Genomic DNA, 55157 nt, shown 5'->3' with positions numbered 1-55157 from the left:
GTAGAGCGCGTCGCGGTCGCCCGCGGTCGTCTCGTCGACGAGCAGCACCTCGAAGCGCGGGCGGGGATCCTGATCGTCCTGCTGCTCCGCGAGCTCCGCGTCGTCGAACGAGTCCTCCGCCGAACCCGGGACGGTGGTGCGGCGCAGCCGGTGGACCACCCGGCCGATGCGATCGAGAGCGCCCGCGGCATCGCCCTGCGCCAGCAGCTCGCCGATCTGGCGCACGTAGCGCTGGCCGAAGCCGGCCCAGTAGAGCTCGATCGTCTCGAGCGCTCGCAGGGAGCGGCGGATCTCGCCGTCGCTCGCGAGCGCATCGCCCGAGTTCCCCTCGAGCGCGATCCGCTTCACGGCGAAGCGCAGGAACTCCCACGCATCGCTGCGCAACCGCCAACTGCTCGCCGGCATGCCCGGATCGCGTTCGAGCTGGTTCTCAAGCGTGGGGGTCATCGGTGACGTCTCCTTCGGGCAGCGGTGCGCAGGCCACGCTCCGAGCTGTCCCCCCGGTGCGATTCGGTGTCCGAGTCTACGCGGAGAGGTATGCCCCGACGGTGAAGATGACGGCCCCGGTCGCCCGGCATCCCGGACAGCCGGAGGGGCGCGCGGGCGCATAGACTGTGAGGCATGGCGAATGCGTTCGATCGGAAGCACCGGATCGCGGTGCTGGGCGGCGGTCCCGGCGGATACGAGGCGGCGCTCGCGGGCGCCCAGCTGGGGGCCGAAGTGACCCTCATCGAGAGAGTCGGCGTCGGCGGGGCCGCCGTGCTCACCGACGTGGTCCCCTCCAAGAGCCTCATCGGAACGGCCGGCGGCGTGCAGGCCGTGCGCGACTCGGGCAAGCTCGGCGTGCAGGCGTTCGTGCCCGGCGGCGACGGCAAGCCCGTGCGCCCCGAGATCGCCGTCAACCTCAAGGCCGTCAACAAGCGCCTGCTCGCCATGGCGGCGGCGCAGTCCGACGACATGCACCGCACCCTCGAGCAGGCCGGCGTGCGCATCGTGCACGGCGAGGGCCGCCTCGACGGCCCCAACGCCGTGGTCGTGGCGACCACGGCGGGCGCCGAGGGCACCGACTTCGACCGCATCGAGGCCGACACCATCGTCGTCTCGGTCGGCGCGAGCCCGCGCGAGCTCGACAGCGCGAAGCCCGACGGCGAGCGGATCCTCACCTGGAAGCAGCTGTACGACCTGCCCGCGATCCCCGAGCATCTCGTGGTCGTCGGCTCCGGCGTCACCGGTGCCGAGTTCGCGAACGCCTACCGCACCCTCGGCGCCGAGGTCACCCTCGTGTCGAGCCGCGAGCAGGTGCTCCCCGGCGAGGACAAGGACGCGGCGGCCGTGATCGAGCGCGAATTCAAGCGCCTCGGCATGAACGTCATGTCGAAGTCGCGCGCCGACTCCGTCACCCGCACCGAGAACGGCGTGCTCGTCGAGCTCTCCGACGGCCGCACCATCGAAGCGTCGCACTGCCTCATGGCCGTCGGCTCGATCCCCAACACCGCGGGGCTCGGCCTCGAGGAGGCCGGTGTCGGCCTGACCGAGAGCGGGCACATCCACGTCAACAAGGTCGCGCGCACCTCGATCCCGTCGATCTACGCGGCCGGCGACTGCACCGACTTCTACCCGCTGGCGTCGGTCGCGGCGATGCAGGGGCGCACTGCGATCATGCACGCGCTCGGCGACTTCGTGCGCCCCATCGATCTGCGCAACGTCTCGTCGAACGTCTTCACCTACCCCGAGATCGCGACCGTCGGCTGGAACGAGCACAGCCTCGCCGACGCGAGCGACATGGCCAAGGCCATCTCGCACACGATCCCGCTCAGCGTGAACCCGCGCGCGAAGATGATCGGCTTCACCGACGGCTTCGTGAAGCTGTTCGCCTGGCAGGCCTCCGGCACCGTCATCGGCGGCGTCATCGTGTCCCACCGCGCGAGCGAGCTCATCTTCGGCCTCGCGCTCGCCGTCGAGCACCGGCTCACGGTCGACCAGGTCGCCTCGGCGTTCACGGTCTACCCGTCGATGACGGGTGCGATCACCGACGCGGCCCGCGCCCTGCACCAGCGGTGAGCGGCGCCGTGAGCACTCGCCGTCCCGCGGCGAACGCGGTCCTCGGTCGACGCGCGTTGCTCGGCGGCGCGCTCGGGCTCGTCGGCGTGGGCGCCGCGGCGCTCGTCGGCTGCACCCCGGCGAAGCCGAAGTTCGTGCCGTCCGACGACGGCGTGCAGGCCGCGGTCACCGTGAAGGTCGTCGACAACGCGTACGAGCCCGCCGAGGTCTCGATCGCCCCGGGGCAGGCCGTGCGGTGGGAGTTCATCGGCCCGGACCAGCACGACGTGATCCAGTCCGACGGGGAGTTCGCGAGCAAACTGCAGCGCGAGGGCAGCTACACGCACCGGTTCGCCAAGGCCGGCGACTACGCGTACCTGTGCTCGATCCATCCCGAGATGAAGGGCGTCGTGCACGTCAAGACGGCCTAGTCGGGCCGGCGGCCGGGCGTAGGCTGACCGCATGACTGAGCAGCGCTCGCACGACGGCCTCGTGCTTCCCCCGATCGGCTTCGGCACCTACCGCCTGAACGGCATTGCGGGCGCCGCGGCGGTCAGGAGCGGCATCGAGGCGGGCTACCGCCTCATCGATTCCGCGTTCAACTACGAGAACGAGGGAGCGGTGGGGCGCGGGGTGCGCGACGCCGCGGTCGACCGCGACGAGCTGATCGTCACGAGCAAGCTCCCGGGTCGGCATCACGCGACCGACGCCGCGCTCCGCACGATCCAGGAGAGTGTCTTCCGCACCGGCCTCGACCGTATCGACCTGTACCTGATCCACTGGCCGAACCCGATCAGCGGCGACTTCGTCGCTGCCTGGCGCGCGCTCATCGAGGCGCGCGAGCGCGGGCTCGTGCGGCACATCGGCGTCTCCAATTTCCTGCCCGAGCACCTCGAACGGCTCGAGGCCGAGACGGGCATGCGGCCGTCGGTCAACCAGATCGAGCTGCACCCGTTCTTCCCGCAGGAGGAGCAGCTGGCGTACCACCGCGAGCGCGGCATCATCACGGAGGCGTGGAGCCCCGTGGGGCGTGGGCCGATCATGGCCGCGGAACCCGTGGTGCAGCGCATCGCCGCAGCCCATGGCATCTCGCCCGTGCAGGCGATCCTGGCCTGGCACGTCGCCCGTGGCGCGGTGCCGATCCCGAAGTCCGCGGATCCGGGCCGGCAGGCCGAGAACCTGCGGGCCGCCGATGTGGGGCTCTCGGCAGAGGAGGTCTCCGAGATCACCGCGCTCGGCCGCTCCGACGGCCGCTTGAAGGATCAGGACCCCGCGGTCTACGAGGAGTTCTGACTCACGGCCCGGCGCGGCGCCGCGGGCGCCCGGGTCAGGCCGCGGACGCCTCGTCGATCGTGGCCTCAGGAGCCGCGATCCGCAGTGAGACGAGCTGCTCGGCCCGCGTCGGCGCGACGTGCACGGTGATCAGTTCGTCGGCGTCCGCGTGCTTCGCGAACGCCTCCAGCTCCTCGCGCACGCGCTTCGGTCCGCCGATCGCGGTGTAGCGCAGCATCCCGCGGATCTCCTGCCCGGCGGGAGTGTCCAGGAGCGGCGCCGCCTCGTCGGCCGTGAGCTCGCGCTCGCGCCCGCGCGACAGGAATCGGCGGACCCGGTCGAGCTCGGCGCGGGCGAAGAGCGCCTCGGCCGCCTCATCGGTCTCGGCCGCGACCACGTTGACGCCCGCGATCACGTGCGGCTCGGGGTGCCCCTCGCTCGGCTGGTAGGTGGCGCGGTAGTGCGCGACGGCGCCCGTCAGCGCCTGCGGTGCGAAGTGCGAGGCGAAGGCGTAGGGGAGGCCGAGCTGCGCGGCGAGGCTCGCGCCGAACATGCTCGACCCGAGGACCGTGAGCGGCACCTTCGTGCCGCGGCCGGGGTAGGCGTTGACGGCCGCGCGCGGCAGCTCGTCGGACAGGTAGGCCTGCAGCTCGAGCACGTCGCTCGGGAAGCTCTCGGACGCGGAGTGCGTGCGGCGCAGCGCGCGGAAGGTGGCGCCGTCGCTGCCCGGCGCGCGCCCGAGGCCGAGGTCGATGCGGCCGGGGTGCAGTTCGGCGAGGGTGCCGAACTGCTCGGCGATCACGAGCGGCGAGTGGTTCGGGAGCATGATCCCGCCGGCACCCAGGCGGATCGTGCTCGTGTGCGCCGCGATGTGCGCGATGAGCACCGAGGTCGCGCTCGATGCGATCGAGGGCATGTTGTGGTGCTCGGCGTACCAGACCCGGCGGTAGCCGCCGGCCTCGGCCGCGCAGGCCAGATCGACCGAGTGGGACAGCGCCGACCGGATGTCTCCGTCCTCTTCGATTGCGGCGAGATCGAGCACGGAGAGCGGAACGGCAGTCATGCGGAGTGCAACCGGGGCGCTCGGGCGCCTATTCCCCGCGACTCGCCGCGATCGGCGGCTCGCCGACCGAGCTGCGGCTCGCGTCGATGAGGCGGATCATCGACCCGTGGAGCTCGCGCAGCTCGTCCTCGGTCATGTCGAGCCGCTGCGCCATCTGCGGCGGGACCTCGAGCGCGCGGGTGCGCAGCGCACGCCCGGCGTCGGTGAGCGTGATGTCGAGACGGCGCTCGTCCGCGGCGGATCGCTGCCGCGCGAGCAGCCCCTGCTGCTCCAGTCGCTTGATGAGCGGGGACAGCGTCGACGCGTCCTGATGCAGGAGCGTCGCGAGACTGCCGAGGCTGAGCCGTTCGTGCTCCCAGAGGGCGAGCAGCACCAGGTACTGCGGGTGCGTGATCCCCAGGGGGTCGAGCACCGGCTTGTACGCCGAGACGATGCTGCGCGAGGCGACGGTCAGGGCGAAGCACACCTGGTGGTCGAGGGAGAGCGGGTCCGCTGCGGTCATCCCTCGATTATCGCGGATCGGTTCCTGGGCGTATGGTTATTTCATGCACCAAGTATTCGTGCATGAACGAATGGAGGATCCGTGTCCGACGAGCGCACCACGACCGAGACCGCCGAGACCGTCGCGGCCCACCGGCCCGCCCGTGAGGGGGAGGGGCTCTTCGCCCCGCGCAGCGATCGCGCGCACCCGCTGACGATCCCCGTGTTCGTCGTATCGGCGATCCTCGTCTTCGGCGGCTTCTACCTGATGGGCCTCGCGCCGAGCATCGCGGGAGCCGAGCTGTGGCTGTTCCTCGCCGGGATCCTCGTCGACACGATCGGGTTCTGGATCGCCTTCGGCTGGTGGCAGGCTCGCGACCTCTGAGCCTTCCTCGCGATACTGGAGGCATGACCCTTCCCGACGGCTACCGCATCATCCCGCTCGACGACCGCGCCCGTCTCGACGACGTGCTCGAGGTCGACACGTGGGCGTTCCCCATCGAGCACGGCCTCGACGAGCTGCGGCCGCTGCCCAGCCCGCTGCCCTGGGGACGGATGTGGGGCATCGAAGCCGTCGAGCCGCCCGCAGGATCCCTGGCGCCCGCGAACGCCCTCGCCGGGATGTACGGCGCCTACGACCTGCGCGCCTTCCCGGTGCCCGGCGACGAGACCGCGTGCAGTTGGGTGACCTGGGTCGGAGTGCACCCGAGCCACCGCAGGCGCGGCCTGCTCCGATCGATGATCGCCCACCACTTCGCCGAGGCGCGCGGACGCGGGGAATCGCTGTCGGTGCTCAACGCCGCCGAGGCGGGGATCTACGGCCGCTTCGGGTACGGTCACGCGGCGCCCACCCTGTCGCTCACGGTGCCGCGGGGCGCCGAGCTGCGCCCGGTGGAAGGATCCGACGCCCTCCGCGGCGAATTCCTCACCTGGGACCCCGAGGCGCACGGCGACCTCGTCGACGCGCTGCACCGCTCGGTCGCGCAGGTGCCCGCCGGGATCGGTCGCCCGGGATGGGCCACCTGGGAGACCCCGGAGCTGCGCCGCGCGCAGGACGCCGACCCGGCGATCCTGCACCGCGGCAAGGAGGCGCTGCGGCTCCTCGTCGTGAGCGACGCGTCAGGGCAGGCGCAGGGGTACGCGCGGTTCCGGCGATCCGTCAACTGGGACGGCGCGGTACCCGACGGCACGGTGGAGGTGCGAGACATCGTCGCCCTGACCCCCGCTGCGGCGCACCGGCTCTGGAGTCTGCTGCTCGACCTCGACCTCACGAACCGCGCGGCCGTCGACATGCTGCCCGTCGACGACCCGATCATGCACCTGCTCATCGACGTGCGGGCCGCCGAACCGCGCCTGCGCGACCTCGTCTGGGTGCGGATCCTCGACCTGCCCGCCGCCCTCGCCGCCCGCCGCTACGCGGCACCCATCGACCTGGTGCTCGACGTGCACGACGCGCTGATCCCCGAGAACGCGGGGCGCTGGCGCGTCACCGTGGCGGAGGCGTTCGGGCCCGCGTCCGTGGAGCGGGTCGGTGCTGGTGGTGTTCTTGGTGCTGGTGGCGCTGGTGGCGCTGCTGACCTCGTGCTCGACATCGACGCGCTCGGCGCGGCGCACCTCGGCTCGACGTCGCTCGCGGCGCTCGCGCTCGCGGGACGCGTCGAGGCGCGGGATCCGCGCATGCTGGCGGCGGCCGCCGTCGCGTGGTCGTGGCCCATCGCGGCCGGTGCCGACTGGGAGTTCTAGGCGGCTGCTGCGGCTGCTGCCTGGCAGGCCCGGCCTGCCTGGCCCGCCGAAGGAGATCCGGCGTGAGAAGGACCATTCCGCCGGATTGCTCCTTCGGAACGCGGATCTCCTTCGGACGCCGGGGCATCGAGCACCCACGAACGTTCGATGCTATTCTGGAGGAGCGCGGGGCAGTAGCCCCAAGAAGTGAGCCTGGCAGTCTTCCGGACGGTACGACGAGCCGGGCTCGCGCTCTTTCCCGGCCTATTCGGCAAGGCGTACGACGCCGCCGATCAGAGGTTCGGAGCGGCGGCGCCAATCCCCGCCGGCCTGGCAGCACCACGCAACCGCGTCGCTGACCCAGAGCAGCGGATATTCGTGCGGTGAGGCGTGATCGTAGGAGAGGCTGCGGCGGTAGTTCCTCTGATCCAAGCGTGCTCGTATGACGCGTCGGTCGGAAACCTGGACGGATTCATCGCGTTCGAGGATCAGACGCGATGCCGACGAATCGACGAGATCATCGATGAGGTGTTCGAGGCATTGGGTCCGTGCCGCGGCTGGAACCTGATGCGGTGCGATGTACACCTGAGCCGTGACGTCGAGGGCTGCCATCTCGGACAGTAGGCGTTTCCGAGAAGAATCGGATTCGCTCTTGAAATGAATGCGACGTTGACCTCTGCGGACGAGTCCGCGCAGTTTTTGGTTCGTCTCCGCGTGCGAGGAACTCGAGGTGAAGCTCGCGGCCAGGATGAACTCCCTGGCTTTTGACTCATCGACGAACACCGAGCTTCGGGCTGGAAAAGCCGCGAGGTCGGTCACTTCGCACGCCGGAGCTTGCCGTCTTTGCCTTCGCGGACGATGCCGCGTTCGACAGCGCGTGCGATCGCCGTGCTCAACGCGTTCCTCGGGTTGATCCAGGTCTGCTCGCCCCAGCGTGCGAAGAACGCCTGGTGGAGTTCTTCCCGTGTCAGACCGGAGCGGGATTCCTCCACGACGAATCGAACCATCTCGACCGATCTCACCCGGCCGCCTTCGAGGCGGAAATCGAAGTCCTCTCCTGCGGGCGCAGGCGGGAGAAGGGGAGCCGCCGACGCGTCCTGGGTCGCGTTGGATTCGTCATTGCGGGTCATCGCCTGAATTGCCTGGATAGCCTGGGCCAGATGTTCCTGGAGAGCCTGCTCTGCTGCGAGGTCCGCTTCGAGAGAGGCGAGTTTGCGGCTTGACGCGATTCGCTGGGATTCGAAGGTTCGCAGGACTGCGGGCAGTGACACATCGGACATGTGGAGAGGCTATCGCTAACATGTGGGCGGTTACAAGTTGAGCGTGAGTGTTCTGTTTGCTTCATGTGTGGATGTGGTGGGGCATGCGGTGGGCTGAGGCCGTGAGCGTGTGTGGTACCTGATCCTGATACCGCGTTCGTGTCGCTCGGTCCGCTTCCGAAGGTGATCCGGCGTGAGAAGGACGATTCCGCCGGATCTCTCCTTAGGAACGCGGATCTCCTGGGGGAGGCCCGGCGCATCCGTGCGTGAACAGCACAAGGCGCCCGGACTCCCTCGGAGCCCGGGCGCCTTGCGCTGTGCGTCTGGGTTACTCGGCGTCGACGATGCTGAGCAGCACGTGGCCGTTCGACACAGTCTGGCCGAGGGGTGCGTCGATGCCGCGCACGACGCCGTCGCGGTGCGCGTAGATCGCCTGCTCCATCTTCATGGCCTCGAGCACGACGACGAGTTCGCCGGCCTCGACCTGCTGGCCCTCTTCGACGGCGAGCTTCACGACGGTTGCCTGCATGGGGGCCGCGACCGAGTCGCCCGTCGCGGCGGAGACACCGGCGCCCTTCGCGCGCTTGGGCGCGGGACCGCGAGTGATCTGCTGGTCGGCGAGCGGGATCAGGGTGGCGGGCATGACGACCTCGACGCGGCGTCCGTCGACCTCGACCACCACGGTCTGGCGCTTCGGATCCTGCACGACGGGGGCGACCTCACCCTCCCACGGCTCGATGTCGTTGTGGAACTCGTTCTCGATCCACAGGGTGTAGACACCGAATCGACTGTCGGGCGCGGTGAACGCCGGGTCGCGGACGATCTTGCGGTGGAACGGGAGCACGGTGGGCAGGCCCTGGATCTCGAACTCGTCGAGGGCGCGGCGGGAGCGCTCGAGCGCCTCCTCGCGGGTCGACCCCGTGACGATGAGCTTGCCGAGCATCGAGTCGAATGAGCCCGAGATGACGTCGCCCGACTGCACGCCGGTGTCGACGCGGACGCCCGGGCCGAGCGGCGGACGGAAGAGCGCGACGGGGCCCGGCGCGGGGAGGAAGCCGTTGCCCGGATCCTCGCCGTTCAGGCGGAACTCGAAGGAGTGGCCGTGCGCGATCGGATCGGCGTAGTCGATGACGCCGCCCTCGGCAATGCGGAACTGCTCGCGCACGAGGTCGATGCCGGTGACCTCCTCGGAGACGCAGTGCTCGACCTGGAGGCGGGTGTTGACCTCGAGGAACGAGACCGTGCCGTCCTTCGCCACGAGGAACTCGCAGGTGCCGGCGCCCACGTAGCCGACCTCCTTGAGGATCGCCTTCGACGAGGAGTAGAGCTGCTCGATCTGCTCGTCGGTGAGGAACGGCGCGGGCGCCTCCTCGACGAGCTTCTGGTGGCGGCGCTGCAGCGAGCAGTCGCGGGTGGAGACGACCACCACGTTGCCGTGGGCGTCGGCGAGGCACTGGGTCTCGACGTGGCGGGGCTTCTCGAGGTACTTCTCGACGAAGCACTCGCCGCGGCCGAACGCGGCGACGGCCTCGCGGGTGGCCGACTCGAACAGCTCGGCGACCTCGTCGCGCTCGTAGGCGACCTTGAGACCGCGGCCACCGCCGCCGAAGGCGGCCTTGATGGCGATGGGGAGACCGACCTCGTCGGCGAAGGCGAGCACCTCGTCCGCGTTCTCGACCGGGTCGCTGGTGCCGGCCGCGAGGGGCGCGCCGACCTTCTCGGCCACGTGGCGCGCCGAGACCTTGTCGCCGAGGCGCTCGATGGCGTCGGGGCTCGGGCCGATCCAGGTCAGCCCTGCGTCGATGACGGAGCGGGCGAACTCGGCGTTCTCGGCGAGGAAGCCGTAGCCGGGGTGCACGGCGTCGGCGCCCGAGCGGCGGGCGACGGCGAGGATCTTGTCGATGACGAGGTAGGTCTCGGCGCTGGTGGTTCCGTTCAGCGCGTAGGCCTCGTCGGCGAGCTGGGCGTGCATCGCGTCGCGATCCTGATCGGCGTAGATCGCGACCGAGGCGATCCCGCTGTCTTTCGCGGCGCGGATGATGCGGACGGCGATCTCGCCGCGGTTGGCGATGAGCACTTTACGAATGCGCGACATGCTCAACAGCCTATTGGAGGGGTGGCCCCGATCCTTGGATATGCACGACAAACCTCTCGGAGAATCGTTGCCGATGGCTACAGTGCTTCGCCCTCCCCAGCGCATCTGCGCGGGATCCGTCGCGGTGGCGGTGACCTGCCGCTACGCTGGCCTCCAGACGAGCGGATCCGCTGCAGAAGCGGCTCCAGAACTCGGCACCGAACCGCGCGAAGGAGCAACCCGAATGGCACAGAACTCCGTGAACCTCGACGACCTCATGCAGCAGATTCCCCTGGGCGATCTCGCCCAGCGTTTCGGCGTCGACGAGAGCACCATGGGCGCGGCGGTACAGCAGGCGCTGCCCGGCCTGCTCGGCGGCATGGCCGTCAACGCGCAGGACGCTGAGGGTGCGGGCAAGCTCGAAGCCGCGCTCGGCAAGCACGCTCCCGCGTCCGGCACCATCGACCTCAACGCGATCGACGAGGAGGACGGCGGCAAGATCGTCAACCACGTCCTCGGCGACAAGCAGGGCGAGGTCGCCCAGGCGCTCGGCGCGAACAGCGGCGATTCGACCATCGCGAAGCTCATTCCCGTGCTGCTCCCGCTGCTCGCCCCCATCGTCATGCAGTTCCTCTCGGGCGCGTTCTCGAAGCAGCAGTCGGGCTCGGAATCGGCTCCGACCTCGGGCGGTGGCATCGGCGATCTGCTGGGCGGGCTGCTCGGTGGTGGATCAGGTGGCGGGCAGTCGGCCGGCGGTGGCCTGGGCGATCTGCTGGGCGGGCTGCTCGGTGGTGGATCAGGTGGCGGGCAGTCGGCCGGCGGTGGCCTGGGCGACCTGCTCGGCGGGCTCTTCGGCGGCAAGAAGTAGTCGCTGCCGTGGCTGCGGCCGCAGTCGCAGACGCGATCGCAGCCGCAGTTGCCGGGCCCGGGCGTCATGTTCCGGGCTCGCGCAGCGGCATCTTCTAGACTGGCGTCGTGGTCAACCCAGACATTCAGGGGCGCACGTATCCGCCCACCGAGTCCTACCAGGTCGGACGCGAGAAGGTGCGCGAGTTCGCTCGTGCCATCCTCAGCTCGGCCTCGATCCATCACGATCCCGAGGCCGCGCGCGCCGCGGGCTATGCCGACGTGGTCGCTCCGCCGACCTTCGCGGTGGTGGTGCAGGAGAGCACGCTGCAGCAGCTGCTCGCCGACCCCGAGGCGGGGATCGACTTCTCGCGCGTCGTGCACGGCGACCAGCGCTTCAGCTACACCCGGCCCATCGTCGCGGGCGACGAGCTCACCGCGACGCTCACCGTCGCATCGGTCAAGCAGCTCGGTGGCCACTCGATGGTCACCGCGTCGAGCGAGATCGTCGATGCGGACGGCGCGCACGTCGTGACCGCGCTCTCGACGCTCGTGGTGCGAGGAGGAGACGAATGACCGCTCAGACCCCGACCTTCGAGTCGCTCGCGACCGGCGACGTGTTCAGCGAGGCGACGCTCGAGCTCACCCGCGACCGCCTCGTCCGCTACGCGGGCGCATCGGGCGACTTCAACCCGATCCACTACCGCGACGACGTCGCGCAGTCGGTCGGTCTGCCCGGCGTGCTCGCGCACGGCATGCTGACCATGGGCGCGGCCGCTTCGCCCACGATCGAGCTCCTCGGCGCCGCGGCCAGCGTGGTCGACTACCAGTCGCGCTTCACCCGCCCCATCCCGGTGGATGCCGAAGCCGGCGCCGAGGTCACGGTCACCGCGACCGTCGGCCCCCTCGACGCCGAAGCCCGCACCGCGCGCTTCGACCTCAAGGTGGTCTTCGACGGGCAGACGGTGCTCGGCAAGGCGCAGCTGCTGGTGGCCTTCGCGTGACCGAGACCTCCTCGGGCGGGCACGCGGGCGCCGACCTCGCGGCCGACACGCCCTTCTCCGAGCTGACCACCATGCGGGTCGGGGGACCGGCGGAACACCTCATCGAGGCGCGCAGCTCCGACGAGCTGGTGCGTGCCGCGCTGCAGCTGTGGGAGTACGACGACCCGTGGCTGCTGCTCGGCGGCGGCTCGAACACGGTCATGGCCGACGAAGGGTTCGAGGGCACGGCGGTGCTCGTGCGCAACACGGGGATCGAACGCATCGACGCCGAACCCGGAACGGTGCGCCTGCGCGTGCAGGCCGGACACAACTGGGACGAGCTCGTCGAGACCTGCGTCGAGCACGGCTGGGCCGGAATCGAAGCGCTCTCGGGGATCCCCGGGCTCGCCGGTGCGGCCCCGGTGCAGAACATCGGCGCCTACGGCCAGGAGCTCTCCGACGTGCTCCACTCGATCACCTTCCTCGATCGCGAGATCGGTGAGGTGCTGCGCATCCCCGCCGCGGAGCTCGAGCTCGACTACCGCAGCTCCTCGATCAAGTCCGGCCGCGAGGGCGTAGTGCTCTCCATCGACCTGCTGCTCACCGAGAGCGAAGACACCGCCAACCCGCTGAGCGCCCCCATCGCCTACGGGCAGCTCGCCGACGCGCTCGGCGTCACGGTCGGCGACCGGGTGTCGATCCGCGAACTGCGCCGTTCGGTGCTGCGGCTCCGCGCCTCCAAGGGCATGGTGCTCGACGCTGCCGACCACGACACGTGGAGCGCAGGCTCGTTCTTCACCAACCCGATCATCACCGAGCGGTCCGCCCGCGGCCTGCCGACGAACGCGCCCCGGTTCCCGGTCAAGGGCCTCGAACCGGCGCCCGCCGTGACCACTTTCGAGGAGCTCGAGGCCGGCGTGCCGCTGCGCGTGCCGCCGACCCCGCAGCCCCCGCAGGTCAAGCTCTCGGCGGCCTGGCTCATCGAGAACGCCGGGATCCCCAAGGGCTTCCGGATCCCGGGCTCCGGCGCGTCCATCTCCGAGAAGCACACCCTCGCGATCACCAACCGCGGAGCGGCCACGGCCGAGGACGTCGCACAGCTCGCGCGCTTCGTGATCCAGCTCGTGCAGTCGGAGTTCGGCGTGATCCTGGTGCCCGAGCCGAACCTCATCGGCATCGAGCTGTAACCCGGGCGCCGTGCGGATCCAGATCGTGGGCCGGGGCCGCATGAGCGCGGCCCTGGCCGCCGCGCTCGCGGCCGACGACCTCGACGTCACCATCGGGAGTCGCGGCGCCGACGGCACCGGGCCCGACGGCTCGCCCGTCGACCTCGTGCTGCTCGCCGTGCCCGACGCCGCCATCGCCGACGCGGCGGCGGCCATCCGGCCCGGACCGCTGCTCGGGCACCTCTCGGGCGCGACCGGCCTCGGAGCGCTCGGAGCCCGGGACGGCTTCAGCCTGCACCCGCTGCTCACGGTCACGGGAAGCCCGACCGCGGGCGACACCGGCACGAACGGCGAAGACACGAGCGACGAAGACACCGCCTTCGCCGGCGCCTTCGCGGCGATCGACGGCACGAACGAGCACGCCCGCGCCGCCGCGGAGTCGCTCGCCGAGCGTCTCGGCCTGCGCGTCTTCCGGATCGCCGAGCGGGATCGCCCGGCGTATCACGCGGCGGCCTCGGTGGCCGCCAACTTCCTCGTCGTGGTCGAGGGCCTCGCCGAACGGCTGGCCGCCACCGCTGGCGTGCCCCGCGAGGCGCTCGCACCGCTCGCCGAGGCCGCACTCGCGAACTGGGCCCGCGAGGGCGCCGCAGCGGCGCTCACCGGTCCCGTCGCGCGCGGAGACGACGAGACGGTCGCGCGGCAGCGCGCCGCAGTCGCGGAGCGCGCACCGTCCGACCTCGACCTCTTCGACGCGCTCGTCACGGCGACGCGCGCGCTCGCCGCCCAGCAGAAAGGCTCCCGATGAAGATCGTCCGCACCGTGCAGGACCTGCGCCGCGAACTGGACGAGGCCCGGGCCGACGGGCGCGGCCGGGTCGGCTTCGTGCCGACCATGGGCGCGCTCCACGAGGGACACCTGTCGCTCGTGCGCGCGGCGCGCGCCGAGAACGACGTCGTGGTGCTGTCGATCTTCGTGAACCCGACCCAGTTCACCGAGGCCGCCGACCTCTCCGGCTACCCGCGCCAGGAGGCCGCCGACGCCGCGCTCGCCGCGGGCGCCGGCGTCGACCTGATCTTCGCCCCCGAAGCCTCCGAGGTGTACCCGAGCGGCTTCGCCACGACCGTGCACCTCTCGGGCGCTCTCACCGAGACGCTCGAGGGCGCGGCCCGCGGCGGCGCGCACTTCGACGGCGTTGCCACCGTCGTCGCGAAGCTGCTGCTCGCGGTCGGGGCCGACGCGGCCTACTTCGGGCAGAAGGACGCCCAGCAGGTGCTCGTCGTCACGCGCATGGTCGCCGACCTCGGGATCCCGACCCGGATCGTCGCCTGCCCGACCTCGCGAGACGACGACGGACTCGCCCGGTCGAGCCGCAACGTCCGCCTGAGCGCCGAGGACCGGACGCGCGCGCTCGCGATCCCGCGCGCGCTCGCGGCTGCGGCCGCGGCGGTGAGCGGCGGCGAGGCCTCCGCGGAGGCGGTGCACGGGGTCGCGGCCGCGGTCCTCGCCGACGCCGGGATCGAACCCGAGTACCTCGCGTTCGTGGATCCCGCATCGCTCGAGCCCGTACGTACGATGGACGCACCCGTGCTGTGCGCGATCGCGGCCCGTGTCGGAGAGGTGCGCCTCATCGACAACGCCGTGATCGAGCCGGTCGCCGGAACCGAAGGAGGGGCGGTATGACCCGCATCACCATTCCCGAGCTCGAGGCCAAGAAGGCTGCGGGCGAGCCCATCGTCATGGTCACGGCCTACGACTTCCCGGGCGCCCGTGCCGCCGAGCGCGCCGGCGTCGACATGGTGCTGGTGGGCGACTCGGGCGCGCAGGTCGTGCTCGGACACGACTCCACCGTCTCGGTCACCACCGACGAGATGCTCGTGCTCGCGAAGGCCGTGCGCCGCGGCACCGAGCGCGCCTTCATCGTGTGCGACGTCCCGTTCGGATCGACCGAGGTGTCGGACGCGCAGGCCGTCGAGACCGCGATCCGCTTCGCGAAGGAGGCGGGCGCCGACTCGGTCAAGCTCGAGGGCGGATCCGAGGCGAGGCTCAGTCGGATCCGCGCGATCGTCGCGGCGGGGATCCCCGTCGTGGGGCACATCGGCCTCACTCCGCAGACCGCGGTCGCGCTCGGCGGGCTCCGTGCGCAGGGGCGCACCACCGCGAGCGCCGAGCGGCTCGTCGCGGAGGCGCTCGGCGTGCAGGCCGCGGGCGCGTTCTGCCTGGTGATCGAGGCGGTTCCGGCCGAGATCACCGAGCTGCTGCGTTCCGCGCTGCGGATCCCGATCATCGGGATCGGCGCGGGTCGCGTCGACGGTCAGGTGCTCGTGCTGCACGACCTGCTCGGCATCACCGAGGGGCGCACGGCCAAGTTCGTGAAGCGCTTCGGCACCGTCGGCGACGACATGACCGCCGCGCTCTCCGCCTACGCCGCGGAGGTGCGCGCGGGGGAGTTCCCCGGGACCGAGCACCAGTACGCCGCGAGCGACGAGGCCGTCGAGGCCGCCCGCGCAACGCTGGCGGCGCTCACGGACTAGCGGTGTCGTCCGCTCAGACGGCGGCCGCCACCCGATCGAGCGCACCGCGCAGGTCCCGGATCAGGTCGTCCGCCGACTCGATCCCGACCGAGAGGCGCAGCAGGCCCGGCGTGATGCCGAGGCGCTCGTTGATCTCGGGCGCGAAGGTCGAGTGCGTGGAGGTGTGCGGGTGTAGCACCATCGAGCGGGTGTCGCCGATCCCGGTCATGCGCGAGAACAGGCGCAGCCCGTTCACGAACGCCCGCGCGCCGTCGATCCCGCCGCGCACCGTGACGCCGAACACCGATCCCGTGCGACCGTAGCCGTTGGCGTCGAGCCCGTAGTCGCGCGCCGCGAGCGCGTGGAAGCCCGACGACGGCAGGCCGGCGTAGTCGACCGAGAGCACCTCGGGCTGCCGCTCGAGCCAGGCTGCGATCCGGATCGACGAGGCGACGTGGCGCTCCATGCGCAGCGAGAGCGTCTCCATGCCCTGGTGCATGAGGAAGCCGTGCAGCGGCGACAGGGTCGGGCCGATGTCGTTGACGACGGACTCGCGCGCGGCGCGGGCGTAGGCGCCGGCGCCGAAACGGTCGAGCATCGAGGCGACCCCCGGGCGCGACGACCGCGTGATGAGCGGGAAGGATCGTCCGGCCCGCTCGGCGGCCTCCCAGTCGAAGTTGCCGCCGTCGACGATCGCGCCGCCGACCGCCGCTCCGTGCCCGGTGAGGAACTTCGTCGCCGAGTGCACGACGATGTTGGCGCCGTGCTCGAACGGGCGGATGAGCGCCGGGGTGCCGACCGTGTTGTCGACCACGAGCGGCAGGTTGTAGCGCGCCGCGACCGCGGCGATACGGCGCAGGTCGGTGATGTCGTTGCAGGGGTTCGGCACGGTCTCGGTGTAGATCGCCTTGGTGTTCGGGCGGATCGCCCGCTCCCACTCGGCGTCGTCCTCGGCGTCCCAGACGTAGTCGAACTCGATGCCGAAGCGCTTGAAGCTGCGGCCGAACAGGATCCGGGTGCCGCCGTAGACGGACGCCGTCGAGACGATGTGATCGCCCTGCTGGGCGAGCGCGAACAGCGCGGAGGAGATCGCGGCCTGCCCGCTCGACACAGCGACCGAGACGGTGCCGCCCTCGAGCGAGGCGAGGCGCTCCTCGGCGACCCAGTTCGAGGGATTGCCCTGGCGGGAGTAGATGGGTGCGTGCTCGCTGGGCGAGAAGGCCTCGCCCTCGCCGCGGGGTCCGTCGTCCTCGGCGCGCCAGTGGATGCTGCCGTCGAAGCGGCTCACCTGGTCGTCGAAGTCCTCGAAGAGGTATCCGGCGGAGAGCGCGATCGGCGGGACCCGGAGGCCGTGGTTCTTGTCGGGGTACTCGCCGGCGTGCACCTGGCGCGTATCGAAGTCGAAGCCGTCCCAGTCGTAGATCGGCTGTGCGGTGGCGGTCATTCCGTGGCTCCTTCGCGAACGGGCGGCAGTGCGGCGATGCGGTCGATGGCCGTGCGCAGGGTGTCCGGCGCGCAGGCGAGATTGATGCGCACGTGGCCGGCGCCGCCCGCGCCGAATGCGTGGCCGTTGCTCAGCGCGACCCGGGCCTCCGCGAGGATCCGCGCGTGGGGATCCTCGCCGAGGCCGGCGTCGCGGAGGTCGAGCCAGGCGAGATAGCCCGCGCGGGGCACCGTGACGCGCACGCCGGGTAGGCGGTCGGTGACGAGCTCGCGTAGCAGCGCGACGTTCGCCTCGACGGTCTCGACGGCGCGATCGAGCCAGGCTCGGGCGTCGCGGAACGCGGCGATGCTGGCGTGCACGCCGAGGATGCTCGCGCGGGATCCGACCTCCGGCGGCAGCTCATCCAGGAGTGCGGCATCGGCAGCGGTCGCGGCGATCACGAGCGAGCACTTGGTCCCCGCGAGGTTCCAGCCCTTGCTCGCCGAGGTCGCCGTGACCGAGCGGGCACCGGCGGCCTCCGCGACGGGGGCGAACGGGGTGAACGCGACGCCGCGGTGCACGAGCGGGGCGTGGATCTCGTCGGAGAGCACGAACACGTCGTGGCGCGCCGCGAGCGCGGCGAGCGCGGCCAGGGTTTCGGCCGCGTGCGCGAGGCCGTGGGGGTTGTGCGGGTTGCAGAGCAGGAACGCGTCGACGCCGGTTTCCCCGGCGAACGACGCTTCGACGGCCGCGAGATCGAGCGTCGCGGTCGGTCCGTCGGCGGAGTCGGAGACCGCCAGAGGCACCTCGACGATCTCGACCCCGAGCTCCTCGAGCATCTCGAAGAAGGAGGGGTAGGCGGGGGTCGCGAGGGCGACCCGGCCGCGCGTGCCCGTCGCGGTACCGCCGCCCGCGCGATCCGCGAGGACGAGCCGGAGCACCTCCACGACGCCGGCGCTCACGTCGGTGGCGAGGTGCACGCGTCCGGGGTCGACGTCCCAGCCCCAGCGGTCGCGCGCGAAGTCGGCGAACACCGGGGCGAGCGGGCTCTGCGCCTGTCCGTCGAGGTACCCGAAGTCCGAGGCTGCAACCCGTTCGGCGAGCGCCGAGCGGATCTCGGGGGCGACGGTGTAGTCCATCTCCGCGACGAAGAGCGGCAGCACATCCGCCGGGTAGCGGCTCCACTTCTGGCTGCTGCGCTGCGCGCGCAACGACGCGGGATCGAGCTGCGCGAAGGGGGTGCCGCTGGGGTCGGAGCCGCGCGGGCCGGGGCAGTCGGGGTCGCCGTCGGATGACATGCCCTCATGCTCGCGCACGTAGCCCGGGGCTCCCAAGGCGACGGGTAAGGCGGCGTCATACTGGGAATGCGACGCGGCGGAGTCCGCGCGGAAGGGCGGACACATGCGACGGACACGATTGGGAGCGCGGGACGCGTCGATGCTGGGCCTCGGCATGATGGGACTGGAGCCGCTCGATGACGCGCAGGTCAGAGAACTGTTCGGCACGGCCCGTGAACTCGGGGTCGATGTGTTCGACCATGCCGACATCTACGGCTCCGAGTGGCATGCGTGCGAGCGCCGATTCGGCGAGGCGCTCCGGCTCGCACCGTCCGAGCGCGACGCGATCGTGATCCAGTCGAAGTGCGGGATCCAGCGCGACGTCGGCGGCTTCGACTTCTCGGCCGAGCACATCGTGCGGCAGGTCGAGGGATCCCTGGAAGCGTTGCGCACCGACCGGCTCGACGTGCTCCTGCTGCACCGGCCCGACGCTCTGGTCGAGCCGGAGGAGGTGGCGCGCGCCTTCGCGGAGCTCGAGCGCTCGGGAAAGGTGCGCGCGTTCGGCGTCTCGAACCATACGCCCGCGCAGATCGAGCTGCTTCGGTCCGCGGTGCGTCAGCCCCTCATCGCCGATCAGGTGCAGTTCGGGCTGGGGCACGCGGGGCTCGTGGCGCAGGGCGTCGCCGCGAACATGGAGGGCCTCCCGCAGTCGGAGATGCGCGACGGCGGGCTCGTCGACTGGTCCCGGCTGAACGGGGTGCGGCTGCAGGCCTGGTCGCCGTTCCGCCGCGGTTTCTTCGCCGGGTCGCTGTTCGACCGCGACGCGCCGAAGGCCCTGCGCCAGGCGCTCCAGCGGGTCGCAGATGTGCACGGGCTCACGCCGTCCAGCGTCGCTGCGGCCTGGATCGCGCGGCACCCGGCCGAGATCCAGACGATCGTCGGCACCACCCGGCCCGAGCGGCTGCGCGAGGCCGCGGCGGGCATCGACGTCCGGCTCTCCCGGGCCGAGTGGTATGAACTGCTCGCCGCGGCGGGGTACACGATCCCTTAGGCGCGCCTAGCGCTTGCGCTGCCCCGTGAGCAGGCGCACCGCGCCCGAGACGAGGGCCTCGAGCGGGCCGCGGCGGTGCAGGGCGGCGAGGATCGCGCCGATGAGGATCGCGCCCGCGAGCTGCAGGCCGAAGGCCGGCATACCGATCGAGTACCAGGGCAGCGTGCCCGGGTCGGGAACGTCCTGCAGCATGAGCGCTTCCATCGCCGGCTGCACGAGCAGCGCGGTCGCGACCACGTGCAGCGAGTAGATGGTGAGCGGGGCGGCGCCCGCCGAACGGAACACGTTCAGTGCGAAACCGGGCTCGCGGCGCGAACGCCCGCCGTCGAAGATCGCGACGAGCAGTCCGATCACCAGCAGTGAGATGCCGACGGTGCGCAGGAGGTCGAGCGGCGATCCGGAGTGCGGGGTCGCGACGAGCATCGCCCACGGATCGGCCGAGAACGGGGCGCCGAAGGTCGGCGAGACGAGCATGGTGCGGAACATCTCGGGATCCACGCCCTCGGGCAGCACGAAGCCGAAGCGGTCGAGGTGGGCGACGACCCACATCGAAACGCCCTGCGCGGCTGCGGCGACGGCCGCACCGGTGGCGGCCGCGACGAGCGCGGTGCGGCGCAGCGAACCGCGCTCGGTGGCGGCGACGAAGACACGGGCGATGAGGATTCCGACCAGGAGGTACACGACCCACGTGACGGCCGGGTACTCGCCGGTGAGGAACAGGCCGCGGATCGCGCCGGCGGGGTCACCCGAGAACGACTCGAAGGTGACGGAGCCGCCCTCGTTTACGACGCCGAGCGCGGATCGCGCCATCGCGTTGAGCGGCGGCACCGCGACGGCGAGCACCGCGGCGATCCCCGCGATCGCCCAGGACGGGAGCAGGATCGCGGGCGCCGCGATGATCATCGCGAGGCCGTAGTAGGCGAGGACGACGACGATGGGCACCTGCATCATGCCGAGGAGCATGCCGATGAGCACGAGGATCGCGCCGCGGATCAGGATCCCGGAGATCGCCGCGCCGCGGCGGCCGTCGCGCAGCGGGGCGCGCGACGCGAAGACGAGGCTGAGGCCGCCCAGCACGGCGAACAGGGGCGCCGCGATGCCCGAGGTGAGCGTCTGCGCGACCGATCCCGCGGTCTGCTCGAACGGGCTCAGCCCGGGCAGCATGGCGGAGATCGCGACGAGGTGCGTGGCCATCATTCCGGCGATCGCGAGGAACCGGGCGAGGTCGACGCCGAAGTAGCGGACACGGGGTGCTCCGGCCGTCGCGCGGGCGGAGGTCGAAGCGGGAACGGGGACGTGGATCCGGGCCGGGCCGGTCGGCGTGCTCGTGGACATGCTTCCACCCTCTCCTGAACGGCTGGGTGCGCGCATCGGACGAGGGGGCCATCATCCGGTACTGAAGTACCGGACGGCTCTGGTCCCGGAGCGGCCGCGCCAGTACGCTCGGGGCAGGCGGGTCGCCGGAGCGGCCCGGGATGGGGGATCCCGATGGACATCGCGCTCTTCATCGCGCAGCTCGTCGTCGTGCTCGGCTGCATCGTCATGGGCACCCGGTCGAGCGGCGTCGGCCTCGGGCTCTGGGGCGGTACGGGCGTGGCGATCCTGGTGTTCGGGTTCCGCCTCGCGCCGGGCTCGCCGCCCGTGGACGCGCTGCTCATCGTGCTGTCGGTCGTGCTCGCCTCCTCGATGATGCAGGCGGCGGGCGGCATCGACTGGATGGTGTCGATCGCGGCGAAGCTCATCTCGCGCAGTCCCAAGCAGATCACGCTCGTCGCGCCGCTCGTCTCGTTCCTGTTCTCGGTCGGCGCGGGCACCTCCAACATCCTCTACCCGCTCCTGCCCGTGATCCAGGACCTCTCCTACCGCAACGGAATCCGCCCCTCGCGCCCGCTGTCGCTCTCGGTCGTCGCCACGGGCGTCGCGCTCGCCTGCAGCCCGGTCTCGGCGGCGATGGCCGCCATGGTCACGCTCACGGACACTGCACCCTGGAACTTCGAGCTCATCGACATCCTGAAGGTCACGATCCCCGCCGCGATCGTGGGCATCGTGCTCTCCAGCATCGCGGTGAACCGACTCGGCAAGGACATCGCCGACGACCCCGAGATCCAGGCGAAGATCGCGAAGGGCGAGCTCGAGGCGCCGCACGCCGACGCGCAGGAGGTCAAGGCGGCGGTGACCGTCACCGCGGCAGGGCGCAACGCGGCGCTCATCTTCCTCCTCGGCGTCGCAGCGATCGTGATCTTCGGTCTCTTCAAGGGGCTGCGTCCGCTCGATGCCGAGGGCGCGGCGATCTCCATGACCCCGGTCATCGAGATCGTCATGTTCGTGGTCGGCACCCTGATCCTGCTCGTGTCGCGCCCGAAGGTCGCCGAGATCCCCACCATGACGGTGTTCAAAGCCGGAATGGTGTCGGCGATCGCGCTGTTCGGCCTGGCCTGGCTCACCGACACCTTCCTCGGCGCGCACACGAAGCTCATCGCCGAGGGCGTCGGCGGACTCGTCACCGCGGCGCCGTGGGTCTTCGCGCTCGGCGTGTTCCTCGTCTGCGTGCTCACCACGAGCCAGTCGACGGCGACGCGCACGATCGTGCCGATCGGCCTCGCCGCCGGGATCCCGCTCGGGCTGCTCTCGGGCATGTGGGCCGGTGCGTTCGCCGGGATCTACCTGCTGCCCACCAACGGATCGCAGATCGCGGCCGCGAACTTCGACGTCTCGGGCAGCACCAAGCTCGGCACGAAGCTCGTCGACCACGCGTTCTTCCTGCCGACGCTGATCCTCGCGGTCACGACGATCGCCGCGGGCGCGCTGTTCGGGGCACTCTGGGGCGGGTAGAGCCGAGCCAGGCGATCGCGGCGAGGCCCGCGCCGATCGAGCCGATGGCGACGAGCAGCAGCGCCACCCCGGGCAGCCCGATCGCGGTGCCGAGGATCCCGGCCAGCGGGTAAGTGGCCAAGAAGCAGGCGTGGGAGAGGGAGAACTGTGCGGCGAAGACCGCCGGCCGATTCCCGCCGGTGCTGTTGCGGCGGAGGAGTCTCGAGGACGGCGTGAGAACCGTCGAAGTCGCTGCGCCGATCGCGGCCCAGAGCAGCAGGAGCGCGATCCACTGCGCAGCGCCGCTCAGCGTCTCGATCGCGACTGCTGCGGAGAGTAGGAGCACCGGAAGGGCCGCGCCTCCGACGAGCATCACCCGACGGTCGGGAAGCCGTTCGAGCAGTGCGGGCATGCCGAGCGCGACGAGCATCGACCCTCCGCCGTACGCGCCGAGCAGCAGGGCGGTGTCGGCCTGCGGCCGTTCGAGGCGGCCCTGGACGAGCACGACCGTGTTGACGATCACCATCGCCGTGGTCGTGGCGACCACCAGATTGAGGGCGAGGAGCCCGCGCAGCTCGCGGTTCCCCCAGAACACCCGGATCCCGCGGGTGAGGCGGTCGAGGAACGGCGCGGCAGGGGGTGTCTCGACGCGGGGGAATCGCGTACCGATCACCAGTGCAGCGGAGGCGAGGAAGCCGACCACGGTTCCCGCGAACAGGGCGTGGAAGCTCACCACGGTGAGGAGCGCCGCAGCGAGCAACGGGCTGACGAGCGATTCGAGGTCGTACGCCAGACGGGAGAGCGAGAGCGCTCGGGTGTATTCGCGCTCGTCGGGGAGCACCGAGGGGATCACCGCTTGGAACGCCGGGGTGAACGTCGCGGACGCCGATTGCAGCACGAAGATCAGGACGTAGATCTGCCAGGTCTCGCTCACGAACGGGAGCGAGACCGCGATGCCGGCGCGAACGAGGTCCGCGGCGACGAGCACCGTCTTCCGCGGGAGGCGGGCGGTCAGCGCCGCGGTGATCGGCGAGACGGCGACGTACGCGACCATCTTGATGGTCATGGCGATGCCGAGCACGGCTCCGGCGTCGCCCCCGGCGATGTCGAAGGCGAGGAGGCCGAGCGCCACCGTGAGCAGCCCGGTGCCGAGGAGCGCGATCACCTGCGCCCCGAAGAGCCGGGCATAGCTCGGGTTCCGCAGGACCTCGATCATGCGTCGGGGGATTCGCGCGGCCGGAACTCGGGCGGTGAGCTGTGGTGCGGGGGCAGCTGCCCGTTGGCGATGGCGTGCTCGGCCTGCTTGATCGCTTCGATCACCAGGGCCGACGCGTGCTCGTCCGTGAGCCGGTAGAGCACGCTCGTGCCCTCGTGCCGGGTGGTCACCATGCGCGCCATGCGCATGCGGGCCAGGTGCTGGGACACGCCCGACGGCTTCTTCCCGACGATCTCGGCCAGGGCGTTGACGGGGAGCTCCTCGGCGCGACGCAGCGCGAGCACGATCCGAATGCGGGTCGGGTCGGAGAGGATCCCCAGGACCTCGGCGGCGAGGTCGACGTAGTCGGATGAGGGGTCCAGGCCGCATATCTTCTTATCCGCGTTCATGCGCAGATAATAACACCGACTGCCTTCGGCAGCGCAAGCGGATGGTCGCGGTCCCGGAACGCCGCGGGGCGCCTAATCGCGGGCGCGGAACGCGTCCCAGGCGCGCTTGCAAGCGCGCGCCAGCGCATCGACCCGGGCCGGATCCTCGTCGATCCAGCCGGTGCCGGGCTCGTGCAGTTCGGCCGTCGCCGCCGGGCCGAGCAGGTACTCGCGCAGGAACTCGGCCTGCACCGCTCCGAGCCGCAGCTCGGCCGCCTCGGCGACCGCCGCCACTTCGCGGAACTGCGCTCCCGCGGCCAGGATCTCCTGGCTGCCGAGGTACGGCTGGTTGAGCGCGACGGCGTCGGACCGTTCGACCGCGAAGCCCGCGCGATGGGCGTCGGCGAGCGCGCGCAGCGCGTCGCCCGGCATGGTGGGCGGATCCGCGGGCCCGGCCGCCTCGCGCGGCTCGCCGAGCGCATCGCCGCGGTTCGACAGCGCCACGACGTCGGGCAGGCGATCCCGCTCGGCGCGCGGCACGTTCACCGCGCCGTCGCGGGTGGTCGTGGTGTTCATGGTGTCGTGGAACGAGAGCCGCGTGAACGTACCGCCGCGCGCGAGCTTCATCGTGAGGAACTGCTCGGTGAGACGGTCCCGCGTCGCCTCGTAGACCCCGAGCCCCTGCTCGGCGGTGCGCGCGAAGGCATCGACGAGGCGGGCGATCCCGGCCTCGGTATCGGGGATCTCGAGGATCGGGAAGAACGAGAACGTGACCGGGCGGATCGCGTCGACGCCGGTGAGATCGACGCGTTGCCAGGGCCCGGCCGCGCGCATCCGCTCGACGGCCTGCGCGAGGGTGCCCCGCACATCGTCGGGCTTCGGGCGGTTGGGATCGCGGATCAACCGCGGGTGCGGGTTGATGACCGCGACGATCCGCGGATCGATCTCGGCCCAGCGGCGCACCACCGCGGCGGTCGCGACGTCGCTGAAGTCGTACTGCAGGCGCTTCGTGAGCGCGGGGGAGAGGAACTCCGCGATCTCCTCGGGGATCGCGGCGCCCGAGTGGGGTGTGCTGACCAGCAGATCGGCCTGCCGGATCGCGTCCTCGAGGCTGCGTGAACCGTCGGCGCCGCCGACGAAGTGGGTGATCTGTTCGGGCGTGAAGACCGTGCCGGACGGGATGAGGTCGAGATCGGCGTCGCTCATGGCCTCAGCGTAGCCCGGCTCGTCTAGGAACGCCCGCGATTCTTCCGGCGGATCTTGCGCTCCGGCTTCTCGCCGACGTACGAGGCCGCCGAGTCGACCAGGAACCCCTGGCGCAGCGCCTCCCGGCCGATGAGCATGCGGAACACCATCTCGTCCCGGCTCGTCAGCGTCACCTCGGCGGGGACGCGCCGGCCCACCAGCTCGATGTCCATGAGCACGACGATGCGATCCTGGGAGTGGCCCGACGAGCTCCGCACGGTGCGGCGATCGTGCACCGGGAGCTCCACCCGGACGGCGTCCTCCTCCGAGTTCTGCCAGGGATGCACCTCGAAGCGGACCCACGCCACGCCGTCGCGCTCGAACTCCTCGAGCTCGGCCGCGTGCAGCGCGGAGGTCTGCGCGCCCGAGTCGACCTTCGCCTTGATCCAGGGAACTCCCGCCGCGGGCAGGCGAACCCATTCACGCCAGCCCGTCAGGGTGCTTGAATGGTGGGGTTCGATCACGCACCTATCTTGGCAGGAAACCACGTGAAACTCGCGATTCTCTCGCGCGCCCCTCAGGCGTATTCCACGCAACGACTCCGCGCGGCCGCCGAGCAGCGCGGTCACACCCCCAAGGTGCTCAATACGCTGCGCTTCGCGATCGACCTCACGAGCGACGAGCCCGACCTGCAGTACCGGGGCAAGCAGCTGAGCGACTACGACGCGATCCTGCCGCGCATCGGCAACTCGATCACCTACTTCGGCACCGCCGTGGTGCGGCAGTTCGAGCAGATGGACGTGTACACGCCCAACACCTCGAACGGGATCGCGAACGCGCGCGACAAGCTGCGCGCGATCCAGATCCTGTCGCGGCACAACATCGACATGCCCGCGACCGCGTTCGTGCGCAACCGCGCCGACGTGCGTCCCGCGATCGAGAGTGTCGGCGGCGCGCCCGTCGTCATCAAGCTGCTCGAGGGCACCCAGGGCATCGGCGTGATCCTCGCGCCGCAGGTGAAGGTGGCGGAGGCCATCATCGAGACCCTGCACTCGACGCGCCAGAACGTGCTGATCCAGCGCTTCGTCTCGGAGAGCCGCGGGCGCGACATCCGCGCGCTCGTGGTCGGCGACCGGGTGGTCGCCGCGATGCGGCGCAGCGCCGCGGGCGACGAGTTCCGCTCGAACGTGCACCGCGGCGGCACGGTCGAGGCCGTGCAGCTCGACGCGGCCTACGAGCAGACCGCGGTGCGCGCGGCGCAGATCATGGGGCTGCGCGTCGCCGGCGTCGACATGCTCGAGGGCGACGAGGGGCCGCTCGTCATGGAGGTCAACTCCTCGCCGGGCCTCCAGGGCATCGAGGCCGCCACCGGGCTCGACGTCGCGGGCGCGATCATCGACTACATCGCCGGGCAGGTGAACTTCCCCGAGATCGACGTGCGTCAGCGGCTCTCGGTGTCGACCGGCTACGGCGTCGCCGAACTCCTCATCCACTCGGGGGCGGAGCAGGTCGGCAAGACCCTCGGCGATCTGGGCCTGTGGGATCGCGACATCACGGCGCTCACGCTCCACCGCGGCGTGCAGGTGATCCCGAACCCTCGCAAGCACCAGGTGCTCGAGGCGGAGGATCGCCTGCTGTGCTTCGGCAAGCTGGAGGAGATGCGCAGCATGATCCCCGAGCGCCGGCGGCGGCGTGCGCGCGTGCGCAAGCTGTCGAAGGAGGCGCAGGAGCTCGCCGAGGGGCAGTAGGGGCCTCGGCGGCTCGGCGGTCCTGGTGGCTTCGGCGGCTTGGGCTGCTTTGGCCGCTCGAGTTATACACAGGGCGCAGACGCGCCTGGCCTGAGCCGGGGGAGCGTTCATAGCTTGGATTCACCGCAGCGGCGATCGCCGCTGTTCCGGATCCGAGCCGCAGGAGGCCCAGTGCAGTCCATTCGTCCCACCATCGGCAGCGCCTCGTGCGCCCTGACCGCCGCGATCGCACTTGTGGCCGCACTGCTCGCCTTCGGGCCGGCCGCCCGGGCCGCAGCCGCGGGTGCGGCGCCTGCCCCCGCCGTCACGGCCGCCGCCGATCAGCAGGTCCGCCTCACCGGCCCCTGGGTGATGCGGCACGCGACGAGCGACTACCCGATCCAGCACGGTGCCCAGCGCATCGCCTTCGTCAACGGTGGCAGGCCCGAGCAGGCGATCACCGCGGAGTTCCCCGGGGTCGGCAGGCACGGGCCGATCACCTCCGGGTCGGAATGCCTCACGCTCCTGCCGACGAACCACGTCGGGTTCACCGAGTGCAGCGGTGCAGCCGATCAGGTCTTCGCGCTCGTGCCGCAGCAGTTCGACTCGCACGCGGGTGCGCGCATCGTGTCGGCGCTCCGACCGGGCGACTCGCTGCAGCTCTACGGCGTCTGGAAGATGGAATCCGACGCGTGGTCGACGGGCGGCACGTCCTCCGAAGCCGTCGAACTGCTCGACACTCGGCTGCTGGCCGAGGCGAGCGGCGAGGCGTCGCTGCGTATCGAGGGGCCAGTCTCGGGCGAGACCGTCGACACCGCGACTCCCGTCGTGTTCGGGGCCGCCGAGCCGGGCGCCACGGTCATCCTGACCGGCTCCGACGGAACGGAACTCGGTCGGGCCGTCGCCGGGGCGGACGGTGCCTGGGCGGTGGAACTCCCAGAACTTCCCGACGGCGCGCACACCGTGACCGCCCGGGCCGAGGGCGGCACCGGCGAATCGGTGTCGTTCTTCGTCGCGACGGAATCGGCCGAGACACCGGCGCAGGCGGGAGCCTTCGCGGGGGTCCTGCTGGCGCTCACCGCTGCAGGGCTACAGGGCGTGCGGCGGCTGCGGCGGGTGCGCGGTCTCGCTCGTGCGGCCGGTTAGCCCTTGTGCGCCAGCAGCTGGAACTCGACGAACCCCTTGGGCTCCACCTTCACGAATCCGAGGCTGGGCGCTTCGACGCCGTAGTCGGCGAACGTGATCGGGATCTGCCCGGCGATCTGGGTCTGCGAACTGTCCGAGCGAACCTCGACCTCGAACGTGACCGACCGCGTCTTGCCCGCGAGCGTCAGGTCGCCCGTCACCGACTGCTTCACGGTTTCGCCGGCCTTCGGGGCGGCTGCCGGCTTCGCCGCTTTCGTCAGCACGAGGGTGGCCTTCGGGAACCGATCGGTGCGCAGCGCCGTCGAGCGGAAGTAATCGTCGCGATTCTGGCTGTCGGTCGCGATCGACGCCACATCGACCGAGAGATCCGCCTTCGTGAGCGTCAGATCCTGTACCGTCAACGACCCCGTCACCTCGGAGGTTCTGCCGGTCACGGTCACGTCGGTGCCGTTCAGCACCTCGTTCACCCGGTACCCCGCCTCCGAACCGGAGCCCACGGACCAGACTCCATCGACATCCGCCGCCGAGAGACGGCCGGTCGGGGTGCTGCTGAGCGTGCCGGGGCCCGCCGAGATGGTCGGCACGGCGTCCGCCGGCTTCGCGATCACGTCGCGGTACACGATCGGCCCTCCGATCGCCACAGCACCACCGATCAGTACCAACGCGACGGCGGAGCCGATCAGCACCTTGGTCCGTCGTCTCATGCGCCAGCCCTCCGCAGAATCCTTCGAGAAACAAAAAGTCGACGGCGACGCCTCCACCGCACCTGCGGTGAATACGACCCCGTAGCAACTACTCTCACGTGAAAACCCATGGGCAGGCTGGGAGCCCGCTCCACAAGCGGAGAGAAACGAGCGCGATGCGACAGCCGTAAACTTGAGCGGTGAGCAGCAGCGCCTTCGAGATCCGTCCCATCCGCCCCGAAGAACACACCGCGGAAGCCGATCTGTTGCACCGGGCGTACGCCGCCGGCCCCTACGCCGCCGACCTCGACGGCAACGAAGCGTGGCTCGCCACCGAGCGCGACACCGCCGGACGCGATGCCGCCGGGCGCGTGCTCGTCGCCGCTCGCACCGAGGCCCCCGGCGAAGTGGTCGGTGCGGTCAGCGTGCTCCGCGGCGGAGGCGCGTACACCAAGCTCGCGGCACCGGGCGAAGCCGAACTCCGCCTCGTCGCCGTCGACCCGGCGGCGCAGGGCTCAGGACTCGGCGCCGCGCTCACCCGCGCCGGCACCGAGTTCGCCCTGCGGTGGGGCGTCGACGCGATCCGTCTCGACACCGGCGAACGCAACCCCGCCCAGCACCTCTACGCGAAGCTCGGCTACGAGCGCACCCCCGAACGCGACACGAGTCTCGCGGACGGCGGATACGGAGGATCCCTCACCTACGCCTACCCCCTAGGCGGCGACGCCGCGGGCCCGATCGATACGAGCGTGCGGGTGCGCGAGATCCGGAGCACCGACGTCGAAGCGGTCAGCGCGCTCGTGCTCGCTGCGTACCGGGACACCTACGAGGGGCTCGACTCGGGCTACCTGCACGAGATCGCGGACGTCGCCGGACGCATGCGCGACGGCATCGTGTGGGTCGCCGAGGACCGGGACAGCGGCGAACTGCTCGGCACGATCACGACGCCCCGCCCCGGGAAGACGCTCAGCGACGTCGCGCGCCCCGGCGAGCTCGACATCCGCCTCCTCGGTGTCGGCGCCGCGGCCCGCGGACGCGGCATCGGCGAACGGCTCACCCGGCTCGGCATCACCCTGGCCCGACTCCGCGGCAACAGTCGGCTCGTGCTCAACACCGGCCTGATGATGGAACCCGCCTGGAGGCTCTACGAGCGCCTCGGCTTCGAGCGCCTCGTCGACCGAGAGCGCCAGTTCACCCGACCCGACGGCACCGTGGTGCACCTGCTCGCCTACGGATACGACGTCTAGATCCCGGGGCTGAAACTCGGACGGGGTTCGGCCTCGCCTCTGGCTTGGGCCTGGGTCGGGACTCGGGGGCGTCGGGAGGGGAGGCCCCGAGCGTGTGTGCGCTCGCCGCAGGTCGTCGAGTGGCGTCAAACTCCTGGATTGCGCGCTGATTCGATGAGTTTGCCGCCTCTCGGCGAAGGGGGCCGGAGAGGGAGCCCGACCCCGCCCTATTCGCCCGGCCCGAACAGCGCCTCGACCGCGGCCCGCGCCTCCGGTGCGCGTCCGGCGCGGCCCAGCTGGCGCACCCGCACGGTGGGCTGGTGCATGAGGCGTCCCGCGAAGTGCCGGAGTGCGGCAGCGACGTCCGGGTCGCCCGAGCGCGCGATCTCGTCCTCCAGGATCCCGTGCACGTGCCCGCGCAACGTCACGAGGGCGGGTACCGCGTCGAGCTCGGCGCGGTCGGCCGCGAACTCGGCGGCGGCGTCGGCGACGATCTCGCGCGCCTCCGCTTCGGCGCTGAGCTCGGCGATGGGGGCGTGCTTCGCGACGGTCTCGAGGTCCAGCAGTTCGACGCCCGGCACGGTGGCCGAAGCGGGGTCGATGTTGCGGGGCACGCCGAGGTCGATGAGGAGACGGGGGCGCGGCCGGTCGGCGTTCGACACCGCGCCGCCCGCGAGCGCGTGGCAGAACGGCGCGCGCGACGGTGCGACGGTGCGGGCGAAGCGCTCTCGGTCGAGCAGCGGATCCTGCGCGTGGCTGCACGCGATCACGAGGTCGGCGCGCTCCAGCTCGAGTTCGAGCGCCTCGTGCGGGATCGCCCGCACCCCGTGCGACGCGGCGAACTGCTGGGCCCGGCCCGAGGGGGAGTAGACCCCGATGCGTTCGGCGCCGCGCGCGCGGAGCGCGGCGAGGCTGGCGCCCGCGTAGGCGCCGGTACCGACGAGCACGATACGGGTGCCGCGCCAGTCGCCGATGCGGCTCTCCGCCATGCGCAGGGCGAGGCGGACGAGCGAGCGGCCCTTCGACTGGATCCCGGTGCGGTGCTTGATCGCCTTCGAGACGCCGGTGGCGCGCTGGAAGAGGCGTTCGAGCTCGGTCGTGACGGTGCCCGCGGTGCGAGCCCGGTCGAGCGCGCGGCGCACCTGGCCGGCGATCTCGCCCTCGCCGACGACGGCCGATTCGAGGCCGCCGGCGACGGCGAACAGGTGCTCGGGCACCTCGCTGCCGGCGTGCACGGCGCTCGCGTCCGCGAAGCGCTCGGCGGGCAGCTCCGCGGCCTCGGCGAGGCTGCGGAGCACCGCGTCGCGGTCGAGCACGGGGGAGTCGAGGTAGGCCTCGAAGCGGTTGCACGTGGCCACCACGACGGCTCCCGTGGCGAATGCGGGATCGGTCAGCCGCGCCGTGAGGTCGTCGGCGCGTCGCTCGATGTGTTCGAGCAGTTCGAGGTCGGCCCGGTGGTGGTCGACGGATACGCAGAGCAGGCTCATCAGGCTGGAACTCCGCGGAATCGTGCGGAATCCCGGTGCCTGAGAGCAAGCTGAACGAGAGTGTGCATCTTCATCGGATGAATACGTTAGCATCATCATCTGATGAATGCCCTGCCCTCCTCGCACCCCCTCCGCGACGGCCGCACCTCGGCCGCTCCGCTCGTCCGAGCACTCCGCGGTGACCGCCCCGAGACGACCCCGGTCTGGTTCATGCGCCAGGCCGGACGCTCGCTCCCCGAGTACCGCGAGCTGCGCGCCGGCGGCGACATGCTCGAGGCCTGCACCACCCCCGAGCTGGCCGCCGAGATCACGCTGCAGCCGGTGCGCCGGCACGGCGTCGACGCCGGCATCTTCTTCAGCGACATCGTGGTGCCCCTGCTCCTCGCCGGGGTCGACGTGCAGATCGTCGCGGGCCGCGGCCCCGTGTTCGCCGAACCGGTGCGCACCGCCGAGCAGGTCGCACGGCTCCGCGCCGAGCACGGTGCGGACCGCCTGCGCGAGCACCTGGATCCGATCCGCCGCGCCGTCGAGATCACCGTCGCCGAACTCGGATCGACCCCGCTGATCGGCTTCGCGGGCGCGCCCTTCACGCTCGCCTCCTACCTGGTCGAGGGCGGGCCGTCGCGCGACCACCTGCGCGCTCGCGCGCTCATGCACGCGGAGCCCGAGACGTGGGCGGCGCTGCTCGACTGGGCCGCCGAACTCAGCGGCGCGTTCCTCGAAGCGCAGGTGCTGGCGGGCGCGAGCGCCGTCCAGCTGTTCGACTCCTGGGCCGGATCGCTGCGCCCCGTCGACTACCGCGATTCGGTCGCGGTCCACTCGGCGAAGGCGCTCGACGCCGTGCGCCACCTGCACGCGCCGGATCCCGGCCTCGAGGGCTACGCCGCTGCCGGGGCACGGGTGCCGCGCATCCACTTCGCCGTCGGCGCCGGTCACCTGGCCGACCAGTTCGCGGGCCTCGGCGTCGACGCCGTCGGCGTCGACTGGCGCACTCCGCTCGACGAGGCCAGCCGGGCGCTGGGCGACGCGGTGGTGCTGCAGGGCAACATCGATCCGGCGTTCCTGGCGGCGCCCGCCGAGGTGCTCGACGCGCACGTCGATGACGTGATCGCCCGCGGGCGGCGCGCGCCCGCGCACGTGCTGAACCTCGGCCACGGGGTCCCGCCCGAGGCCGATCCGTCGGTGCTCACCCGGCTCGTGGAGCGGGTCCATGGGCGCTGACGACGAGGACCAACCCCTCGGCCGCGCCGCGCGACGGGCTGCGGCGCTCCCCGCTGCTGCGAACCGTGGCGCGGCGCGGCGCGTCGCTGTGGTCGGCGGCGGGATCGCCGGTCTCGTCGCCGCGCGCGATCTCGCGCTCGGCGGGGCCGAGGTCACGGTGATCGAACGCGACGACCGGCTCGGCGGCAAGCTGCGCGGCGAGCGGATCGCGGCGTGGGCCGGCACCGATGCCGTGGTCGCCGATCTCGGGGCCGAGGCCTACGCCACCCGCGGCGACGGCGTCGCCGTGCTGCTGACCGAGCTCGGCATGATCGACCGGATCGAGGCGCCGCAGCAGCTGGGCTCGTGGGCCTACGACAGCGGGACCGCGTACGCGCTGCCCCCGGGTCTGCTCGGGATCCCCGCACGGCCGTTCTCGCGTGCTGCCCGCCGGGCCCTCGGGCTCGGCGGGGCGCTGCGCGCCGCGATCGAGCCGCTGCTGCCGCGCGCGGTCGGCCGCGACGAGCGGTCCCTCGGCGGCCTCGTCGAGGCCCGCTTCGGCTCCAGGGTGCTCGACCGCCTCGTGCGCCCCGTCGCCCGCGGCGTCTACTCGACGGATCCCGAGAGCCTGCCCGTCGCGCGCGTCGCCCCCGGTCTGGCGTCGACCCTCGCGAAGGGCCGTTCGCTCACCCGGGCGGTGCGTGCGGCGAACGCGCGACGGACCTCCGCCGGCGGCGCGGTCGCCCGCGTCGGCGGCGGCATGCACCGGCTGCCTGAACGGCTCGAAGACGAACTGCGCGAGCTCGGCGTCGCGATCCGCCTCGGCGCCGAGGTCGTCGAGGTGAGCGGCGTCGACGACGGCTGGGACGTGCAGCTCGCCGGCGAGACGATCCGCGTCGATGCGGTGCTGCTCGCGGCTCAGCTCCCGGGCCTCGTGCGGGATCCCGGCTTCGACGTGGAGGTCGTGCTGCTCGCCATCGAGGATCCGCGACTCGACGCGGCCCCCCGCGGCACCGGCCTGCTCGTCGCGGGGAGCGACCGCGGAGGTCCCGCCGCGAAAGCCCTGACCCACACCTCGGCGAAGTGGCGCGCCTCGGCCGAGGGGCTCGGCCCCGGCCGGCACCTCGTGCGGCTCTCCTACGGCAGCGCGGACTGGATCCCGGCCACGCGCGGGCTCGGGGACGCGGCCGTGCGCGAGCGCGCCGTCGCCGATGCGGCCGAGCTCCTGGGCGTCGAGCTGCGCGCCGGCGACGTGCGCGAGATGCACCGTGCCGTCTGGACCATGCCGCGCGCCGCTGCGCAGGACTCCGGCGTCGCCGGAGCCGCGGCGGGGACCGCGGGAACCGTCGCAGGAAGCACCGCACCCCGAGTCCCGGTCGCCCGGACCGGCGAGGCCGCCTCCGTCACGGGCCTCGCCCAGGTGATCCCGCACGCGCGCGCCGCCGCGCGCGAGCTGCTGGCCGGCCTGTCCCGGTCGGCCGAACGACCCCCCGCCCCCGGCGGATCCCCCGAACCGTCCACCCGCAGCGAGTCCCAGCAGAGGAGTCACACCCCATGAGCGCACACGAGCAGTCCGCGGCGCACCCCGCCGAGCCCGGCCCGAGCGGCTACACCCTGTTCGCGGTGTTCCGTCGCGATCCTCAGCGCCCCGCGCCCGCGGGCGACGCCGCCGCGCAGAGCGAGCTGGCCGAGCTGACGGCCGCCGGCGAGCGGCTCGCCGCCGACGGGACCGTGCTGCGCGGGTGGTACGACGTGTCGGGTCTGCGCGCCGACGCCGACCTGATGGTCTGGCTGCACGGAGACACCGCCGAGGGGCTGCAGGCCGCCCTGCGCGTGCTGCGCCGCACGGCCGCCATCGACCGCCTGCTGCCGACGTGGAACGCGCTCGGCGTGCACCGCACCGCCGAGTTCAACCGCGCCCACGTGCCCGGCTTCCTGCGCGGCGAGTCCGCGCGCGACTGGCTCGTGCTCTACCCCTTCGTGCGCGACGCCGAGTGGTACCTGCTGCCCGACGAGGATCGCCGCCGCATGCTCGCCGACCACGGGCGCAAGGGCGCCGCGTTCCGCTCGGTCGTGGCGAACACCGTCTCGTCGTTCGCGCTGGGCGACTACGAGTGGCTCCTGCCGATGGAGTCCGATGAGCTGACCGACCTGGTCGACATGATGCGCGAGCTGCGCAACACCGACGCGCGACGCCACATGCGCGAGGAGGTCCCGTTCTTCACGGGCCGCCGAATCACCGAAACCGAAGCACTGGAGGTCCTTCGATGAGCACCGATCCCGCCCTCGCCGCCGCACCGGCCGCGTTCGACGAGCAGCCTCACGAGTACGACGCGATCCTGCTGCTCGGCTTCGGCGGCCCGGAGGGGCAGGACGACGTGATCCCGTTCCTGCGCAACGTCACCCGCGGGCGCGGGATCCCGGACGAGCGCCTCGAAGAGGTCGCGCACCACTACCGCCACTTCGGCGGGGTCAGCCCCATCAATCGGCAGAACCACGAACTGCGCGACGCGCTCGCGGCCGAGCTGGATCGCCGCGGCATCGACCTGCCGGTGCTGTGGGGCAACCGCAACTGGGATCCGACCCTGCCGGACGCGCTGCGGGAGGCGGAAGCCCACGGTTTCCGCCGGATCCTCGCGCTCGCGACGAGCGCCTACGCCTCCTACTCGGGGTGCAAGCAGTATCAGGAGAACATCGACGACGCGCTCGCCGAGACCGGCCTCGCGGGCCGCCTGACCATCGACAAGGCCCGCCCCTACTTCGATCACCCGGGCTTCATCGCGCCGTTCGTCGAGGCGCTGCGCGGCGGCATCGCCGAACTGCGCGAGAAGATCCCCGGCCTCGACCCCGCGCAGGATGTCCGGATCCTGTTCGCCACCCACTCGGTGCCGAACAGCTACACGGGCGACTTCGGGCCGCACCCCGAGGCGCTCGGCGGCGCCGGGGCGTACGAGGCCCAGCACCTGGCGGTGAGCGCCGCGGTGGCCGAGGCCGCCGGCGAGGGCGCGGCGTGGGACCTCGTGTACCAGTCGCGCAGCGGCCCCGCGCACCAGCCGTGGCTCGAGCCCGACATCAACGACTTCATCGCCGAGATTCCCGAGGGCAGCGCGAAGGCGATCGTCATCGTGCCCGTCGGCTTCGTGAGCGACCACATGGAGGTCCTCTGGGACCTCGACACCGAGGCCATCGAGACCGCGGGAGAGCACGGCCTCGAGGTCGTGCGCGTGCCGACCCCCGGCACCCACCCGGCCTACGTGAGCGGACTCATCGACCTCGTGCTCGAGCGCAGCGACGGCACCCCCGTCGCCGAGCGCGCCTCCGAGCTCGCGCTCGGCCCCTGGTTCGACGTGTGCGGCGAGGGCTGCTGCGACACCGAGGAGCGCCAGGCCGCCGTGCGCGCGCACCGCGCCCGAGCGATGCAGGCGGCCGACGCATGACCGCACCCAGCGGGATCCTGGTCTCGCGCGAGCCCGTGCGGGCCCGCGACGGCCTGATCCGCGTCGGCACGCGCGGCAGCGCGCTCGCCGTCACCCAGACGACGGGCGTCGCCGAGCGGATCGCCGCGGCGACGGGCGCCGAGGTCGTGCTCGTGATCATCACCACTCACGGCGACACCTCGCGGGCGCCCCTCTCGCAGCTCGGCGGCACCGGCGTGTTCGTGAGCGCGCTGCGCGACGCCCTCCTCGCCGGCGAGTGCGACCTCGCCGTGCACTCGCTCAAGGACCTGCCGACCGGCCCGTGCGAAGGGATCGCGCTCGGCGCGATCCCAGAGCGCGTCGATCCCCGCGACGCGCTCTGCGCCCGCGACGGCCTGACCCTCGCGGAGCTCCCGCAGGGCGCCGACGTCGGGACCGGATCGCCGCGCCGCGCGGCGCAGCTGCTCGCGCGCCGCCCCGACCTCGCCGTGCACGACCTGCGCGGCAACGTCGACACCCGGCTCGGCCGCGTGGGCCGCGACCTCGACGCCGTGGTGCTCGCCGTCGCCGGACTCGAGCGGATCGGCCGCGGCGGATCCATCACCGAGCGCTTCCCGCTCGAAGACGCCCCGACCGCCCCCGGTCAGGGCGCCCTCGCCATCGAGGCGCGCACGGAGGACGCCGCGACGCCCGGCGCGATCGCCACGGCGCTCGCCGCCGTGGAGCACACCGATTCCCGCTGCACGGCGCTCGCCGAGCGCAGCCTGCTCGGCACGCTGGAGGCCGGCTGCGCCGCGCCGGTCGGCGCCTGGGCGCGCATCGACGAGGACGGCCGCATCGTGCTCGCCGGAGCCGTGTACCGGGTCGACGGCAGCGCGTCGCTCGTGCGCGAGAACTCGGCGCAGCTGCCCGAGGACCCGTTCGCCAGGGCCGAGACCGCCTACGCGCTCGGCGCCGCGGTCGCGCGGGCGCTGCTCGACGCGGGCGCCGCGCAGCTCGCCGACCTGGGAGCCGCGCGATGATCCCCGTCCGGCGCGCACCGCTGCCCCTCACCGACCGCCGGATCCTGCTGCCGCGCGGCGGCGTCTGGGGTGAGCGCGTGGCCGCCGAGGTACGTCGCCGCGGCGGAGTGCCGGTGACCGGCCAGCTCATCGAACTGGCCGCGCCGCACGACGGCGAGCCGCTGCGCGCCGCGGTCGAGGCGTGGAACCGCGGCGACTACGACTGGCTCGCGGTCACCTCCGCCAACGCCGCCGCCGCGCTCGTGAACGCCGGTGCCCGCCCGCGCGCGGACTCGCGCGTCGCGGTCGTCGGCCCCAGCACGGCCGAGGCGCTGCAGCAGCACGACTTCCGCATCGCGGTGATGCCGGCCCGCAACTACTCGGGCGAGGGGCTCGCCGCGTCCATGCTCGCCGCGCTCGGCGCGGGCCCGGCCGAGGTGCTGCTGCCCGTCTCCGACCAGGCGGGCACCGGCCTGGAGGAGGCGTTGCGCGATGCCGGCCACTGGGTGTCGCGCGTCACCGCGTACCGCACGGTCGAGGTCGCGCCGGATCCGGCGCATGCCTCGACGCTCGCGGCGGGCGGCTTCGACGCCGTGCTCGTGACGAGCGGGTCCGTCGCCCGCGCGCTGGCCGCGGCCTGCGCGGCGATCCCCGCGGAGACCCGCGTCGCGGCGATCGGAGGTCCGACGGCGCAGGCGCTCGTCGACGCCGGGCTGCGCGCCGACACGGTCGCCCCGATGCACACCGTCGACGGACTGCTCGACGCCCTCTCGGCCGCGTTCGCCCTCGAGCCCACGCAGCCGTTCGAATCGACCTCGCCGTTCGCGGGCCTCGCGCCCGACGGCGGCACCGCACCCGAGAAGGACCCTGATGCCCAGCTCTGACGCCCCCAGCATCCGCCCGCGCCGCCTGCGCAGCACACCGGCCATGCGCCGACTCGTCGCCGAGACCCGGCTGCACCCGGCCGAGCTCGTGCTCCCGCTCTTCGTCCGCGAGGGGATCGATGCGCCCCGCGAGCTGCAGGCCATGCCCGGTGTGCGGCAGCACACCGTCGATTCGCTGCGCCGCATCTCGGCCGAGGCCGCGGCCGCCGGCCTCGGCGGCGTGATGCTGTTCGGCGTGCCCGCGGTGCGCGACGCCCGCGGTTCCGGCATCGACGATCCCGAGGGGATCCTCAACGTCGCTACCCGCGCGGTGCAGCAGGAGGTCGGCGACGCGCTCGTCGTGCAGACCGACCTCTGCCTCGATGAGTTCACCGACCACGGCCACTGCGGCGTGCTCGCGGGCGACGGATCGGTCGACAACGACGCCACGCTCGAGCGCTACCGCTCGGCCGCCGTGGCGCAGGCCGACGCCGGTGCCGCGATGCTCGGCCTCTCGGGCATGATGGACGGCCAGGTCGCCGCCGTGCGCGACGCGCTCGACGCCGCCGGACACGCGGACACCGCGATCCTGGCCTACGCCGCGAAGTATGCATCGGCCTTCTACGGCCCCTTCCGCGAGGCCGTCGACTCGCAGCTCACGGGGGACCGCCGCAGTTACCAGCAGGATCCCGCCAACCGCCGGGAGGGGCTGCGCGAGGCCGAGCTCGACCTCGCCGAGGGCGCCGACGTGCTCATGGTGAAGCCGGCCATGTCGTACCTCGACGTGCTCGCCGACGTCGCCGCTACGAGTCCCGTGCCGGTCTGGGCCTACCAGGTCTCGGGCGAGGCGGCGATGATCGAGGCGGCGTCCGCCAACGGCTGGATCGACCGCGAGGCGGCCATCCACGAATCCCTCATCTCGATCCGTCGCGCGGGGGCCGACGCGATCCTCAGCTACTTCGCCCTCGAGGTTGCGGAGCGACTGCGATGAACCCCACCACCGGTACCACCGGGACCGACGCCGCCACCGATCGGAGCGCGGCCCTGCAGGAGCGCGCGGCGCGCGTGATCCCCGGCGGCGTCAACTCGCCCGTGCGGGCCTTCGGTTCGGTCGGCGGCACGCCCCGCTTCCTCGTCTCGGGCACCGGCCCGTACGTGACCGACGCCGACGGCAACGAGTACGTCGACCTCGTCGCCGCGTGGGGCCCCGCCCTGCTCGGCCACGCGCATCCGCCCGTCATCGACGCCGTGCAGCGCGCGACGGCCGCCGGCCTGGGCTTCGGCGCCTCGGCGCCGGGGGAGGCCGAGCTGGCCGAGGAGATCATCGCGCGCGTGCCCGCCGTCGAACGGCTGCGGCTCGTGTCGACCGGCACCGAGGCGACCATGACCGCGATCCGTCTGGCGCGCGGTGCCTCGGGTCGACCGCTGCTCATCAAGTTCGCCGGGCACTACCACGGCCACTCCGACGGGCTCCTCGCCGAGGCGGGATCCGGGCTCGCGACGCTGTCGCTGCCGGGCTCCGCGGGCGTGACCCCCGAGACCGCCGGGCAGACCCTCGTGCTGTCCTACAACGACCTCGCGGCGCTCGAAGCGGTCTTCGCCGAGCACGGCGACCGGATCGCCGGCATCATCGCCGAGGCCGCGGCCTGCAACATGGGCGTGCTGCCGCCCGAGCCCGGCTTCACCGCCGCGATGATCGAGCTCGCGCACCGCCACGGCGCGCTCGTGATCCTCGACGAGGTGCTCACCGGGTTCCGCGCGAGCGCGGCGGGGTACTGGGGGATCGAGTCCGCGGGCGTCGCCGACGGCGTGCAGCCCGACCTCTTCACCTTCGGCAAGGTCGTGGGCGGCGGGCTGCCGCTCGCCGCGGTCGGCGGTCGCGTCGAACTGATGGAGCAACTGGCCCCGCTCGGTCCCGTCTACCAGGCGGGCACCCTCTCGGGGAACCCCGTCGCCGTGGCCGCGGGCCTCGCGACGCTGCGCGGCGCGGACGACGCGGCCTACGCGCGTCTTTCGGCGGCGTCCGAGCGCCTGTCCGGCGCGGTCGGTGCCGCGCTGAGCACGGCGGGCGTCCCGCACCGTGTGCAGCGCGCTGGGACCCTGTTCAGCGTGCTGTTCGGCGACTTCGCCGAGGCGCCGCGCACCTACGCCGAGGTGCAGCAGCAGGAGGCGTTCCGCTACCGCGCGTTCTTCCACGCCATGCTCGACGGCGGCGTGAACCTGCCCCCGAGCGCGTTCGAGGCGTGGTTCGTGACGGCCGCCCACGACGACGCTGCGCTGAGCCGCATCGAGGAGGTGCTGCCGGCCGCTGCCGCGGCCGCCGCGGCAGCCCGTCCGTAGGCGCTGTTCCGGCTCCGCCATCAGCAGGAGATTCGCGTTCGGAAGGACGAATCCACCGGATTCATCCTTCCGAACGCGAATCTCCTGCCGAATGAAAGCGCGTGCCGCAGTGCTGACGCCCGTCCCCCCCCCCCCACGGCCTGTCGAATACCTCCTGCGCTCCTGCGCTCCTGCGCTCCTGCGCTCCCGCGCTCCCTCGCTCCCTGCCGAGTGAACGCTTGTCCACGAAAAGGCATCGCTTTTCGTGGACAAGCGTTCACTCGGCAGGGGCGGGAAGAGGCTGGCAGCGGATCGAGAATGGGCGCGGGAACTGTTGGCGGATCGTGCCGACGAGTCCAGGAGGCCGAACGGTGAGCGCGACGTCCGGGAGCGGATCGTTGCTGGAGCATCCGCTCATCTCCCTGATGGTTCTCAGGCGATCGCGATGGGCGCGCCCTTCGTCGTGTGCATCCTCATCCTGATCTCATCGAGCCCCCTACGAGTTCGGGGGCCGGCTGGTCTGGGGCGGCGGCCTTCTGATGCTTCCGAACGCCCTCGCCGGAGTGGTGATCGGTGCGATCTGCTTCGCGCTCCGATGCCGGGCGAGACGGCACCTGGGCTGGACGATGTCCGTATCCGGATCGCTCGTGCTCGGACTCAGCGCCGGGGTGCTGGGATCGGTCCCGATGGGGCTGCTCGCGGGTCTCTCCGAGCCGCGGATCGCCACGCTCGCAGCGATCGCGCTGAGCGCCGTCTACCTGGGGCTCGTGTCACTGAGGCGTGAACGCCGCGAAGCACGCACCTCCTCTGAAGCTCTGCTGTGACGACGAAGCCCGCCCGGCCCCGTGAGGGGCGGGCGGGCTTCGTCGTATGCGGGGTGCCGGCGGGTCAGACCCGCGCGGCGAGCGCCTGCACGGCGCTCGTGAAGAACTTCGCGCCGTCGAGGCCCGAGCGCATCGCCTCGGGCGTATCGGGGCCGAAGCCGGCCTCGACCGCGTGCTCGGGGTGCGGCATGAGGCCGACCACGTTGCCGCGCTCGTTGGTGAGGCCCGCGATGTCGTTGAGGGAGCCGTTGGGGTTGACGCCCGCGTAGCGGAACGCGACGAGCCCCTCGCCCTCGATGCGCTTCAGCGTCTCGTCGTCGGCGATGTAGCCGCCGTCGCCGTTCTTCAGCGGGATGGTGATCTCTTCGCCCTGCGCGAAGTCGATCGTCCACGCAGTGCGCGCGTTCTCGACGATGAGCTTCTGATCGCGGCGGATGAACTGCTGGTGCGCGTTGCGGATCAGACCGCCGGGCAGCAGGTGCGCCTCGACGAGCACCTGGAAGCCGTTGCAGATGCCGAGCACGGGCATGCCCGCCTTCGCGGCGGACACGACCTCGGTCATGATGGGCGACACCGCGGCGATGGCGCCGGGGCGCAGGTAGTCGCCGTAGCTGAAGCCGCCGGGCAGCACGATCGCGTCGACGCCCTGCAGGTCGTGATCCGCGTGCCACAGGGCGACGGGCTCGGCGCCGGCGAGGCGGATCGCGCGCTGCGCGTCGCGGTCGTCGAGCGAGCCGGGGAAGGTGACGACGCCGATGCGGGCCGACATCACTGGGCCTCGACCGCTACGGCCTCGCCGTCGACGCTGATCGCGACGACGTCCTCGATGACCGCGTTCGAGAGGATCTCGTTCGCGACGGTGCGCACCTCGGCGAGCACCTCCGCGGTGACCTCGCCGTCGACGTTCAGCTCGAAGCGCTTGCCGATGCGGACGTCGTGGAAGCGGCCGTGACCGAGGCGGTCGAGGGCTCCCGACGTGGCCTTGCCCTGCGGGTCGAGCAGCTCGGCCTTGGGCATGACATCAACAACAATCGTGGGCACCCGGGTCTCCGTCCATCGGCGCTGGCATCGAATCGGCGCGGTCGCGCTCCGGCCAGTCTACCGGCTACTCGGAGCCGCTCACCCGCACGCGGACCCGGTTGCGCCACGGGTCGAGAACGGTGAGTTCCCGGCCGTCGAACTCGCGGGCGACGCCTCGGGATCCGAGCCGCTCCGAGAGCGCCCCGATCGCGTCGGCGGTGGGCAGCTCGATGGTCACCTCGCCGAGGCCGAGCGCGGGGGACCGCTCGCCCGCGCCGCGCGACTCCCACGTGTTCATGCCGAGGTGGTGGTGGTATCCGCCGGCCGAGACGAAGAGCGCCTGGTCGCGCAGGGTCGCGGTGACGGCGAAGCCGAGGGTGTCGACGTAGAACGCGCGGGCCGAGGCGATGTCGCCGACCTTGAGGTGCACGTGGCCCACCGATGCGGGTGTGTCGGCGACCGCCAGGGATCCGGCCTCGGTGAGGTGCTCCTGCAGGTAGCGGTTCGGGTCGAGGGGGAGCGTCCCCATGGTGATCTCGCCACCGTTCGCGATGCTCCAGGTGTCACGCGGCCGGTCGACGTAGAGCTCGACGCCGTTGCCCTCGGGGTCCGCGAAGTAGAAGGCCTCCGACACGAGGTGGTCGCTGGATCCCTGGAACCGGGCGGCGTAGCCGCGGGCGACGGAGGCGACGACCGAGGCGAGCTCGGCGGCCGATTCGAAGAGGAACGCCGTGTGGTACAGCCCGGCCGCCGTCGCCGGGGCGTGCGCGAGCGCGCCGTCCTGGTCGAGCACCAGCACGGGCACGCCTCGGCGGCCGAGGATCGCGGTGCCGCGCTCCTGAGCGAGCACCTGCAGGCCCATCGCGCCGTGGTAGAAGTCGAGCATGCGGTCGAGATCGGCGACGGCGAGCGTGACCGCGCCCATCGCGGTAGCGTCGGGCAGCAGGTCGGTCTGGAGCTGGGCGGTCATGAGCGGTGCGTCGGCTTTCCGGTGGGGGCGGGGTCGGGTCGTCCTGCTGGAACGCTCCGGGTACCGCGGGCATTCCCGCAGGATCACGGCAGCACGTACGCGCCGCTCTCGCCCGCGTTGACCGCGATCTCCCAGCGGAACCCGTCGGGGTCGCGGAAGTAGCCCGAGTAGCCGCCCCACTCGCGGCGCTGCGCGGGCTGCGCGACGGCCCCGAGCGTCTCGGCGAGTGCGAGGACCGCGTCGGCCTCCGCCTCGGTAGCGACGTTGTGCGCGAGGGTGATCGGGGCGAGGCCTTCGGCCGGGGCCTCACCGATCTCGGAGGTGAAGCCTTCGACGCTCCAGAGCGACAGGATCAGGTGCGCACCGACGGGCAGCATCACCACCTCGTCGTCCTCGAAGATCGGCGTCCAGCCGAGGCCGTCGACGTAGAAGGCTCGGCTGCGTGCGACGTCCGCGACCGCGAGGGTGATGAAGCTGACCCGCTGTTCCATGCCGTCAGTGTCGCCGAGGCGATCGGGCGGCGCAAGAGCGGGCCGAAACGGGACCGCGCTCGCGATGGTCTAAGAGGTCAGGCGGTCGAGCAGCTCCTGGTAGCGCTCGCGCGTGCGCTCGACGATCTCGGAGGGCAGCACGGGCGGCACGCCCTGCTTGTCCCAGTTCGCCGCGAGCCAGTCGCGCACGATCTGCTTGTCGAAGCTCGCCAGGCGGCCGGGGCCGCCGGCGGCGTAGATCCTGCCGTCCCAGTACCGCGACGAGTCGCTCGTGAGCACCTCGTCGGCCAGCACCAGCTCGCCGGTGGCGGGGTCGATGCCGAACTCGAACTTGGTGTCGGCGAGGATCACACCGCGCTCGGCCGCGAGCTCGCGCGCCGCGGTGAAGATCGCGAGCGAGGCGTCGCGCAGCGCGGCCGCAGCCTCAGCGCCGACGAGCTCGACCGAGCGCTCGTAGGTGATGTTCTCGTCATGCTCGCCGAGGGGTGCCTTGTAGGCGGGGGTGTAGATCGGCTCGGGCAGCAGGTCGCCGTCGGCGATCCCCGCGGGCAGCTCGATGCCGCACACCGCCCCGGTGCGGGTGTACTCGGCGTAGCCGGATCCGGTCAGCGCGCCGCGCACGACGCACTCGACGGGGTGCATCTCGAGGCGGCGGCTGACGACCGCGCGGTCGGCGACCTCGGCGGGCACCGGCGGGACGTCCGTGGTTCCGGCGGGCACGAGGTGGTTGGGCAGCTCGATCCGATCGAACCACCAGTTCGAGAGCTCGGTGAGCAGCGCGCCCTTGCCGGGGATCTCGGGATCGAGCACGTGGTCGAACGCGCTGACCCGGTTGCTCGCCACCACGAGCAGCACGGGGGAGTCGTCGCGGGTGCGCCCCTCGGGCACGTACAGGTCACGGACCTTGCCCGAGTAGACGTGGGTCCACCCGGCGAGCTCGAGCGGTGCGGGGAGCTGGGTCACGGGATCCTCCTGGTCAGTTCGCGACGCGCGCGGCGATGTCGGTGCGGTGCTGGCCGCCCTCGAGCCCGATGCGGTCGACCGCGTCGTAGGCTCGGGCGCGGGCCGCGGCGAAGTCCTCGCCGCGCGCGACGACGCCGAGTACGCGGCCGCCGGTCGCGATCCAGCCGCCGTCGTCGGTGCGCGCGGTGGCGGCGTGCACGAGGTGCACGCCCGGCACCTCGGCAGCGGCGTCGAGCCCGGTCAGCTCGCGGCCGGTGGTCACGTCGCCCGGGTAGCCCTCGCCCGCGACCACGACGATCACGGCGGGCTCGTCGGAGAACTCGGGGGCCGGCAGATCGGCGAGGGCGCCCTGCGCCGATGCGAGCAGGTACCGGCTCAGCGGCGACTCGAGGCGGGCGAGCACGACCTGCGTCTCGGGATCGCCGAAGCGCGCGTTGAACTCGATGACGCGCACGCCCTTCGACGTGACGATGAGGCCGCAGTAGAGCAGGCCCGAGAACGGGGTGCCCTCGGCCTCGAGCCGGCGCACGGTGGGGAGCGCGACGGTGCGGGTGATCTCCTCGACGAACGCGTCGACCCCGCCCGGCAGCCAGGGCAGCGGCGAATAGGCGCCCATGCCGCCGGTGTTGGGACCCGCGTCGCCGTCGAAGATGCGCTTGTAGTCCTGCGCCGGAGTGAGGGGCACTACGTCGTGGCCGTCGGCGAAGAAGAAGAGCGAGACCTCCTGGCCGTCGAGGAACTCCTCGACCAGCACCTCGCCGTGCGGGGCCCAGGTGGCGACGTGGTCGAGCGCGGCGGCGCGATCCTCGGTGACGAGCACGCCCTTGCCCGCGGCGAGGCCGTCGGCCTTGACCACGTAGGGGGCGCCGAACTCGTCGAGCACGGGGCCGGCCTCCTCGACCGACGCGACGCGGGCCGCGCGGCCGGTCGGCACGCCCGCCTCGTCCATGATCCGCTTCGCGAACGCCTTGGATCCCTCGAGCTGCGCTGCGGCGGCGTCGGGGCCGAACACCGGCACGCCCGCGGCGCGCAGCGGATCCGCGACGCCCGCGACGAGCGGGGCCTCGGGGCCGACCACGACGAGGTCGAAGCCGCGATCCCGCACGAACGCCGCGACGGCCTCGGGGTCGGTGTAGGCGAGCTCGGGCGTCTCGACGCCCTCCGCCGCGATCCCGGCGTTGCCGGGAGCGCAGACGATCTCGTGCTCGGCCGCTTCGGCGAGCAGGGCGCGGACGATGGCGTGTTCGCGGGCACCCGGGCCCAGCACGAGGATCTTCACCGCTCCAGAGTAGCGGGAGCCGGCTCTAGAGTGGATCGCATGGCGAAGCGCAGGATCGGGGACGGCGAGGGGCGTGCGGCCGTGCGCGCGGTGCTCGAGGGCGCGACGGACCGGGGCAATCGGGCCACGGCCGTGCGGTTCCTGCTGGAGGAGCTCGCCGAGCGGGCTCCGGGCAACGCCGTCGAAGTTCGGGTGCCGCCGTTCGGCGCCGTACAGTGCGTCGCCGGCCCGAAGCACACGCGGGGCACGCCCCCGAGCGTGATCGAGACCGACCCCGAGACGTGGGTCGCGCTCGGCACGGGCGGACTCGCCTGGGAGGATGCGCTCGGCAGCACCCGGGTCATCGCCTCGGGCCTGCGCACCGACCTCGCGCCGCTGCTCCCGCTGATCCGGCCGACCTGGCTCGGCTGAACGGGCCCGCCGCCGGTACCCGCCGCCCGGCGGCACCGGATCCGGTTCACAGGCGAACCTGAGACAATAGGGGTATGAGTACCGCCGATGCCGTGATCCCCGAGTCCGCCGACTCGGCCCAGTCGACCGCGCCCGAGGGCGCCGAGGCGGCCGTCCCGGCCGCGGTCGCCACGGTCACCGAGGTCGAGGTGGGCGTGCGCCGCTCGGTGCGCTACGGCCGCGTCGTCGTCGGTTTCGCGATCCTGGGCGGCCTGGTGAGCGCGATCGCCTGCCTGTTCCTCCCCATCCAGAACAACCCCGCGGTGGGCGAGTACTCGATGGTGCAGGTCGCCGGGTTCACCGGCATGATCGGCGCTGGCATCGGCCTGATGCTCGGCGGGATCCTGGCCGTCATCCTCGGCGCCGTCGCACGTCGGCGAACCGGTTCTGCCACGGCAGAGCTGACTGACGTACGATAGACACAGACCTCGACTCGATCGGAGCGATCCCACATGCTTGGCAACCTGAGCGGATGGCACTTCGTCATCATCCTCTTCATCATCCTGCTGCTCTTCGGCGCGCCGAAGCTGCCGGCGCTCGCCAAGAGCCTGGGCCAGTCCGCACGGATCCTCCGCAAGGAGGTCTCGAACGACGCCGACAAGCCGGCCGAGGCCGACGGCACCGCGAAGTCGGAATCCGCTGACCCCGATTCGGGCAAGCCGGCTCCCGAGAAGCCGTAGCGGCTCCCCACGAACTGCGAAAGCGGGCGATCACCTCGGTGATCGCCCGCTTTCTCGTGTTGCGGGGCGGGGTGCCGCGCTCACCCTCAGCGCAGCGCCCCACCCGACGCGACTAGCTGGTCTGGCTCGACTCCACCCAGGCGAGGTACTCCTCGTCGACGTCGCCGGCGATGTACTCGCCCGTGAAACAGCTCTGCTCGAGCCGGGTCACATGGCTCTGGCCGGCCATGATGGCACGGTCCATGCCCTCGACGGTCTGGTAGATGAGGTGGTCGGCGCCGAGCTCGGCGGCGATCTCCTCGGTGGTGCGACCGTGCGCGATGAGCTCGGCGCGCGTCGGCATGTTGATGCCGTAGACGTGGGGGAACAGCACCGGGGGAGCGGCGGACGCGAAGGTGACCGACTTGGCGCCGGCGGCACGGGCCATCTCGACGATCTCGCGCGAGGTGGTGCCGCGCACGATCGAGTCGTCGACGAGCAGCACGTTCTTGCCGCGGAACTCGGCGTGCATCGCGTTCAGCTTCTGCCGAACGCTGCGCTTGCGCACCGCCTGTCCGGGCATGATGAACGTGCGGCCGACGTAGTGGTTCTTGAAGAAGCCCTCACGGTAGGGCACGCCGAGGCGCTGCGCGAGCTGCATGGCGCTCGGTCGGCCCGAGTCGGGGATCGGCATGACGACGTCGATGTCGAGATCCGGCAGCTCGGCGCGGACCTGGTCGGCGAGCTCGTTGCCGAGCCGCAGCCGCGCCTCGTAGACCGAGATACCGCTGAGCACGGAGTCGGGGCGCGCGAGGTAGATGTACTCGAAGGCGCAGGGCACCAACTCGGGGTTCTGCGCGCACTGGCGCGACGACATCGTGCCGTCGGGCGAGATGAGGATCGCTTCGCCGGGCTCGACGTCGCGCACGACCTCGTAGCCGCCGGACTCGAGCACGAGCGACTCGGACGCGACGATCCAGTCGTCGCCCTGTTCGGTCGACCGGCGACCGAGCACGAGCGGGCGGATCCCGAAGGGGTCGCGGAAGGCGAGCAGGCCGTGCCCGGCGATCATCGAGATCACCGAGTAGGAGCCCTCGATCCTGCGGTGCACGCGCGCGACGGCGTCGAACACCTGGTCGATGCCGAGCGACGAGAGCCCGCGGATGCCCGACTGCAGTTCGTTGGCGAGCACGTTGAGCAGCAGCTCGGTGTCCGAGTGGGTGTTGAGGTGGCGGCGATCCACGTTGTAGAGCTCCGCGGTGAGCTCGCGCGTGTTCGTCAGGTTGCCGTTATGCACGAGGATGATGCCGTAGGGGGCGTTCACGTAGAACGGCTGCGCCTCCTCCTCACGGTGGGCGTTGCCGCGCGTCGCGTAGCGCACGTGCCCGAGGCCGACGGTGCCGGCGAGGCTGCGCATGTCGCGGGTGCGGTACGCCTCGCGCACCTGTCCGCGTGCCTTGACCATGTGGAACTGGTCGCCCTCGGCGGTCGCGATGCCCGTCGAGTCCTGTCCGCGATGCTGCAGCAGAAGGAGGCTGTCATAGATCTGCTGGTTGACGGGATCCGATGAGACGATGCCGACGATGCCACACATGCTGCGTGTGTTCCCCTAACGAGACGGGCGGGAGGCCACGAAAACGAGACTCCGACCAGTCTCCCACATCCGGCCTGGACTGCGACCGCGACCGGGTACGCTGGCAGGGTGAGCGAGAACTCGTCGATCTATGCCCAGTCCGGAGTCGATACTGCTGCGGGTGACCTCGCCGTCGAGCTGATGAAGTCCGCGGTGGCGCGGACCCACGGTCCCGAGGTCATCGGCGGGGTGGGCGGTTTCGCCGGCCTCTTCGACGCGTCGGCACTCAAGGAGTACCGCCGCCCGCTGCTCGCGAGCGCGACCGACGGCGTCGGCACCAAGGTCGCGATCGCGCAGGCCATGGACATCCACCACACCATCGGCCAGGATCTCGTCGCCATGATCGTCGACGACATCGTGGTGGTCGGCGCGAAGCCGCTCGCCATGACCGACTACATCGCCTGCGGCAAGGTCGTTCCGCAGCGCATCGCCGACATCGTCCGCGGCATCGCCGAAGCCTGCGAGGCCACCGGCACCGCCCTCGTCGGCGGGGAGACCGCCGAGCACCCCGGCCTGCTGGGCGTCGACGACTACGACGTGGCCGGCGCGGCCGTGGGCGTGGTCGAGGCCGACCGCGTGCTCGGGCCCGAGCGCGTCGCCGACGGCGACGTCGTGCTCGCGATGGGCGCGTCCGGTCTGCACTCCAACGGCTTCTCGCTCGTGCGCCACATCCTCGCCGAGCGCGGCATCGGCTACGCCGACCACAGCGCCGAGCTCGGCTCGAACTACGGCGAGGCCCTGCTCGTACCGACGGCGCTCTACACCTCGCCGCTGCTCCGCGCGATCGAGGATCCCGAGCTCGACGGTGCGATCCATGCGCTCAGCCACGTCACCGGAGGCGGCATCGCGGCGAACCTCGCCCGCGTGCTGCCGGTCGGCTCCTGGACCGAGGTCGACCGCGCCAGCTGGTCGCCGCTGCCCGTGTTCCGTCACCTCGCCGATCTGGGCGGGCACTCGCTCGAATCGGTCGAGGGCGCCTGGAACCTCGGCATCGGCATGTTCGCCGTGGTCGAGGCCGCGCGCGCCGAGCGGGTCGCCGAGCGGCTGCGTGCCGAGGGCCTCACGGTCTGGCAGACGGGTACCGTCTCGACCGCGGCCCGCGACTTCACCGGCTTCGAGCAGGGCGCCAAGGGCGTCGACGGCGGCGCAGTGCGCCTCACCGGAGCGTTCGCGGCATAGCGTTCGCGACCGGGCGCCCCGCGATCGCGGAGCGACACCGCCGAGGGCGGGCGCCGATCGAGTCGGTGTCCGCCCTCGGCGCATCCGCGCACCGCAGCGGAACCGGTCATCGCCCGGACAGCACGAAGACCGTGCGATCACGAACGTCGGGGACGTGATCGCACGGTCTCGTGCGTGAGAAACGACGAACGCCCCGTCTCACGGGGCGTTCGGCTCAGAGGGTGAGGACCTGCCTCACTTCTCCTCTTCGTCGCCGGAGTCGTCGTTGTACTTGTCAGCGTATTCGGCCCACGCATCTTCGTCCGAATGCTGCCCCGCTGCGAGCTCCCGCTCCAGCTGAGACAGGTCGGTGTTGGGGCTGAAATACTTCAGCTCCCGTGCGACCTTGGTGTGCTTTGCCTTTTGACGGCCGCGCCCCATGCGTGACCCCCTTACACATTCGGGCCCCGCGAAAGAATGTTCCGCGAGGCATGGACCTGACAATATCGACGTATGGGCGCAAGCTTATCACGGTCCGCTTCCCCCACGCCCGCGAGCTAGCATGATCGCGTGAGTGCAACCCAGCCCAGACGACGCCCGGCCCGAGCGATCCTGATCGCCGTGCTCGCCGTCGCCGTCGTCGTGCTCGTCGCCGTGGTCGCGATCCTCGTGCCGATCCTGACCCACCAGAGCGCCGGAGGCTCCGGACAGGCCGTCCCGCAGGGCTTCGCGAGCGAGTCGAAGGCCACCGGCGCCGACGGTCGCACGCGCACCGTCGAGGTGCGCACACCCGACGGGAAGCCCGCGGATCTCGCGCGAGTCGCACCGGGGAGCGAGCTCGTGGTGACCGGGACCGGCTTCGATGCGTCGATCGGCATATACGTCGGCGTGTGCGCGATCCCGGCCGAGCCGGGCCGCAAGCCGTCGCCGTGCCTCGGTGGGATCCCGAAGGGCGCCGAGCAGGGGAAGGCTGCGAAGGAGGGCGCGCAGCCGAGCGTCTGGATCACCGACGACTGGGCCTGGAAGGCGTTCGCGAGCCACGGCTACGCCGACGCCTCCAAGGGCGCGTTCACCGCCCGGGTGCTCGTGCCGGAGGCGAGCTCGGACGGCCTCGACTGCCGCAAGGTGGCCTGCGCCATCACTACGCGCGCCGATCACACCGCGGCGCAGGATCGGGTGCAGGACATGCAGCTGCCGATCGCCTTCGCGCAGTAGCGCGGCGCGGACCGGGGCCGAGTCGGCTCAGCTCACGAGCGGGGCGATGACCAGGGTCGCGATCGTGTAGATCGCGAGACCGGCGAGCGAGCCGACCACGGTGCCGTTGATCCGGATGAACTGCAGGTCCTTGCCGACCTGGAGCTCGATCTTCTCGGCGGCCTCGCTGGCGTCCCACCGCTGCACCGTCTCGGTGACGACGCTCGCGATCTCGTGGCGCGAGCGTCGGACGACGTGCTCGACCGCGTTCATCACCCAGACGTCGATCTTGTACTGCAGGGTGGCGTCCTCGAGGAGGCGGCGGCCGAAGTCCTGCATCGCCGAAACCAGCCGGGTGCGCAGCTCGCTCGACGGGTCGGCGAGCATCTCGACGAGCGCGGCCCGGGCGGAGGCCCAGGTGCTCGCGGCAAGGGCGCGAATGCGCGGGCTGTCGAAGATCTCGTGCTTCAGCGCTTCGAGCTGATCCTGCAGCTCGGGCTTCTGCCCGAGGTCCCGAGCGAGGTCGCGCAGGAAGCTGTTCGCCGCCGCGCGGAACGGGTGCGAACGATCCCTCGCCACGTTCTGCGCGAAGCGCACGGCCTCGGCGTGCAGGCGGTTGTCGACGAAGCGGTCGACGATGCTCGGCACCCAGCTGGGCAGGCGGGAGGAGACGACCCGGTCGAAGGCCTCGGGATGGGCGACGAGCCAGTGCTCCAGGTGATCCGCCGCGATGTCGATGAGCGATTCGTGGTGGCCCGCGTCGAGCACCGTCTCCAGGCCGTGGCCCACGGTGGGTCCCCACTTCGGATCGATGACGTGCTTGCGCACGAGCCCTTCGATGAGGTCCTGCACATCGCGATCGTCGAGCACTGTGAGCGCGGCGGTGCCGGCCTCGGACAGGATCGTGCCCGCGCGCTCGGCGTTGCCGGGATCGCGCAGCCACTCGCCGGCCATGCGCGCGCCGCTGATCTCGGAGAGCTTGGCGTGGACGACGTCGTCCGCGAGGAAGTTCTCCTCGATGAAGGACCCCAGTCCCTCGCCGATCTCATCCTTCTTGTTCGAGATCAGATTGGTGTGGGGGATCCGGAGCCCGAGTGGGTGCCGGAACAGGGCGGTGACGGCGAACCAGTCGGCGAGGGCGCCGACCATGCCGCCCTCGCTGGCGGCGCGCACGTAGCCCAGCCAGGGGAACCGCTGCTGCAGGGCGAACGAGACGACGAAGACCACGCCCATCGCGATGAGGAGTCCCAGCGCGATGGCCTGCATGCGCCTCAGCTGCGCCAGACGCTCGAAGTCCGCTGGGGTGACGGCACCGAGGGTGCGGCGGGTGCGAAACGGCATTGCAGCATTATCCACCCGCGCGGGGCCGCCGTGTCACCCGCGCATGGAAGAATGAGGCCCATGCATCTCCTCACCAGGCTCAGCCTGAAGAACCGCGCGCTCATCGCACTCGTCACGGTGGTCGCCGCGGTCTTCGGAGTGATCAGCATCGGCTCCCTCAAGCAGGAGCTCATGCCCTCGGTCGAATACCCGGCGGTGGCGGTCATCACCAGCTACCCGGGCGCCTCTCCCGAGGTGGTGAGCAACGACGTCTCGACGCCGATCGAGACGGCGCTCAAGAGCGTGCCGAACCTCGAGCACACCACGGCGACCTCGTCCACGGGCGCATCCACCGTGATCGCGCAGTTCACCTACGGCGTCGACACCGCGGCCACGCAGCAGAAGGTGGAGCGGGCCATCAGCCGGCTCTCGAAGGTGCTGCCGAAGGACGTGGACCCGCAGGTCATGTCGGGCAGCATCGACGACTTCCCGGTCGTGCAGATCGCCGTGACCCCGCCCTCGGGCGGCGACGCCGAGACGACGGCGAAGGCGGTCGAGCGCCTCGCGGTGCCCAAGATCAAGGACCTGACGGGCGTGCGCGACGCCCAGCTCGTCGGCGCCCGCGGCGACCGCGTCACCGTGACCCCGGACCTCGCGAAGCTGGGCGAGGAGGCCCTGACCGCGCAGTCGATCACCGATGCGCTCCAGCAGAACGGCGTGCTCGTCGCCGCCGGCACCGTGACCGACGGCGACCGCACGCTCGCCGTGCAGGCCGGGTCCAAGATCTCCAGCGTCGACGACATCAAGGCACTGCCGCTCGTGCGCAGCCCCGAACTGCTCGCGGCGCAGGCGCAGCAGCAGGCCGCGCAGCAGCAGGCGCAGCGCCCGAGCCAGCAGCAGGGGCAGGGCGCGGCCGCGCAGGAGCAGGGCCAAGGCCAGAGCGCGCAGACTCAGAACCAGAGTGCGGCGGAGCCGCTGCCGACGGTCACCATCGGGGACGTGGCCAAGGTCGCGCTCGAGCCGAACCCCGTGCAAGGCATCTCGCGCGTCGACGGCAAGCCCGCGGTCACCATCGGCGTCACCAAGATCTCCTCGGCCAACACGGTCGACGTCTCGAAGGCCGTGCAGGACGAACTGCCGAAGCTCGAGAAGGAGCTCGACGGCGCCCAGCTGAAGGTCGTCTTCGACCAGGCGCCCTACGTGGAGCGCTCGATCCACTCGCTCACCACCGAGGGGCTGCTCGGACTCGGCTTCGCGATCATCGTGATCCTGGTGTTCCTGCTCTCGGTGCGGGCCACGATCGTCACCGCCATCTCCATCCCGACCTCGGTGCTGCTCACCTTCATCGGGCTCAACTTCGCCGACTACACGCTGAACATGCTGACGCTCGGCGCGCTGACCATCTCGATCGGCCGCGTGGTCGACGACTCGATCGTGGTCATCGAGAACATCAAGCGGCACCTCTCGCATCCGGGCGTCACCGACCGGGGTCGCGCGATCGTCGCGGCGGTGCGCGAGGTCGCGGGCGCCATCACGGCGTCGACGGCCACCACCGTCGCCGTGTTCCTGCCGCTCGCCTTCGTCAGCGGCATGGTCGGCGAGCTGTTCCGGCCGTTCGCCTTCACGGTGACCATCGCGCTCATCGCATCCCTGCTCGTCGCGCTCACCATCGTGCCCGTGCTGGCCTACTGGTTCATCCGGGTGAAGCACGCTCCTGCCCACGCCGCGGGGAACACGGCGCACGCGGCCGAGCACTCGGGGCCGGCCATCGACGACGAGCCCGAGAACGCGATGCAGCGCGGGTACCGCCCGATCATCGGGTGGACCCTGGCGCACCCCGTCATCACGCTCGGCGTCGCCGTCGCGATCTTCGTCGGGACCATGGCCGCGGCGCCGCTCATGAAGACCAACTTCATCGGCTCCGACGAGCAGAACTCGGTCGGTCTCACGCAGACCCTCGCGCCGGGCACGAGCCTCGACGCGCAGCTGAAGCAGGCCGAGCGGGTCGAGGCCGAACTGAAGAAGATCTCCGACGTCGAGACGGTGCAGGTCACGATCGGCAGCTCGGGCGGCGCCGCGGCCATGTTCGGCGGCGGGGGCAGCGACGGCAGCGTGACCTACGCGATCACCACGCGCGAGGATGCCGATCAGGCCGCGGTGCAGGATCGGATCCGCACCGCCGTCGACGGCCTGAAGGACGCCGGCGACTTCTCGATCGGGCAGTCGGGCGGCGGCATCACCCAGTCCAGCGCGATCGAGGTGCAGGTCACCGCCCCCGATCAGAAGACGCTGGTCGCCGCGAGCGAGGCCATGGTCGCCGAGCTCAAGAAGCAGAAGGGTCTGATCCAGGTCGAGAGCGACCTCGGCCAGTCGCGCCCCTACCTGCAGGTGGTCGTCGATCGCGACAAGGCCACGCGGGCCGGACTCAGCGAGGCCGCGGTCGCGAGCATGGTCGCGCAGCGCATGCAGCCGGCGCAGGTCGGCCAGGTGGTGCTCGACTCCACCACCACGTCCGTCTACCTGTCGCTTGGCACAGCTCCCGCGAACGAGGCCGGGGTCAAGGCGCTGCCCGTGCAGACCCAGTCGGGCGAGGTCCGCCTCGACCGCCTCGCGACCGTCAAGGTCGCCGACGGTCCGGTCTCGGTGAAGAGCGAGGACGGCGCGCGCATCGTCACGGTGTCGGCGCTGCCGAAGGGCGACGATCTCAGCGCCGCGGGCACGCAGGTCAACAATGCTCTCGACTCGGTCAAGCTGCCCAGCGGGGCGAACGCCCAGATCGGTGGCGTCATGTCGCAGCAGGGCGAGGCCTTCGGGCAGCTCGGCCTCGCGCTGCTCGCCGCGATCCTCATCGTCTACGTGGTCATGGTCGCGACCTTCCGCAGCCTGCTGCAGCCGCTGCTGCTGCTCATCTCGGTGCCGTTCGCGGCGACCGGCGCGATCCTGCTCCTCATCCTCTCGGGCATCCCGCTCGGTGTGGCCTCGCTCATCGGCGTGCTCATGCTCGTGGGCATCGTCGTGACCAACGCGATCGTGCTCATCGACCTCGTGAACCAGCTGCGCGACCGGGGCGAGAGCCTGCACCACGCGGTGATGCACGGCGCCTCCCTGCGTCTGCGCCCCATCGTCATGACGGCGCTCGCGACGATCCTGGCGCTCGTGCCCATGGGCCTCGGCATCACGGGATCCGGCGGCTTCATCTCGCAGCCGCTCGCGGTCGTGGTGATCGGCGGCCTGCTCTCCTCGACCGTGCTGACGCTCGTCGTGCTGCCCACGCTCTACTACGCGGTCGAGCACGGGCGGGAGCGGCGCAAGGAGCGCCGCGCCGGGCGCCGCACGGGCGGTGGACGCCGCCCGAAGCTCGGCGGTGGTGCCGCGGCCGCGG

General features: G+C 71.8%; 56 protein-coding genes (1 of these 56 running past the window's edge). 32 read left to right on the top strand and 24 right to left on the bottom strand.

What is annotated here, in order from left to right; translation table 11 throughout:
- Positions 1 to 447: the beginning of an aminotransferase class I/II-fold pyridoxal phosphate-dependent enzyme gene (locus XM48_RS12080; RefSeq protein WP_046456080.1), read on the bottom strand. It extends 2250 nt beyond the left edge of the window; 447 of the gene's 2697 nt are visible here — the first part of the coding sequence; it begins with the start codon at positions 445 to 447; its stop codon lies beyond the left edge, outside the window.
- Between the two features lie 174 nt (positions 448 to 621).
- Between XM48_RS12080 and XM48_RS12075 the strand changes: the two genes are divergently transcribed.
- Genes XM48_RS12075 through XM48_RS12065 form a run of 3 tightly spaced genes read left to right on the top strand, consistent with a single transcriptional unit; the run spans position 622 to position 3333 of the window.
- A complete protein-coding gene (locus XM48_RS12075; protein ID WP_046456079.1) occupies positions 622 to 2061 on the top strand; it encodes an NAD(P)H-quinone dehydrogenase in 1440 nt (479 codons plus the stop codon).
- Positions 2062 to 2069: 8 nt separating this feature from the next.
- Positions 2070 to 2471, top strand: a complete 402-nt coding sequence (locus XM48_RS12070; protein WP_046456118.1) for a cupredoxin domain-containing protein — start codon at positions 2070 to 2072, stop codon at positions 2469 to 2471.
- A gap of 31 nt (positions 2472 to 2502) precedes the next feature.
- Positions 2503 to 3333: an aldo/keto reductase gene (locus tag XM48_RS12065; RefSeq protein ID WP_046456078.1), complete on the top strand. Its 831-nt coding sequence runs from the start codon at positions 2503 to 2505 to the stop codon at positions 3331 to 3333.
- A 34-nt stretch (positions 3334 to 3367) separates the two neighbouring features.
- On the opposite strand, the gene XM48_RS12060 is transcribed toward XM48_RS12065, so the two are convergent.
- Complete coding sequence (locus tag XM48_RS12060) at positions 3368 to 4375, bottom strand: LLM class flavin-dependent oxidoreductase (RefSeq protein ID WP_046456077.1); 1008 nt, start codon at positions 4373 to 4375, stop codon at positions 3368 to 3370.
- A gap of 28 nt (positions 4376 to 4403) precedes the next feature.
- Complete coding sequence (locus XM48_RS12055; RefSeq protein WP_046456076.1) at positions 4404 to 4877, bottom strand: MarR family winged helix-turn-helix transcriptional regulator; 474 nt, start codon at positions 4875 to 4877, stop codon at positions 4404 to 4406.
- A gap of 81 nt (positions 4878 to 4958) precedes the next feature.
- Here XM48_RS12055 and XM48_RS12050 point away from each other — a divergent pair, with 81 nt between their 5' ends.
- Positions 4959 to 5240 carry a hypothetical protein gene (locus XM48_RS12050; protein ID WP_046456075.1) on the top strand — a complete coding sequence of 94 codons (282 nt, stop codon included), beginning with the start codon at positions 4959 to 4961 and terminating at the stop codon, positions 5238 to 5240.
- 23 nt (positions 5241 to 5263) lie between these two features.
- Positions 5264 to 6598 carry an enhanced intracellular survival protein Eis gene (gene eis, locus XM48_RS12045; RefSeq protein ID WP_046456074.1) on the top strand — a complete coding sequence of 445 codons (1335 nt, stop codon included), beginning with the start codon at positions 5264 to 5266 and terminating at the stop codon, positions 6596 to 6598.
- A gap of 243 nt (positions 6599 to 6841) precedes the next feature.
- Here the strand turns inward: eis and XM48_RS17980 are convergent, their stop codons facing one another.
- The 3 genes from XM48_RS17980 to XM48_RS12030 form a co-directional block, all read right to left on the bottom strand.
- Positions 6842 to 7396 carry a hypothetical protein gene (locus XM48_RS17980; RefSeq protein WP_046456073.1) on the bottom strand — a complete coding sequence of 185 codons (555 nt, stop codon included), beginning with the start codon at positions 7394 to 7396 and terminating at the stop codon, positions 6842 to 6844.
- Positions 7393 to 7857, bottom strand: coding sequence for a hypothetical protein (locus XM48_RS12035; RefSeq protein WP_156175053.1), 465 nt, complete (start codon positions 7855 to 7857; stop codon positions 7393 to 7395). Before XM48_RS12035 ends, XM48_RS17980 begins: the two co-directional genes overlap by 4 nt.
- A 307-nt stretch (positions 7858 to 8164) precedes the next feature.
- Positions 8165 to 9931, bottom strand: coding sequence for a biotin carboxylase N-terminal domain-containing protein (locus XM48_RS12030; RefSeq protein ID WP_046456071.1), 1767 nt, complete (start codon positions 9929 to 9931; stop codon positions 8165 to 8167).
- Between the two features lie 223 nt (positions 9932 to 10154).
- Between XM48_RS12030 and XM48_RS12025 the strand changes: the two genes are divergently transcribed.
- From XM48_RS12025 to panB, 7 genes are all read left to right on the top strand, one after another.
- Positions 10155 to 10778, top strand: a complete 624-nt coding sequence (locus tag XM48_RS12025) for a DUF937 domain-containing protein (RefSeq protein WP_046456070.1) — start codon at positions 10155 to 10157, stop codon at positions 10776 to 10778.
- 107 nt (positions 10779 to 10885) lie between these two features.
- Entirely contained in the window at positions 10886 to 11332 is a 447-nt protein-coding gene (locus XM48_RS12020) for a MaoC family dehydratase N-terminal domain-containing protein (protein ID WP_046456069.1), read from the top strand.
- Positions 11329 to 11760, top strand: coding sequence for a MaoC/PaaZ C-terminal domain-containing protein (locus tag XM48_RS12015; RefSeq protein WP_046456068.1), 432 nt, complete (start codon positions 11329 to 11331; stop codon positions 11758 to 11760). The genes XM48_RS12020 and XM48_RS12015 overlap by 4 nt, the downstream gene beginning before the upstream one ends.
- A 71-nt stretch (positions 11761 to 11831) precedes the next feature.
- Entirely contained in the window at positions 11832 to 12926 is a 1095-nt protein-coding gene (locus XM48_RS12010; RefSeq protein WP_046456117.1) for a UDP-N-acetylmuramate dehydrogenase, read from the top strand.
- A gap of 10 nt (positions 12927 to 12936) precedes the next feature.
- A complete protein-coding gene (locus XM48_RS12005) occupies positions 12937 to 13710 on the top strand; it encodes a DUF2520 domain-containing protein (RefSeq protein ID WP_046456067.1) in 774 nt (257 codons plus the stop codon).
- A complete protein-coding gene (panC, locus tag XM48_RS12000; protein WP_046456066.1) occupies positions 13707 to 14585 on the top strand; it encodes a pantoate--beta-alanine ligase in 879 nt (292 codons plus the stop codon). Before XM48_RS12005 ends, panC begins: the two co-directional genes overlap by 4 nt.
- Positions 14582 to 15436 (top strand): 3-methyl-2-oxobutanoate hydroxymethyltransferase, encoded by an 855-nt coding sequence (gene panB / locus XM48_RS11995; RefSeq protein WP_046456065.1) that lies wholly within the window; start codon positions 14582 to 14584, stop codon positions 15434 to 15436. Before panC ends, panB begins: the two co-directional genes overlap by 4 nt.
- A gap of 13 nt (positions 15437 to 15449) precedes the next feature.
- Here panB and XM48_RS11990 read toward each other — a convergent pair whose 3' ends face one another.
- Together XM48_RS11990 and XM48_RS11985 are read right to left on the bottom strand one after the other, a co-directional pair.
- The gene (locus XM48_RS11990) at positions 15450 to 16859 is read right to left on the bottom strand and encodes an O-acetylhomoserine aminocarboxypropyltransferase/cysteine synthase family protein (RefSeq protein ID WP_046456064.1); all 1410 of its coding nucleotides are present in this window, start codon (positions 16857 to 16859) and stop codon (positions 15450 to 15452) included.
- Positions 16856 to 18136 carry a MalY/PatB family protein gene (locus tag XM48_RS11985; RefSeq protein WP_084821154.1) on the bottom strand — a complete coding sequence of 427 codons (1281 nt, stop codon included), beginning with the start codon at positions 18134 to 18136 and terminating at the stop codon, positions 16856 to 16858. Before XM48_RS11985 ends, XM48_RS11990 begins: the two co-directional genes overlap by 4 nt.
- Before the next feature lie 103 nt (positions 18137 to 18239).
- Here XM48_RS11985 and XM48_RS11980 point away from each other — a divergent pair, with 103 nt between their 5' ends.
- Positions 18240 to 19166, top strand: a complete 927-nt coding sequence (locus XM48_RS11980) for an aldo/keto reductase family oxidoreductase (RefSeq protein ID WP_046456063.1) — start codon at positions 18240 to 18242, stop codon at positions 19164 to 19166.
- A gap of 6 nt (positions 19167 to 19172) precedes the next feature.
- On the opposite strand, the gene XM48_RS11975 is transcribed toward XM48_RS11980, so the two are convergent.
- Positions 19173 to 20501: a heparan-alpha-glucosaminide N-acetyltransferase domain-containing protein gene (locus tag XM48_RS11975; protein WP_046456062.1), complete on the bottom strand. Its 1329-nt coding sequence runs from the start codon at positions 20499 to 20501 to the stop codon at positions 19173 to 19175.
- A gap of 153 nt (positions 20502 to 20654) precedes the next feature.
- Between XM48_RS11975 and XM48_RS11970 the strand changes: the two genes are divergently transcribed.
- Positions 20655 to 21998 (top strand): anaerobic C4-dicarboxylate transporter, encoded by a 1344-nt coding sequence (locus tag XM48_RS11970; RefSeq protein ID WP_046456061.1) that lies wholly within the window; start codon positions 20655 to 20657, stop codon positions 21996 to 21998.
- On the opposite strand, the gene XM48_RS11965 is transcribed toward XM48_RS11970, so the two are convergent.
- From XM48_RS11965 to XM48_RS11950, 4 genes are all read right to left on the bottom strand, one after another.
- Positions 21949 to 23193, bottom strand: coding sequence for an MFS transporter (locus XM48_RS11965; protein ID WP_046456060.1), 1245 nt, complete (start codon positions 23191 to 23193; stop codon positions 21949 to 21951). The genes XM48_RS11970 and XM48_RS11965 overlap by 50 nt on opposite strands.
- Entirely contained in the window at positions 23190 to 23582 is a 393-nt protein-coding gene (locus XM48_RS11960; RefSeq protein WP_046456059.1) for a metalloregulator ArsR/SmtB family transcription factor, read from the bottom strand. Before XM48_RS11960 ends, XM48_RS11965 begins: the two co-directional genes overlap by 4 nt.
- 72 nt (positions 23583 to 23654) lie before the next feature.
- Positions 23655 to 24767: an N-formylglutamate amidohydrolase gene (locus XM48_RS11955; RefSeq protein WP_046456058.1), complete on the bottom strand. Its 1113-nt coding sequence runs from the start codon at positions 24765 to 24767 to the stop codon at positions 23655 to 23657.
- 23 nt (positions 24768 to 24790) lie between these two features.
- Positions 24791 to 25270: a RimK/LysX family protein gene (locus tag XM48_RS11950; RefSeq protein ID WP_046456057.1), complete on the bottom strand. Its 480-nt coding sequence runs from the start codon at positions 25268 to 25270 to the stop codon at positions 24791 to 24793.
- 24 nt (positions 25271 to 25294) lie between these two features.
- Between XM48_RS11950 and XM48_RS11945 the strand changes: the two genes are divergently transcribed.
- Complete coding sequence (locus tag XM48_RS11945; RefSeq protein ID WP_046456056.1) at positions 25295 to 26494, top strand: RimK family alpha-L-glutamate ligase; 1200 nt, start codon at positions 25295 to 25297, stop codon at positions 26492 to 26494.
- Between the two features lie 171 nt (positions 26495 to 26665).
- Entirely contained in the window at positions 26666 to 27619 is a 954-nt protein-coding gene (locus tag XM48_RS11940) for an Ig-like domain-containing protein (RefSeq protein WP_046456055.1), read from the top strand.
- On the opposite strand, the gene XM48_RS11935 is transcribed toward XM48_RS11940, so the two are convergent.
- Positions 27616 to 28323 (bottom strand): YceI family protein, encoded by a 708-nt coding sequence (locus XM48_RS11935; protein ID WP_046456054.1) that lies wholly within the window; start codon positions 28321 to 28323, stop codon positions 27616 to 27618. The genes XM48_RS11940 and XM48_RS11935 overlap by 4 nt on opposite strands.
- Positions 28324 to 28502: 179 nt before the next feature.
- Here XM48_RS11935 and XM48_RS17060 point away from each other — a divergent pair, with 179 nt between their 5' ends.
- A complete protein-coding gene (locus XM48_RS17060) occupies positions 28503 to 29549 on the top strand; it encodes a GNAT family N-acetyltransferase (protein ID WP_052961489.1) in 1047 nt (348 codons plus the stop codon).
- A gap of 206 nt (positions 29550 to 29755) precedes the next feature.
- On the opposite strand, the gene XM48_RS11920 is transcribed toward XM48_RS17060, so the two are convergent.
- Positions 29756 to 31015, bottom strand: coding sequence for a glutamyl-tRNA reductase (locus XM48_RS11920; protein ID WP_046456053.1), 1260 nt, complete (start codon positions 31013 to 31015; stop codon positions 29756 to 29758).
- Between the two features lie 102 nt (positions 31016 to 31117).
- Here XM48_RS11920 and hemE point away from each other — a divergent pair, with 102 nt between their 5' ends.
- The 9 genes from hemE (at position 31118) to XM48_RS11875 (ending at position 40638) form a co-directional block, all read left to right on the top strand.
- A complete protein-coding gene (hemE, locus tag XM48_RS11915; RefSeq protein WP_046456052.1) occupies positions 31118 to 32236 on the top strand; it encodes a uroporphyrinogen decarboxylase in 1119 nt (372 codons plus the stop codon).
- Positions 32226 to 33773 carry an NAD(P)/FAD-dependent oxidoreductase gene (locus tag XM48_RS11910; RefSeq protein ID WP_052961488.1) on the top strand — a complete coding sequence of 516 codons (1548 nt, stop codon included), beginning with the start codon at positions 32226 to 32228 and terminating at the stop codon, positions 33771 to 33773. Before hemE ends, XM48_RS11910 begins: the two co-directional genes overlap by 11 nt.
- On the top strand, positions 33770 to 34486 hold the full coding sequence (hemQ, locus tag XM48_RS11905; RefSeq protein ID WP_046456051.1) for a hydrogen peroxide-dependent heme synthase: 717 nt from the start codon (positions 33770 to 33772) through the stop codon (positions 34484 to 34486). The genes XM48_RS11910 and hemQ overlap by 4 nt, the downstream gene beginning before the upstream one ends.
- On the top strand, positions 34483 to 35652 hold the full coding sequence (locus XM48_RS11900; RefSeq protein ID WP_046456050.1) for a ferrochelatase: 1170 nt from the start codon (positions 34483 to 34485) through the stop codon (positions 35650 to 35652). Before hemQ ends, XM48_RS11900 begins: the two co-directional genes overlap by 4 nt.
- Entirely contained in the window at positions 35649 to 36653 is a 1005-nt protein-coding gene (gene hemC, locus XM48_RS11895) for a hydroxymethylbilane synthase (RefSeq protein WP_046456049.1), read from the top strand. Before XM48_RS11900 ends, hemC begins: the two co-directional genes overlap by 4 nt.
- Entirely contained in the window at positions 36650 to 37516 is an 867-nt protein-coding gene (locus XM48_RS11890; RefSeq protein ID WP_052961487.1) for a uroporphyrinogen-III synthase, read from the top strand. The genes hemC and XM48_RS11890 overlap by 4 nt, the downstream gene beginning before the upstream one ends.
- Positions 37503 to 38486: a porphobilinogen synthase gene (gene hemB, locus XM48_RS11885; protein WP_084821152.1), complete on the top strand. Its 984-nt coding sequence runs from the start codon at positions 37503 to 37505 to the stop codon at positions 38484 to 38486. Before XM48_RS11890 ends, hemB begins: the two co-directional genes overlap by 14 nt.
- A complete protein-coding gene (locus XM48_RS11880) occupies positions 38483 to 39835 on the top strand; it encodes a glutamate-1-semialdehyde 2,1-aminomutase (RefSeq protein WP_046456048.1) in 1353 nt (450 codons plus the stop codon). The genes hemB and XM48_RS11880 overlap by 4 nt, the downstream gene beginning before the upstream one ends.
- A gap of 518 nt (positions 39836 to 40353) precedes the next feature.
- The gene (locus XM48_RS11875; RefSeq protein ID WP_046456047.1) at positions 40354 to 40638 is read left to right on the top strand and encodes a hypothetical protein; all 285 of its coding nucleotides are present in this window, start codon (positions 40354 to 40356) and stop codon (positions 40636 to 40638) included.
- A 64-nt stretch (positions 40639 to 40702) separates the two neighbouring features.
- On the opposite strand, the gene purQ is transcribed toward XM48_RS11875, so the two are convergent.
- The 6 genes from purQ to purD all read right to left on the bottom strand — a co-directional run bounded on the left by purQ (position 40703) and on the right by purD (position 45361).
- A complete protein-coding gene (gene purQ / locus XM48_RS11870; protein WP_046456046.1) occupies positions 40703 to 41407 on the bottom strand; it encodes a phosphoribosylformylglycinamidine synthase subunit PurQ in 705 nt (234 codons plus the stop codon).
- On the bottom strand, positions 41407 to 41679 hold the full coding sequence (purS, locus tag XM48_RS11865) for a phosphoribosylformylglycinamidine synthase subunit PurS (protein WP_046456045.1): 273 nt from the start codon (positions 41677 to 41679) through the stop codon (positions 41407 to 41409). The genes purQ and purS overlap by 1 nt, the downstream gene beginning before the upstream one ends.
- Before the next feature lie 64 nt (positions 41680 to 41743).
- Positions 41744 to 42628 (bottom strand): VOC family protein, encoded by an 885-nt coding sequence (locus tag XM48_RS11860; protein ID WP_046456044.1) that lies wholly within the window; start codon positions 42626 to 42628, stop codon positions 41744 to 41746.
- Between the two features lie 83 nt (positions 42629 to 42711).
- Positions 42712 to 43119 (bottom strand): VOC family protein, encoded by a 408-nt coding sequence (locus tag XM48_RS11855; RefSeq protein WP_046456043.1) that lies wholly within the window; start codon positions 43117 to 43119, stop codon positions 42712 to 42714.
- A gap of 69 nt (positions 43120 to 43188) precedes the next feature.
- The gene (locus XM48_RS11850) at positions 43189 to 44082 is read right to left on the bottom strand and encodes a phosphoribosylaminoimidazolesuccinocarboxamide synthase (protein WP_046456042.1); all 894 of its coding nucleotides are present in this window, start codon (positions 44080 to 44082) and stop codon (positions 43189 to 43191) included.
- Positions 44083 to 44095: 13 nt separating this feature from the next.
- Positions 44096 to 45361, bottom strand: a complete 1266-nt coding sequence (purD, locus tag XM48_RS11845; RefSeq protein ID WP_046456041.1) for a phosphoribosylamine--glycine ligase — start codon at positions 45359 to 45361, stop codon at positions 44096 to 44098.
- Positions 45362 to 45400: 39 nt separating this feature from the next.
- Here purD and XM48_RS11840 point away from each other — a divergent pair, with 39 nt between their 5' ends.
- The 3 genes from XM48_RS11840 (at position 45401) to tatA (ending at position 46491) form a co-directional block, all read left to right on the top strand.
- Complete coding sequence (locus tag XM48_RS11840; protein ID WP_046456040.1) at positions 45401 to 45772, top strand: sterol carrier family protein; 372 nt, start codon at positions 45401 to 45403, stop codon at positions 45770 to 45772.
- A 74-nt stretch (positions 45773 to 45846) separates the two neighbouring features.
- Entirely contained in the window at positions 45847 to 46230 is a 384-nt protein-coding gene (locus XM48_RS11835; RefSeq protein ID WP_046456039.1) for a hypothetical protein, read from the top strand.
- A gap of 33 nt (positions 46231 to 46263) precedes the next feature.
- Positions 46264 to 46491, top strand: coding sequence for a twin-arginine translocase TatA/TatE family subunit (gene tatA, locus XM48_RS11830; RefSeq protein WP_046456038.1), 228 nt, complete (start codon positions 46264 to 46266; stop codon positions 46489 to 46491).
- A gap of 112 nt (positions 46492 to 46603) precedes the next feature.
- Here tatA and purF read toward each other — a convergent pair whose 3' ends face one another.
- Complete coding sequence (purF, locus tag XM48_RS11825; protein ID WP_046456037.1) at positions 46604 to 48064, bottom strand: amidophosphoribosyltransferase; 1461 nt, start codon at positions 48062 to 48064, stop codon at positions 46604 to 46606.
- A 108-nt stretch (positions 48065 to 48172) separates the two neighbouring features.
- Here purF and purM point away from each other — a divergent pair, with 108 nt between their 5' ends.
- Positions 48173 to 49282 (top strand): phosphoribosylformylglycinamidine cyclo-ligase, encoded by a 1110-nt coding sequence (purM, locus tag XM48_RS11820; protein ID WP_046456036.1) that lies wholly within the window; start codon positions 48173 to 48175, stop codon positions 49280 to 49282.
- 234 nt (positions 49283 to 49516) lie between these two features.
- Here purM and XM48_RS11815 read toward each other — a convergent pair whose 3' ends face one another.
- Positions 49517 to 49702, bottom strand: coding sequence for a DUF3073 domain-containing protein (locus tag XM48_RS11815; RefSeq protein WP_046456035.1), 186 nt, complete (start codon positions 49700 to 49702; stop codon positions 49517 to 49519).
- 129 nt (positions 49703 to 49831) lie between these two features.
- Here XM48_RS11815 and XM48_RS11810 point away from each other — a divergent pair, with 129 nt between their 5' ends.
- Complete coding sequence (locus XM48_RS11810; RefSeq protein WP_046456034.1) at positions 49832 to 50476, top strand: hypothetical protein; 645 nt, start codon at positions 49832 to 49834, stop codon at positions 50474 to 50476.
- Positions 50477 to 50503: 27 nt separating this feature from the next.
- Here the strand turns inward: XM48_RS11810 and XM48_RS11805 are convergent, their stop codons facing one another.
- The gene (locus tag XM48_RS11805) at positions 50504 to 51796 is read right to left on the bottom strand and encodes a DUF445 domain-containing protein (protein ID WP_046456033.1); all 1293 of its coding nucleotides are present in this window, start codon (positions 51794 to 51796) and stop codon (positions 50504 to 50506) included.
- 60 nt (positions 51797 to 51856) lie between these two features.
- Between XM48_RS11805 and XM48_RS11800 the strand changes: the two genes are divergently transcribed.
- Positions 51857 to 55157: efflux RND transporter permease subunit (locus XM48_RS11800; protein WP_046456032.1), on the top strand; the 3301-nt coding region annotated here is incomplete at its 3' end.

Source organism: Leucobacter sp. Ag1 (assembly GCF_000980875.1).
Classification (GTDB): Bacteria; Actinomycetota; Actinomycetes; order Actinomycetales; family Microbacteriaceae; genus Leucobacter; species Leucobacter iarius.
This window is presented reverse-complemented; position numbering and strand designations above follow the sequence as displayed.

Excerpts from the sequence above, each read along its gene's own strand:
- XM48_RS12075 (WP_046456079.1), top strand. The coding sequence starts at position 622 with ATGGCGAATGCGTTCGATCGGAAGCACCGGATCGCGGTGCTGGGCGGC.
- XM48_RS12065 (WP_046456078.1), top strand. The coding sequence starts at position 2,503 with ATGACTGAGCAGCGCTCGCACGACGGCCTCGTGCTTCCCCCGATCGGC.
- XM48_RS12060 (WP_046456077.1), bottom strand. The coding sequence starts at position 4,375 with ATGACTGCCGTTCCGCTCTCCGTGCTCGATCTCGCCGCAATCGAAGAG.
- XM48_RS12055 (WP_046456076.1), bottom strand. The coding sequence starts at position 4,877 with ATGACCGCAGCGGACCCGCTCTCCCTCGACCACCAGGTGTGCTTCGCC.
- eis (WP_046456074.1), top strand. The coding sequence starts at position 5,264 with ATGACCCTTCCCGACGGCTACCGCATCATCCCGCTCGACGACCGCGCC.
- XM48_RS12035 (WP_156175053.1), bottom strand. The coding sequence starts at position 7,857 with ATGTCCGATGTGTCACTGCCCGCAGTCCTGCGAACCTTCGAATCCCAG.
- XM48_RS12030 (WP_046456071.1), bottom strand. The coding sequence starts at position 9,931 with ATGTCGCGCATTCGTAAAGTGCTCATCGCCAACCGCGGCGAGATCGCC.
- XM48_RS12025 (WP_046456070.1), top strand. The coding sequence starts at position 10,155 with ATGGCACAGAACTCCGTGAACCTCGACGACCTCATGCAGCAGATTCCC.
- XM48_RS12015 (WP_046456068.1), top strand. The coding sequence starts at position 11,329 with ATGACCGCTCAGACCCCGACCTTCGAGTCGCTCGCGACCGGCGACGTG.
- XM48_RS12010 (WP_046456117.1), top strand. The coding sequence starts at position 11,832 with ATGCGGGTCGGGGGACCGGCGGAACACCTCATCGAGGCGCGCAGCTCC.
- panC (WP_046456066.1), top strand. The coding sequence starts at position 13,707 with ATGAAGATCGTCCGCACCGTGCAGGACCTGCGCCGCGAACTGGACGAG.
- panB (WP_046456065.1), top strand. The coding sequence starts at position 14,582 with ATGACCCGCATCACCATTCCCGAGCTCGAGGCCAAGAAGGCTGCGGGC.
- XM48_RS11990 (WP_046456064.1), bottom strand. The coding sequence starts at position 16,859 with ATGACCGCCACCGCACAGCCGATCTACGACTGGGACGGCTTCGACTTC.
- XM48_RS11985 (WP_084821154.1), bottom strand. The coding sequence starts at position 18,136 with ATGTCATCCGACGGCGACCCCGACTGCCCCGGCCCGCGCGGCTCCGAC.
- XM48_RS11980 (WP_046456063.1), top strand. The coding sequence starts at position 18,240 with ATGCGACGGACACGATTGGGAGCGCGGGACGCGTCGATGCTGGGCCTC.
- XM48_RS11975 (WP_046456062.1), bottom strand. The coding sequence starts at position 20,501 with ATGTCCACGAGCACGCCGACCGGCCCGGCCCGGATCCACGTCCCCGTT.
- XM48_RS11970 (WP_046456061.1), top strand. The coding sequence starts at position 20,655 with ATGGACATCGCGCTCTTCATCGCGCAGCTCGTCGTCGTGCTCGGCTGC.
- XM48_RS11965 (WP_046456060.1), bottom strand. The coding sequence starts at position 23,193 with ATGATCGAGGTCCTGCGGAACCCGAGCTATGCCCGGCTCTTCGGGGCG.
- XM48_RS11960 (WP_046456059.1), bottom strand. The coding sequence starts at position 23,582 with ATGAACGCGGATAAGAAGATATGCGGCCTGGACCCCTCATCCGACTAC.
- XM48_RS11955 (WP_046456058.1), bottom strand. The coding sequence starts at position 24,767 with ATGAGCGACGCCGATCTCGACCTCATCCCGTCCGGCACGGTCTTCACG.
- XM48_RS11935 (WP_046456054.1), bottom strand. The coding sequence starts at position 28,323 with ATGAGACGACGGACCAAGGTGCTGATCGGCTCCGCCGTCGCGTTGGTA.
- XM48_RS11920 (WP_046456053.1), bottom strand. The coding sequence starts at position 31,015 with ATGAGCCTGCTCTGCGTATCCGTCGACCACCACCGGGCCGACCTCGAA.
- hemE (WP_046456052.1), top strand. The coding sequence starts at position 31,118 with ATGAATGCCCTGCCCTCCTCGCACCCCCTCCGCGACGGCCGCACCTCG.
- XM48_RS11910 (WP_052961488.1), top strand. The coding sequence starts at position 32,226 with ATGGGCGCTGACGACGAGGACCAACCCCTCGGCCGCGCCGCGCGACGG.
- hemQ (WP_046456051.1), top strand. The coding sequence starts at position 33,770 with ATGAGCGCACACGAGCAGTCCGCGGCGCACCCCGCCGAGCCCGGCCCG.
- XM48_RS11900 (WP_046456050.1), top strand. The coding sequence starts at position 34,483 with ATGAGCACCGATCCCGCCCTCGCCGCCGCACCGGCCGCGTTCGACGAG.
- hemC (WP_046456049.1), top strand. The coding sequence starts at position 35,649 with ATGACCGCACCCAGCGGGATCCTGGTCTCGCGCGAGCCCGTGCGGGCC.
- XM48_RS11890 (WP_052961487.1), top strand. The coding sequence starts at position 36,650 with ATGATCCCCGTCCGGCGCGCACCGCTGCCCCTCACCGACCGCCGGATC.
- hemB (WP_084821152.1), top strand. The coding sequence starts at position 37,503 with ATGCCCAGCTCTGACGCCCCCAGCATCCGCCCGCGCCGCCTGCGCAGC.
- XM48_RS11880 (WP_046456048.1), top strand. The coding sequence starts at position 38,483 with ATGAACCCCACCACCGGTACCACCGGGACCGACGCCGCCACCGATCGG.
- XM48_RS11875 (WP_046456047.1), top strand. The coding sequence starts at position 40,354 with ATGCTTCCGAACGCCCTCGCCGGAGTGGTGATCGGTGCGATCTGCTTC.
- purQ (WP_046456046.1), bottom strand. The coding sequence starts at position 41,407 with ATGTCGGCCCGCATCGGCGTCGTCACCTTCCCCGGCTCGCTCGACGAC.
- XM48_RS11860 (WP_046456044.1), bottom strand. The coding sequence starts at position 42,628 with ATGACCGCCCAGCTCCAGACCGACCTGCTGCCCGACGCTACCGCGATG.
- XM48_RS11855 (WP_046456043.1), bottom strand. The coding sequence starts at position 43,119 with ATGGAACAGCGGGTCAGCTTCATCACCCTCGCGGTCGCGGACGTCGCA.
- XM48_RS11840 (WP_046456040.1), top strand. The coding sequence starts at position 45,401 with ATGGCGAAGCGCAGGATCGGGGACGGCGAGGGGCGTGCGGCCGTGCGC.
- XM48_RS11835 (WP_046456039.1), top strand. The coding sequence starts at position 45,847 with ATGAGTACCGCCGATGCCGTGATCCCCGAGTCCGCCGACTCGGCCCAG.
- tatA (WP_046456038.1), top strand. The coding sequence starts at position 46,264 with ATGCTTGGCAACCTGAGCGGATGGCACTTCGTCATCATCCTCTTCATC.
- purF (WP_046456037.1), bottom strand. The coding sequence starts at position 48,064 with ATGTGTGGCATCGTCGGCATCGTCTCATCGGATCCCGTCAACCAGCAG.
- XM48_RS11815 (WP_046456035.1), bottom strand. The coding sequence starts at position 49,702 with ATGGGGCGCGGCCGTCAAAAGGCAAAGCACACCAAGGTCGCACGGGAG.
- XM48_RS11805 (WP_046456033.1), bottom strand. The coding sequence starts at position 51,796 with ATGCCGTTTCGCACCCGCCGCACCCTCGGTGCCGTCACCCCAGCGGAC.